The organism is Mesorhizobium sp. M0195 (assembly GCF_040322115.1).
Classification (GTDB): domain Bacteria; phylum Pseudomonadota; class Alphaproteobacteria; order Rhizobiales; family Rhizobiaceae; genus Mesorhizobium.
Genome location: NZ_JAMYSV010000002.1, coordinates 1 through 56,692 on the forward strand (window position 1 = coordinate 1; position 56,692 = coordinate 56,692).

At 61.4% G+C, this 56,692-nt stretch carries 56 protein-coding genes (1 of these 56 cut by a window edge); 30 read left to right on the forward strand and 26 right to left on the reverse strand.

Annotated features, from left to right (window positions below):
- Positions 1-296: alcohol dehydrogenase catalytic domain-containing protein (locus NKJ12_RS04835; protein WP_352701434.1), on the reverse strand; the 296-nt coding region annotated here is incomplete at its 3' end.
- Between the two features lie 345 nt (positions 297-641).
- Here NKJ12_RS04835 and NKJ12_RS04840 point away from each other — a divergent pair.
- From NKJ12_RS04840 to NKJ12_RS04860, 5 genes are all read left to right on the forward strand, one after another.
- On the forward strand, positions 642-1,802 hold the full coding sequence (locus NKJ12_RS04840; RefSeq protein ID WP_502899791.1) for an ABC transporter substrate-binding protein: 1,161 nt from the start codon (positions 642-644) through the stop codon (positions 1,800-1,802).
- A 21-nt stretch (positions 1,803-1,823) separates the two neighbouring features.
- A complete protein-coding gene (locus NKJ12_RS04845) occupies positions 1,824-2,795 on the forward strand; it encodes a YVTN family beta-propeller repeat protein (RefSeq protein WP_352701436.1) in 972 nt (323 codons plus the stop codon).
- A 98-nt stretch (positions 2,796-2,893) separates the two neighbouring features.
- Positions 2,894-3,682 carry a lanthanide ABC transporter ATP-binding protein PedB/LutE gene (locus NKJ12_RS04850; protein WP_352690145.1) on the forward strand — a complete coding sequence of 263 codons (789 nt, stop codon included), beginning with the start codon at positions 2,894-2,896 and terminating at the stop codon, positions 3,680-3,682.
- A gap of 11 nt (positions 3,683-3,693) precedes the next feature.
- Complete coding sequence (locus NKJ12_RS04855) at positions 3,694-4,554, forward strand: lanthanide ABC transporter permease protein PedC (protein WP_352690156.1); 861 nt, start codon at positions 3,694-3,696, stop codon at positions 4,552-4,554.
- Positions 4,554-5,183: a hypothetical protein gene (locus NKJ12_RS04860; RefSeq protein WP_352690143.1), complete on the forward strand. Its 630-nt coding sequence runs from the start codon at positions 4,554-4,556 to the stop codon at positions 5,181-5,183. Before NKJ12_RS04855 ends, NKJ12_RS04860 begins: the two co-directional genes overlap by 1 nt.
- Before the next feature lie 27 nt (positions 5,184-5,210).
- Here NKJ12_RS04860 and NKJ12_RS04865 read toward each other — a convergent pair whose 3' ends face one another.
- From NKJ12_RS04865 to NKJ12_RS04880, 4 genes are all read right to left on the reverse strand, one after another.
- Positions 5,211-5,411 (reverse strand): hypothetical protein, encoded by a 201-nt coding sequence (locus NKJ12_RS04865; RefSeq protein ID WP_352507759.1) that lies wholly within the window; start codon positions 5,409-5,411, stop codon positions 5,211-5,213.
- 268 nt (positions 5,412-5,679) lie between these two features.
- The gene (locus tag NKJ12_RS04870; RefSeq protein WP_352702048.1) at positions 5,680-6,495 is read right to left on the reverse strand and encodes an oxidoreductase; all 816 of its coding nucleotides are present in this window, start codon (positions 6,493-6,495) and stop codon (positions 5,680-5,682) included.
- A 67-nt stretch (positions 6,496-6,562) separates the two neighbouring features.
- The gene (gene fabF / locus NKJ12_RS04875; RefSeq protein ID WP_352701437.1) at positions 6,563-7,867 is read right to left on the reverse strand and encodes a beta-ketoacyl-ACP synthase II; all 1,305 of its coding nucleotides are present in this window, start codon (positions 7,865-7,867) and stop codon (positions 6,563-6,565) included.
- A gap of 46 nt (positions 7,868-7,913) precedes the next feature.
- Positions 7,914-8,492: a TetR/AcrR family transcriptional regulator gene (locus NKJ12_RS04880; RefSeq protein ID WP_352701438.1), complete on the reverse strand. Its 579-nt coding sequence runs from the start codon at positions 8,490-8,492 to the stop codon at positions 7,914-7,916.
- 80 nt (positions 8,493-8,572) lie between these two features.
- Here NKJ12_RS04880 and NKJ12_RS04885 point away from each other — a divergent pair, with 80 nt between their 5' ends.
- Entirely contained in the window at positions 8,573-8,935 is a 363-nt protein-coding gene (locus NKJ12_RS04885; RefSeq protein WP_352701439.1) for a hypothetical protein, read from the forward strand.
- A 128-nt stretch (positions 8,936-9,063) separates the two neighbouring features.
- Here the strand turns inward: NKJ12_RS04885 and NKJ12_RS04890 are convergent, their stop codons facing one another.
- A complete protein-coding gene (locus NKJ12_RS04890; protein WP_352690137.1) occupies positions 9,064-10,023 on the reverse strand; it encodes a LysR family transcriptional regulator in 960 nt (319 codons plus the stop codon).
- Positions 10,024-10,146: 123 nt separating this feature from the next.
- On the opposite strand from NKJ12_RS04890, the gene NKJ12_RS04895 reads away from it, so the two are divergent.
- The 10 genes from NKJ12_RS04895 to gph all read left to right on the forward strand — a co-directional run bounded on the left by NKJ12_RS04895 (position 10,147) and on the right by gph (position 20,121).
- Positions 10,147-11,193, forward strand: a complete 1,047-nt coding sequence (locus NKJ12_RS04895; protein WP_352701440.1) for a class 1 fructose-bisphosphatase — start codon at positions 10,147-10,149, stop codon at positions 11,191-11,193.
- Positions 11,194-11,198: 5 nt separating this feature from the next.
- Entirely contained in the window at positions 11,199-12,071 is an 873-nt protein-coding gene (locus NKJ12_RS04900) for a phosphoribulokinase (RefSeq protein ID WP_254819812.1), read from the forward strand.
- A gap of 10 nt (positions 12,072-12,081) precedes the next feature.
- Positions 12,082-14,088: a transketolase gene (gene tkt / locus NKJ12_RS04905; RefSeq protein WP_352701441.1), complete on the forward strand. Its 2,007-nt coding sequence runs from the start codon at positions 12,082-12,084 to the stop codon at positions 14,086-14,088.
- Positions 14,089-14,099: 11 nt separating this feature from the next.
- Positions 14,100-15,179: a class II fructose-bisphosphate aldolase gene (gene fba / locus NKJ12_RS04910; protein ID WP_352701442.1), complete on the forward strand. Its 1,080-nt coding sequence runs from the start codon at positions 14,100-14,102 to the stop codon at positions 15,177-15,179.
- Between the two features lie 21 nt (positions 15,180-15,200).
- Positions 15,201-16,694, forward strand: a complete 1,494-nt coding sequence (locus tag NKJ12_RS04915; RefSeq protein ID WP_502900440.1) for a ribulose-bisphosphate carboxylase large subunit — start codon at positions 15,201-15,203, stop codon at positions 16,692-16,694.
- 18 nt (positions 16,695-16,712) lie between these two features.
- A complete protein-coding gene (locus tag NKJ12_RS04920; RefSeq protein ID WP_023678835.1) occupies positions 16,713-17,147 on the forward strand; it encodes a ribulose bisphosphate carboxylase small subunit in 435 nt (144 codons plus the stop codon).
- An 8-nt stretch (positions 17,148-17,155) separates the two neighbouring features.
- A complete protein-coding gene (gene cbbX / locus NKJ12_RS04925) occupies positions 17,156-18,094 on the forward strand; it encodes a CbbX protein (protein WP_352701443.1) in 939 nt (312 codons plus the stop codon).
- 62 nt (positions 18,095-18,156) lie between these two features.
- Entirely contained in the window at positions 18,157-18,843 is a 687-nt protein-coding gene (gene rpe, locus NKJ12_RS04930) for a ribulose-phosphate 3-epimerase (protein ID WP_352701444.1), read from the forward strand.
- Between the two features lie 22 nt (positions 18,844-18,865).
- Positions 18,866-19,423, forward strand: coding sequence for a thioredoxin family protein (locus NKJ12_RS04935; RefSeq protein WP_352701445.1), 558 nt, complete (start codon positions 18,866-18,868; stop codon positions 19,421-19,423).
- On the forward strand, positions 19,420-20,121 hold the full coding sequence (gene gph / locus NKJ12_RS04940) for a phosphoglycolate phosphatase (RefSeq protein WP_352701446.1): 702 nt from the start codon (positions 19,420-19,422) through the stop codon (positions 20,119-20,121). The genes NKJ12_RS04935 and gph overlap by 4 nt, the downstream gene beginning before the upstream one ends.
- A gap of 64 nt (positions 20,122-20,185) precedes the next feature.
- Here gph and NKJ12_RS04945 read toward each other — a convergent pair whose 3' ends face one another.
- On the reverse strand, positions 20,186-20,566 hold the full coding sequence (locus NKJ12_RS04945; protein ID WP_352690120.1) for a c-type cytochrome: 381 nt from the start codon (positions 20,564-20,566) through the stop codon (positions 20,186-20,188).
- Positions 20,567-20,925: 359 nt separating this feature from the next.
- On the opposite strand from NKJ12_RS04945, the gene NKJ12_RS04950 reads away from it, so the two are divergent.
- Positions 20,926-21,135 (forward strand): hypothetical protein, encoded by a 210-nt coding sequence (locus tag NKJ12_RS04950; protein ID WP_352690118.1) that lies wholly within the window; start codon positions 20,926-20,928, stop codon positions 21,133-21,135.
- Positions 21,136-21,408: 273 nt separating this feature from the next.
- Here the strand turns inward: NKJ12_RS04950 and NKJ12_RS04955 are convergent, their stop codons facing one another.
- On the reverse strand, positions 21,409-21,762 hold the full coding sequence (locus tag NKJ12_RS04955) for a hypothetical protein (RefSeq protein WP_352690117.1): 354 nt from the start codon (positions 21,760-21,762) through the stop codon (positions 21,409-21,411).
- A 671-nt stretch (positions 21,763-22,433) separates the two neighbouring features.
- Here NKJ12_RS04955 and NKJ12_RS04960 point away from each other — a divergent pair.
- From NKJ12_RS04960 to pqqE, 7 genes are all read left to right on the forward strand, one after another.
- Positions 22,434-24,335 (forward strand): methanol/ethanol family PQQ-dependent dehydrogenase, encoded by a 1,902-nt coding sequence (locus NKJ12_RS04960; protein ID WP_352701447.1) that lies wholly within the window; start codon positions 22,434-22,436, stop codon positions 24,333-24,335.
- Between the two features lie 155 nt (positions 24,336-24,490).
- A complete protein-coding gene (locus NKJ12_RS04965) occupies positions 24,491-25,015 on the forward strand; it encodes a c-type cytochrome, methanol metabolism-related (RefSeq protein WP_352701448.1) in 525 nt (174 codons plus the stop codon).
- A 1-nt stretch (position 25,016) separates the two neighbouring features.
- Positions 25,017-25,880: a substrate-binding domain-containing protein gene (locus NKJ12_RS04970; protein WP_352701449.1), complete on the forward strand. Its 864-nt coding sequence runs from the start codon at positions 25,017-25,019 to the stop codon at positions 25,878-25,880.
- Positions 25,881-26,342: 462 nt separating this feature from the next.
- The gene (pqqB, locus tag NKJ12_RS04975) at positions 26,343-27,281 is read left to right on the forward strand and encodes a pyrroloquinoline quinone biosynthesis protein PqqB (protein WP_352701450.1); all 939 of its coding nucleotides are present in this window, start codon (positions 26,343-26,345) and stop codon (positions 27,279-27,281) included.
- Entirely contained in the window at positions 27,278-28,036 is a 759-nt protein-coding gene (gene pqqC / locus NKJ12_RS04980; RefSeq protein ID WP_352701451.1) for a pyrroloquinoline-quinone synthase PqqC, read from the forward strand. The genes pqqB and pqqC overlap by 4 nt, the downstream gene beginning before the upstream one ends.
- Complete coding sequence (gene pqqD, locus NKJ12_RS04985) at positions 28,033-28,329, forward strand: pyrroloquinoline quinone biosynthesis peptide chaperone PqqD (protein ID WP_352701452.1); 297 nt, start codon at positions 28,033-28,035, stop codon at positions 28,327-28,329. The genes pqqC and pqqD overlap by 4 nt, the downstream gene beginning before the upstream one ends.
- Complete coding sequence (pqqE, locus tag NKJ12_RS04990; RefSeq protein ID WP_352701454.1) at positions 28,326-29,447, forward strand: pyrroloquinoline quinone biosynthesis protein PqqE; 1,122 nt, start codon at positions 28,326-28,328, stop codon at positions 29,445-29,447. The genes pqqD and pqqE overlap by 4 nt, the downstream gene beginning before the upstream one ends.
- Before the next feature lie 21 nt (positions 29,448-29,468).
- Here pqqE and fghA read toward each other — a convergent pair whose 3' ends face one another.
- From fghA to NKJ12_RS05020, 6 genes are all read right to left on the reverse strand, one after another.
- Positions 29,469-30,320 carry an S-formylglutathione hydrolase gene (fghA, locus tag NKJ12_RS04995; protein WP_352701455.1) on the reverse strand — a complete coding sequence of 284 codons (852 nt, stop codon included), beginning with the start codon at positions 30,318-30,320 and terminating at the stop codon, positions 29,469-29,471.
- Between the two features lie 371 nt (positions 30,321-30,691).
- Entirely contained in the window at positions 30,692-30,910 is a 219-nt protein-coding gene (locus NKJ12_RS05000) for a hypothetical protein (RefSeq protein ID WP_352701456.1), read from the reverse strand.
- Between the two features lie 286 nt (positions 30,911-31,196).
- Positions 31,197-32,651, reverse strand: coding sequence for an aldehyde dehydrogenase family protein (locus NKJ12_RS05005; protein ID WP_352701457.1), 1,455 nt, complete (start codon positions 32,649-32,651; stop codon positions 31,197-31,199).
- Entirely contained in the window at positions 32,648-33,922 is a 1,275-nt protein-coding gene (locus tag NKJ12_RS05010) for an NAD(P)/FAD-dependent oxidoreductase (protein WP_352701458.1), read from the reverse strand. Before NKJ12_RS05010 ends, NKJ12_RS05005 begins: the two co-directional genes overlap by 4 nt.
- A gap of 56 nt (positions 33,923-33,978) precedes the next feature.
- Positions 33,979-35,157 carry an alanine racemase gene (locus NKJ12_RS05015; RefSeq protein ID WP_352701459.1) on the reverse strand — a complete coding sequence of 393 codons (1,179 nt, stop codon included), beginning with the start codon at positions 35,155-35,157 and terminating at the stop codon, positions 33,979-33,981.
- Positions 35,158-35,168: 11 nt separating this feature from the next.
- A complete protein-coding gene (locus tag NKJ12_RS05020) occupies positions 35,169-36,206 on the reverse strand; it encodes a GNAT family N-acetyltransferase (RefSeq protein WP_352701460.1) in 1,038 nt (345 codons plus the stop codon).
- 50 nt (positions 36,207-36,256) lie between these two features.
- Between NKJ12_RS05020 and NKJ12_RS05025 the strand changes: the two genes are divergently transcribed.
- On the forward strand, positions 36,257-37,198 hold the full coding sequence (locus NKJ12_RS05025; protein ID WP_352701461.1) for an ornithine cyclodeaminase family protein: 942 nt from the start codon (positions 36,257-36,259) through the stop codon (positions 37,196-37,198).
- A 144-nt stretch (positions 37,199-37,342) separates the two neighbouring features.
- Here NKJ12_RS05025 and NKJ12_RS05030 read toward each other — a convergent pair whose 3' ends face one another.
- From NKJ12_RS05030 to NKJ12_RS05055, 6 genes are all read right to left on the reverse strand, one after another.
- Complete coding sequence (locus NKJ12_RS05030; protein ID WP_502905697.1) at positions 37,343-38,593, reverse strand: NAD(P)/FAD-dependent oxidoreductase; 1,251 nt, start codon at positions 38,591-38,593, stop codon at positions 37,343-37,345.
- A 102-nt stretch (positions 38,594-38,695) separates the two neighbouring features.
- Positions 38,696-39,574: an ABC transporter permease gene (locus NKJ12_RS05035; RefSeq protein WP_352701463.1), complete on the reverse strand. Its 879-nt coding sequence runs from the start codon at positions 39,572-39,574 to the stop codon at positions 38,696-38,698.
- 31 nt (positions 39,575-39,605) lie between these two features.
- Entirely contained in the window at positions 39,606-40,556 is a 951-nt protein-coding gene (locus NKJ12_RS05040) for an ABC transporter permease (RefSeq protein ID WP_352701464.1), read from the reverse strand.
- Between the two features lie 82 nt (positions 40,557-40,638).
- On the reverse strand, positions 40,639-42,309 hold the full coding sequence (locus NKJ12_RS05045) for a peptide ABC transporter substrate-binding protein (RefSeq protein WP_352478671.1): 1,671 nt from the start codon (positions 42,307-42,309) through the stop codon (positions 40,639-40,641).
- 23 nt (positions 42,310-42,332) lie between these two features.
- Positions 42,333-43,997 carry an ABC transporter ATP-binding protein gene (locus NKJ12_RS05050; RefSeq protein WP_352701465.1) on the reverse strand — a complete coding sequence of 555 codons (1,665 nt, stop codon included), beginning with the start codon at positions 43,995-43,997 and terminating at the stop codon, positions 42,333-42,335.
- 432 nt (positions 43,998-44,429) lie between these two features.
- The gene (locus tag NKJ12_RS05055) at positions 44,430-44,618 is read right to left on the reverse strand and encodes a hypothetical protein (protein WP_352507723.1); all 189 of its coding nucleotides are present in this window, start codon (positions 44,616-44,618) and stop codon (positions 44,430-44,432) included.
- 157 nt (positions 44,619-44,775) lie between these two features.
- Between NKJ12_RS05055 and NKJ12_RS05060 the strand changes: the two genes are divergently transcribed.
- From NKJ12_RS05060 to NKJ12_RS05070, 3 genes are all read left to right on the forward strand, one after another.
- Entirely contained in the window at positions 44,776-46,101 is a 1,326-nt protein-coding gene (locus NKJ12_RS05060; RefSeq protein WP_352507722.1) for an NAD(P)/FAD-dependent oxidoreductase, read from the forward strand.
- 82 nt (positions 46,102-46,183) lie between these two features.
- On the forward strand, positions 46,184-47,257 hold the full coding sequence (locus tag NKJ12_RS05065) for a tartrate dehydrogenase (RefSeq protein ID WP_352507721.1): 1,074 nt from the start codon (positions 46,184-46,186) through the stop codon (positions 47,255-47,257).
- 10 nt (positions 47,258-47,267) lie between these two features.
- Positions 47,268-47,744 carry an Lrp/AsnC family transcriptional regulator gene (locus NKJ12_RS05070; protein ID WP_023718597.1) on the forward strand — a complete coding sequence of 159 codons (477 nt, stop codon included), beginning with the start codon at positions 47,268-47,270 and terminating at the stop codon, positions 47,742-47,744.
- Positions 47,745-47,947: 203 nt separating this feature from the next.
- Here the strand turns inward: NKJ12_RS05070 and NKJ12_RS05075 are convergent, their stop codons facing one another.
- Positions 47,948-49,324: an aspartate aminotransferase family protein gene (locus tag NKJ12_RS05075; RefSeq protein WP_352701466.1), complete on the reverse strand. Its 1,377-nt coding sequence runs from the start codon at positions 49,322-49,324 to the stop codon at positions 47,948-47,950.
- A gap of 430 nt (positions 49,325-49,754) precedes the next feature.
- Between NKJ12_RS05075 and NKJ12_RS05080 the strand changes: the two genes are divergently transcribed.
- A complete protein-coding gene (locus NKJ12_RS05080) occupies positions 49,755-50,444 on the forward strand; it encodes a haloacid dehalogenase type II (protein ID WP_352701467.1) in 690 nt (229 codons plus the stop codon).
- Between the two features lie 152 nt (positions 50,445-50,596).
- On the opposite strand, the gene NKJ12_RS05085 is transcribed toward NKJ12_RS05080, so the two are convergent.
- From NKJ12_RS05085 to argE, 5 genes are all read right to left on the reverse strand, one after another.
- Positions 50,597-52,072 (reverse strand): NAD-dependent succinate-semialdehyde dehydrogenase, encoded by a 1,476-nt coding sequence (locus NKJ12_RS05085; protein ID WP_352701468.1) that lies wholly within the window; start codon positions 52,070-52,072, stop codon positions 50,597-50,599.
- Positions 52,073-52,090: 18 nt separating this feature from the next.
- A complete protein-coding gene (locus NKJ12_RS05090; RefSeq protein WP_352701469.1) occupies positions 52,091-53,134 on the reverse strand; it encodes a tartrate dehydrogenase in 1,044 nt (347 codons plus the stop codon).
- A gap of 171 nt (positions 53,135-53,305) precedes the next feature.
- Positions 53,306-53,662 (reverse strand): cupin domain-containing protein, encoded by a 357-nt coding sequence (locus tag NKJ12_RS05095; protein WP_023678793.1) that lies wholly within the window; start codon positions 53,660-53,662, stop codon positions 53,306-53,308.
- A 14-nt stretch (positions 53,663-53,676) separates the two neighbouring features.
- On the reverse strand, positions 53,677-54,600 hold the full coding sequence (locus NKJ12_RS05100) for a 2-hydroxyacid dehydrogenase (protein WP_352701470.1): 924 nt from the start codon (positions 54,598-54,600) through the stop codon (positions 53,677-53,679).
- Between the two features lie 16 nt (positions 54,601-54,616).
- On the reverse strand, positions 54,617-55,741 hold the full coding sequence (gene argE / locus NKJ12_RS05105) for an acetylornithine deacetylase (protein WP_352701471.1): 1,125 nt from the start codon (positions 55,739-55,741) through the stop codon (positions 54,617-54,619).
- Positions 55,742-55,977: 236 nt separating this feature from the next.
- Here argE and NKJ12_RS05110 point away from each other — a divergent pair, with 236 nt between their 5' ends.
- Positions 55,978-56,692: the 5' portion of a GNAT family N-acetyltransferase gene (locus NKJ12_RS05110; protein ID WP_352646234.1), read on the forward strand. 164 nt of this gene lie beyond the right edge of the window; only the first 715 of its 879 coding nucleotides appear in the window; it begins with the start codon at positions 55,978-55,980; its stop codon lies off the right edge, out of view.

Consider the following 56,692-nt stretch of genomic DNA (forward strand, 5'->3'; position numbering starts at 1 on the left):
AGGCAGGACGGGCACTGCCGGCATTCCGGCGTATAGAGCGGGATGACATGGTCGCCCTTCCTGACCGAGGTGACGCCCTTGCCGATATCGACGACGATGCCGGCGCCCTCATGGCCGAGGATCGCCGGAAACAGGCCTTCGGGGTCGGCGCCCGACAGCGTGAACTCGTCGGTGTGGCAGATGCCGGTTGCCTTGATCTCGACCAGCACCTCGCCATCGCGAGGACCCTCGAGGTCGACCTCCATGATCTCCAGCGGCTTTCCGGCGGCGACGGCAACAGCGGCGCGCGTTTTCATCAGGCAATCCTCCCAAGAGAACCCATAGAGTTTCACATTCCGGCATTGCTGCGGATCATCTCGGAGTCGAAGACCGCAACACGCTCATTCACCGCCGTATTCCCACGAAAAGGCATAGGACTAAAGCAGACACGCAAGTCCACTTGCAGGGCTTTGATAAATCTTGTGGGGTCCGCTAAGCTCATTGCGGGCACCTTGAATTCGCGCTGGTCCGGGAACAATCGGACTTTAGTGCAAGAACAGGCAGTTTTATCGATGACGAGCGCGGTGCCAGGCACACTCGCGGCCTTTTTGTACCTATTTTTCCAGACCGCCGACATTGCGGACGTGATGGCCCAGGAAGTGATGGGCAAGCAACCGGTCGCAACCGACAGGCCGGAAAGAAAGATAACCGAAATCAGAATAGGTTATTTGCGGGCCTACGCGCCGCAACTGGCGCTTTCCCTGCTGGACCTGCCGCCACGCGACCAAGGTGTTGCCGGCGCCAATGTGGCGATCGGCGACAACAATACGACAGGAAAGTTCCTCAGCCAGAAATTCAGCCTCGACATAACCGAGATCAAGCCGGACGCCGACGCGGTACAAGCCTTCAACGATCTGATTGCCAAAGGTGACCGCTATGTTGTCGCGGACCTCTCGGCTAGGCAATTGCTGTCGATCGCAGACATCGCCCGCGACAAGGGCGTTCTGGTCTTCAATGTCGGTGCCACCGACGACAGCCTGCGCGAGGAAGACTGCCGCATAAATATTTTCCATATCGCGCCGACGCGAAGCATGCTGGCTGACGCGCTGGCCCAGTATCTCGTGGTAAAGAAATGGCCGAATTGGGTGCTGCTCTACGGTTCGCATGAGCAGGATCATCTCTACGCGGACGCGTTGCGCCGCGCGGCGGCCCGCTTCGGCGGTCAGATCGTCGCCGAGAAGGAGTTCAAAGACACCGGCACGGCGCGCCGCACCGACACCGGCGCCACGCAGATACAGCAGCAGATTTCCGTGTTCACGCAGGATCTGCCGGAGCATGACGTGGTGCTTGTCGCCGATGAGAGCGAGGTGTTCGGAACTTATGTGCCCTACCGCACCTGGACACCGCGGCTGGTCGCCGGCACGGCGGGCCTTGTCGCGTCGTCCTGGCATCCCGCGAGCGAGCAATGGGGCGGCATCCAGATGCAGAGCCGTTTCCTGAGGACGACCGGTCGGCGAATGCTGTCCAAGGACATGTCGGCCTGGACGGCGGTGCGGGTGGTGGGCGAAGCCAGCACGCGGACCAATGGCGACGATCCGAAGAAGATCGGCGACTACATCCGCTCGGACGATTTCTCGGTCGCCGCCTTCAAGGGACAGAAGCTGACCTTCCGCAAGTGGAACCATCAGCTTCGCCAGCCAATCCTGCTCGGCGACACCAAATCCGTCATCTCGACATCGCCACAGGAGGGTTATCTCCACCAAATCTCCGAGCTCGATACGCTCGGTATCGATCAGCCGGAAACGAAATGCGTACTTAAGTAGAACCAATCGGGAGGAATCTTCGTGCAGAGACGAGCTTGCGCACTCGCCATTCTCGCAACCGGCGTCATGGCCAATCCGGCGTGGGCTTACACCGTTTATGTCTCCAACGAGAAAGACAATACGATAACGGTCGTCGACACGGCGACGATGCAAGTGGTGAAGACCGTCGAAGTCGGCCAGAGGCCGCGCGGTATCACCATCTCGCATGACGGCAAGTTCATCTATTTGTGCGCCAGCGATGACGATACGATCGAATTCATCGATAGCGAGACGCTGCAAATTGTGGGCACGCTGCCATCCGGCCCGGATCCCGAACTGTTCGTGCTTTCGCCCGACGGGACCACGCTCTACGTCGCCAACGAGGACGACAATCTCGTCACCGCGATCAACATCGAGAGCAAGCAGGTCATGACCGAGATTCCCGTTGGGGTGGAGCCTGAAGGCATGGCTATCAGTCCCGATGGCAAAACCATGGTCAACACCTCCGAAACCACCAGCATGGCGCATTTTATCGACACCGACAGCCATGAGGTGACCGACAATGTCCTGGTCGACACGCGTCCGCGCTTTGCGCAATTCAAGCCCGACGGATCACAGATCTGGGTCAGCGCCGAAATCGGCGGCACCGTCAGCGTCATCGATAGTCTCAAGCGCGAGGTGGTGAAGAAGATCCAGTTCGCGATTGCGGGACTGCGGCCCGAAACCATCCAGCCGGTGGGCATCGCGATCAGCGCCGACGGCAAGAAAGCCTATGTCGCGCTCGGCCCGGCGAATCATGTCGCCGTCATCAATACCGAAACCTACGAGGTGGAAAAATACATCCTGGTCGGCCAGCGCGTCTGGCATCTCGACTTCACCCCCGATCAGAAGACGCTGATCACCACCAACGGCAATTCCAATGACATCACCTTCATCGACACGGCGACGGACGAGCCGGTTCAATCGGTTACGGTGGGCCAGCAGCCTTGGGGCGTGGCCATATCGCCCCACTAGACCGCAGCAATGATCAGGGAGGCCGACGTGATGAATATTTGCCGCGGGGATGTTGCACGTGCACTAGATAACCAGCGCGCCCCGAAGGAGCCAGCGGCATGCAGCATGTGAGGACAAGCGGAGCTGGAGACGAGGTGGCGGCGCTCGATGTTGCCGGCGTCAGCCATTCCTATGGTCCGAAGCGGGCGCTCAACGATGTCTCATTCTCGATCGCGCCGGGAACTTTCACCGTTCTGCTCGGCCTCAACGGCGCCGGCAAGACAACTTTGTTTTCACTGATCAGCCATCTTTACGGCACCCGCCGCGGATCGATCCGCATCTTCGGCCATGACGTCAGCCGCGCTTCGGGCGAAGCGCTCAGGCGTGTCGGCATCGTGTTCCAGGCACGCACGCTCGACCTCGACCTCAGCGTCCACCAGAACCTCTCCTACCACGCCTCATTGCATGGCATCGGCGGACACCATGCCCGGCAGCGCATTGCCGCGCTGCTGGATACAGTCAACATGCAGGGCCGTCAGCATGACAAGGCACGCAGTCTTTCCGGCGGCCAAATGCGGCGCATCGAGATCGCGCGGGCGCTGCTCCACCGCCCTTCCCTGCTGCTGCTCGACGAGGCGACGGTCGGTCTCGACATCCAGTCGCGTGCGGGCATTCTGGGCACCATCCGCAAGCTCGTCGAAACCGAGGGCATCGGCGTGCTGTGGGCGACGCATCTGATCGATGAGGTCGACGACGGCGACCATGTCGTCGTGCTGCGGCAGGGCGACCTGGTGGCCAAGGGTAAGGTGGCCGACGTCGTTGCGACGAGCGGTGCCAGTTCGATCCGCGACGCCTTTTCCAAGCTCAACCGCATCGAAACAAGCGGCATCGCGGAGATGTCGCCGTGAGCGCTCCCGCAATGCCCGCAAAAGTCGCGACCCTCACGCCGGTGAGTTTCGAACAATTTGGGCTCCGTCACTACCTCATTTGCCTCAAAGGGATCGTCGTGCGGGAGTGCCTGCGCTTCCTGCATCAGCGCGAGCGCTTCATTTCCTCGCTGGTTCGGCCGCTCGTCTGGCTGTTCATCTTTGCCGCCGGATTCCGGCAGGTGCTCGGCGTATCGATCATCCCGCCCTACAAGACCTACGTGCTCTACGAGGTCTACATCACGCCGGGCCTGTGCGGCATGATTCTGCTGTTTTCGGGCATGCAGTCTTCGCTGTCGATGGTCTATGACCGCGAAATGGGCAACATGCGCACCCTGCTGGTCAGCCCCTTCCCGCGTTGGTTTCTACTGATCTCGAAGATGCTCGCCGGTGTCGCCGTGTCGATCGCGCAGGTTTACGCGTTCCTTATCGTTGCCTGGTTCTGGGGCGTCAAGGCGCCGCCGCTTGGCTATCTCACCGTACTGCCTGCGCTGTTCCTGTCAGGCATGATGCTGTGCGCGCTCGGCATGCTTTTGTCCTCGATGATCAAGCAGCTCGAAAACTTCGCTGGCATCATGAACTTCGTCATCTTTCCCGGCTATTTCGCTTCTCCGGCACTCTATCCCTTGTGGCGTATCCAGGAGGCTAGCCCCCTGCTCTACAAGATCTGCCTCGCCAATCCTTTTACTTACGCCGTCGAACTGATCCGCTTCGCCTTCTACGGCCAGGTTGAGTGGCTGTCGCTAGCCGTCGTTGCCAGCTGCACGCTGCTGTTCCTTGCCGCCGCCATCATCGCCTACGACCCTTCGCGCGGCCTGATGACCCGCAAACAGGACACGGGAGGAAATACCTGATGGCACGAATGAGCCTTGTTCGCGGCCTGGCTCTGGTTGCCATGCTCGCGCCGGGCATCAACGCCATGGCGGCGAACCCCGATCCGGACTGGCCCTGCATGCAGCGCAAGGTGCCGCAACTCTCGCTCGGCCAGATCTGGAACGGACGGGACCTTCCTTCAGCGGCGAAGGACTGGTCGAAGGACCCCACCATCTCCGCCCTGATCGAGGAAGTGGCAGCTCGCCGGATGCCGATTGCGGAAGCTCAAAAGAAGATCAGGGATTTCGCGGCTTCCTTGCCGGCAGAACAGCTTGCACCCAAAATGGCGATGCTGGTGCAAGGCATGTTCGATCACCTGGACGCCGAGCGCTCGCAGGTGATTTCGGGCATTTCCCGCTACGCCCACAAGCAGCTCGAAATGGCCGCCGCGTTGCGCAAGGAAGGGTCCGATGTCGATGCGTTGCGGGCCAAGCCGGATGCAGATCCCGAAGAGATCGATCGGCGAACCGAAGAGCTGAAATTCGCAACGCGAATTTTCAATGAACGCGTCCAATCACTGACTTACGTCTGTGAAGTGCCGACGATAATCGAGCAGCGGCTTTATCAATTGTCCAAGGTCGTCTCGGAAGCGCTCGGCGCGAAGAAATAGAACCCCATTCGATCGTCGCGGCGGATATCACGAACCCCGGCCGGGCAGCACGCGCCAGCGCTGCACGAAATAACCGGGATGCGTCTCGATCCACTGAGCGACCAGCGGCTGCGCCTGCATGAACGCGGTCCCGGGATTCATCGCCAGGCCGTCCACCATCTGTTCGCGTTGTTCACAGGTCTGCGGCACAGCCGTCAGGCAGACCATCATAACGAGCGTGTAAAGCATTGCCCCTTGTCCCCATCGAATCCCGAACTCCATGCCGGGAGGTTTCCGTGATACCGACCCGTCTGCAGAGGTCGCACATACAGATCGCTTACGGGTGTGAAAGGACGTGGCCCCCGCTCTTTCGCGCCGCAACATAACATACCGCTAATCTAACGCCAACGACCGCAGGGCGTTCTCCAGAGCAATCGCGTCAGGTTGCGCCGCGCCAATGTGGTGACGATGGTCCAACGTCGATGATTCCGAGCTTCACGGGATTTCGTCGAGGTCATCAAACCGGCAGCCCGAGTTGCTTTCGCAGGCTGTTGTCGAATGCGGATGCGGGGACGAAACGGCGCAGGAAACTGACCTGGCGCGCCATTGTTCCAGCCGCATAGCGCCTCTTCGGAGCGGGATCGGTCGCAGCCGCCAAAACGGTCCTGGCCACCACTTCCGGCGCATCGCCTTTTTCCATCGCTTTGCGCACAGCTGCATTCATGCCGGCGCGCGCAGAGTCATAGATATCAAGCAACTGATCCGGCCTGGCGAGATTTTCTTCAAATGAGGTGCGGGTATAGGCGGGCTCCACCAAGACGACGCGAATACCGAAAGGACGCAGTTCGTGGTCGAGCGATTCGGAATAGCCTTCAACGGCATGCTTGGTCGACGAATAAAGCGCGAAATAGGGAGCTGGGATGAACCCCTGCACCGAGCTCAAATTGACGATTCTGCCCTTGCCTTGACGGCGCATTGTCGGCAGGACCGCTTTGGTTACTCGCATAATGCCAAAGACGTTCACGTCAAACAGCGACTTGGCCTGGGCCATCGAAGACTCCTCCGCGCCACCAAGCAGGCCAACGCCGGCATTGTTGACGAGCAGGTCGATGCGCCCGGTCTCGGCCAGCACGTCCTGTACAAGTTTCGCCACGGACGCGTCATCGGTCACGTCGCCGGTCAGCATGGTAATGCCGTCGGATCGTTCGGCGACTGCGCGACGGCTGGTTCCGAACACGCGAAAACCCGCGTTCTTCAGGGCTTTGGCCGTTGTGTGCCCGATGCCGCTGGATGCCCCGGTCACCAGGGCGACGCCTAGATTGGTCTTGTTCATGGAGGTCACATCCTTCTTCGTGTTTGGACCGGCGGGGGAGAAGCGCGAAAGGTCGGAGCGGAAGGCGTCAATCATGAGCGCCTCCGGTGCTCGCGCCGGCCAGATCATCCGTCCAGCGCCGGAACAGCGCACTGGCATTAACGCCTCCGAAGCCGAAGCCATTGGAGATTGCGTAGTCCATCGCCATCGGCCGGGCCTGGTTTGCGACGAAGTCGATCCCGTCGCCGGCCGGATCGGGAGCGCTCAGATTGAGGCTCGGCGGTGCCATCTGATCCCTGAGCGCCAGAATTGCGAAGATAGCTCCGAGCCCGCCAGCGGCTCCGAGCAGGTGTCCGGTCGCCGATTTCGTTGCACTGACAGCTATCGCGAAATCGCGCCCGAACACGCTCTTGATCGCTTCGATCTCACCCAGGTCGCCCACCGGCGTGGAGGTCGCATGGGCATTGAGATGACGAACCTCGCGGGGCGAAATCCCTGCTTGGGCGATTGCGATCTCCATGGCCCGGCGCGCACCGTCGCCGTCCTCGGGACCGGAGGTGACGTGATGAGCATCGGCCGTCGTGCCGTAGCCGACAAGCTCGGCCAGCGGTCTTGCGCCGCGCGCCAGGGCGTGGCTCAATTCTTCGATGACCAGCATGCCGGCTCCTTCGCCCATGACGAAGCCGTCCCGCGACTTGTCGAACGGTCGGGAGGCCTCATCCGGACGGTGATTAAAGGAGGTCGAAAGAGAGCGTGCCGCGGCAAACCCACCGAGGCTCACGATATTCATGCATGCTTCCGTCCCGCCGCACACGGCAATATCGGCTTCGTTGGCGCGAATTAGGCGAGCCGCATCGCCGATCGCCTGAATGGCGGCCGCGCACGCCGTCACCGGTGCACCGAGCGGACCTTTGAAGCCATAGCGGATCGAGATGTGGCCTGCCGCGAGGTTCACCAGGAACGACGGCACCGTAAAAGGTGATAGACGGCGGACGCCGCGTCGGTCGACCGTGCGCACCGCCTCGGTTATGGCCGGGAATCCGCCGACGCCCGAGGCGATGATCGTGGCCGTGCGCAAGCGACCTGCTTCCGAGACGGGTGCCCATCTTGCTTGGGCGAGTGCCTCTTGTGCAGCCGCCAGCGCAAAGAGAATGAACCGATCTACCTTGCGCTGATCCTTCGGCGGAAAGACGGCACCCGGATCGAAACCAGCATCCGAATCCTCGTCCAGCGAGGGAACCACCCCTCCGATCTTCGCCGGCAGGTCTCCCACCACATCATCCGGAAGCCTCCGGAGGCCCGAGCGGCCGGCCAGGAGACGCGACCAGGACGCTTCGACATCGGCAGCAAGAGGCGTGACCGCGCCCATGCCTGTTACAACAATCCGTCGCATCTATTTTCCTATCAGTTTGGGTGCGCCGCCGGCGCTACCACGCCGTTCAAGCGCCGGCTGCTTCGCGAACCTGATCGGTCGCCGCATCCAGAAAGGCCTGCGCGAGGTCGGGATCGTTGACGACGCGCGATAACATCAACGCACCGACCATCGTCGAGAGAATGGCCATGGCCTTGCCATCGGAATCCCCGCCACCGGTCCCAGCTATGAAACCGCCGAGGATCTTGAGATGCTCCTTGATCCCGGCTTCGAACGGCGCTTTCACGTCCTTGCCCTGTCTGCCGGCATCCGAACCCAGCGCTACGATCGGGCAGCCGTCCATCTTTTCTCCGCGATGGTCCATGCTGAGGTAGAACGCGATCACCGCGCCAAGCGGATCATCAGGGTTTGCCGCAGTCGCGGCCGACCATCGATGCGAGGCGCTCTCCATCGCCCGCCTGGACGCCTGCGCCGCCAGGTCGTCCTTGGATGCGAACTGCTTATAAAACGCGCCTTGGGTCAGTCCGGCACCCTTCATCAGATCCTTAAGGCCGATACCATCAAACCCGCGCTCCCGAAAAAGGCGGCTTGCCACGTTGATTACGGTTTCGCGGTTTTCCGCGGCCTGGGTACGACTTACGCGCATCGTTAGCTTCCTTTTTGGATTGCATTCGTAATCTATAAATCATATAGAGGTCGAACGCAATCTAAAAAAGGAGATATGAGATGATCCGCAATACCCTGAGCGCATCGCTCCTGGCCGCGCTGTTTCTCGCGACCCCGGCTTTTGCCGAGGAGGCCACCATCGGACGCCCGATCGAGGGCGGCAGCCTGCACGAGGGACACCTTGACATGGTGGTCTACTACGTCCCGGCCGACGGCGACCTCTTGGAGGTCACCGCCACCTTCGCGCCGAAGACCGAGGGCGATCCGCTGCGCGTCGTAATGGGTCTCGCCGACGACGACTCCGTGGCCTTTTCCATGCCGGGTCACCAGGGCTCGCTCTACACGTTCTCAAGGTCCGGGGATGAGGTGACGGTCTCGACCGGGACCGACATGCATCTGCGAGCCGACGCGACAATGCGCTGAGCCGAAGTTCAGACCGCAACCTGCGTGCTGCTGGCCGTTGGCTCTCGCGTCCGCGCGAGTCGCCACACGGTGCCTCGATCACGCCATCTAATAAGTTTGGGGCAAGCGTTTTGCCTGCACCGCGCGCCCTAACTCGCGCGACCTCCAGTGTTCGGTTCCTCGTGCGGATAGAGCTTGCCGAACAGGGGCAGGTACATCGCGCCCTTGCGCATCAGAAAATCGTGGAAGGTCGCCATCGCCGGCGAGATCGCGTGATCGCTGCGCATCACCGAAAACCATTGCCGGCGGATCGGCATGCCGACAACGTCGAGGATAACCAGCCGGCCGGCTTCGGTTTCGGCAGCGATGGTGTGGGCAGAGATGAACGCGATGCCGAGCCCGGCCATCACCGCCTGCTTGATGGTCTCGTTCGAGTCCATCTCGACGCCGAGATCGTCGATGCGGCCGGGCACGTCGCTCAGGAATATTTCCAGTGAGATGCGCGTTCCGGAGCCGGGCTCGCGAATGAGGAAATGCTCCTCGGCGATCCGCTCCTTGGAAATGTCGCGTGCCGACGCCAGCGGGTGGTCGGGTGGTGCGATGATGACCAGCGGGTGATCGCCGAAGACCGAAGCACGCACCGGGACTTCCTTGGCCGGGCGTCCCATCAGCGCGATATCGATGTCGTGGTTCTTCAGATTGTCAATCGTCTCGGCGCGGTTGCCGATGGCAAGGTGCATGTCGATATCGGGATGTTCCTTCATGAAGGCGGCCATCAGCCGCGGCGCGAAATATTTGGCCGTGGAAACGACGCCGAGCCGCAAGCTGCCGGCGCGCACGCCCTTGATCGCATCCATCTTGTCTTCGAGCAGACGAAGCCGCTCCTCGATGGCCTGTGCCGTCTCGACGAAGGCCAGACCTGCGGCAGTGGGACGCATGCCATCCGACGTCCGGTCGAACAAGGCCAGTTGGAACTCCTCCTCCACCTGCCGCAACTGGATCGTCACCGCTGGAGGAGACAGGCCTAACGCCTTGGCCGCGCTGACGATTTTTCCGTGGCTGATGATTGCCTGAACGGTCTTGAATTGCTTAAGCGTGAGGTTTCTCATATGGCATACTAAAATTTTTTTACTGCCGGAGTAAAGTTATTGAATTTTACTTATCCAGCGTCGTTTGTTCTCCTTTCCCAATCCGGCCGACCCCAGGAGAGGCGGCTGGATCGGGAGGTTACGATGCCAGCGGCAACGCTCGACGCTTTTCTGAACTCCTATCTTGGCGAGCCGGACGAACCGCGCTCCGCGGTCGTAGCGACCATCCGTCAGCTGACGCAGGCGGCCACCACGATCCGCAACACCATCAATCAAGGGGTGCTCGGCACGGCCTTTGCCGGAACCCGCGGCGCCAATGCTGACGGCGACATCCAGAAGGATCTCGATGTCTTTGCCGATGACATCTTCCTCGACGCCATGCGCCACGCTCCGGTCGCGCTCTACGCTTCCGAGGAACTGGAGCAGCCGGTGCTGCTCGACAGGCAAGCGGCTCTTGCCATCGCCATCGACCCGCTCGATGGCTCATCCAACATCGACACCAACGTGTCGATCGGAACGGTCTTCTCGCTCCTCCCTGCAATTGGTGCGCCGGATAGGAATCCGGCCGCCTCGTTTTTGCAGGCAGGCGTGAACCAGCTGGGCGCCGGTTTCTTCATCTACGGGCCGCAGTTGGCGCTGGTTCTGTCGCTCGGCAGCGGCACCCATGTCTTCGTTCTCTCGACCCGGCTCGGCACCTTCGTCCAGGCCTACGAGAGCCGGATCATCCCACAGCGAACCCAGGAGTTCGCCATCAATGCCGCCAACTACCGGCATTGGGACGAGGCGGTGCGGCTCTACATCGACGACTGCCTTGAAGGCACCGAAGGCCCACGCGAGAAGGACTTCAACATGCGCTGGATCGCCTCCCTGGTCGCGGACTGCTACCGCATATTGATGCGCGGCGGCGTATTCCTGTATCCGGGCGACAAGCGCAAGACTTACCGCCAGGGGCGACTGCGCCTCGTCTATGAGGCAAACCCGATCGCCTATCTCGTCGAACAGGCGGGCGGTGCCGCCACCGATACGATCACCCGCATCCTCGAAATCGAACCAGAGAACCTTCACCAGCGCGTGCCCATGGTTTTCGGATCGGCGCGCGAAGTCGCGCGCGTCACCCGCTACCACACCGAACCGAGCGCCATCGGCGAACGCGCGCCGCTGTTCAGCCGCCGCGGCCTTTTCAGGGCCTGAACACCATGTCGGCAAAGCACCCCATCATTACCATCACCGGGTCGTCGGGCGCAGGCACCACCTCTGTCAAGCGCATCTTCGAACTGATCTTCCGGCGCGAGAACATCGGGGCCGCCTTCATCGAAGGCGATGCTTTCCATCGCTACGACCGCGCCACGATGAAGGCGAAGGTGGCCGAGGAGGAAAAGGCGGGCAATCCGAACTTCACCCACTTCCATGCCGAGGCCAATGAATTGGCAATCCTAGAAGAGGTATTCGAGGAATATGGCCGCCGGGGAACCGGAAAGACCCGCACCTACATCCATGACGAGGATGAGGAGAAGCAGTACGGCACGCCGCCGGGACATTTCACCGAATGGCGCGAATTTCCGCCGAGCGACCTGCTCTTCTACGAGGGCCTGCATGGCTGCGTCGTCACCGACAAGATCAACCTGGCCAGGCACGCTGACCTTAGGATCGGCGTGGTGCCAGTCATAAATCTGGAATGGATCCAGAAGATCCACCGCGACCGCGCAACGCGCGGCTATTCCACAGAGGCGGTGATGGACGTGATCTTGCGGCGCATGCCGGACTATGTCCGCTACATCGTCCCGCAGTTTTCGCAGACCGCCATCAACTTCCAGCGCGTGCCGATCGTCGACACGTCCAATCCGTTCATCGCACGCTGGATTCCGACGCCCGACGAATCGATGCTGGTCATCCGCTTCGCCAATCCCCGCGGCATCGATTTCCCCTACCTGCTTTCGATGATCCACGACTCGTTCATGTCGCGGCCGAATTCCATAGTGGTGCCCGGCAACAAGCTCGACCTTGCCATGCAGCTGATCCTGACGCCGCTCATCCTGCAATTGATCGAACGCAAGAACCGTGTGTCGTGAGGAGCACGCCATGAACAGCCAGGCAGCAGCATTGAAGCCCGTCGCCGCCGTCTCGGAGCGCAACATGGCGAACGCCATTCGCGCATTGGCGATGGACAGCGTCCAAAAGGCCAATTCCGGTCATCCGGGCATGCCGATGGGCATGGCCGATGTCGCAACGGTGCTGTTCAGCCGCTTCATCAACATCGATCCGTCGGCGCCCAACTGGCCCGATCGCGACCGCTTCGTGCTGTCGGCCGGGCACGGCTCGATGCTGCAATATGCGCTGCATTACCTGCTCGGCTACGAGGACATGCCGATCGAGGAGCTGCAGCGGTTTCGCCAGCTGGGCAGCCGCACCGCCGGACATCCGGAATATGGCCATGCGCTCGGCATCGAGACGACGACCGGTCCGCTTGGACAAGGCATTTCGACCGCGGTCGGCATGGCGCTGGCGGAGCGCATGCTTGCTGCCCGCCACGGCGCCGATCTCGTCGACCATTTCACCTACGTGATCGCCGGCGACGGCTGCCTGCAGGAAGGCATCAGCCACGAGGCGATCGATCTTGCCGGTCACCTGAAGCTTTCGCGGCTGATCGTCTTCTGGGACGACAATGCGATCTCGATCGACGGACCGACTTCGCTGTCGACATCGATGGACCAGCCGGTACGGTTCAAAGCCGCTGGATGGCATGTCCAGTCGGTGAACGGCCACGACATCGAAACCGTTGCGGCGGCAATCGAAGCGGCGCAGCAATCGGACCAACCGTCTCTGATCGCCTGCCGCACGGTGATCGGCAAGGGGGCGCCCCACCTGGGCGGTTCGGAAAAGACGCATGGCGCGCCGCTTGGCGATGCGGAGATCGCCGCGACGCGCGAGAACATCGGCTGGGCCTACGCGCCGTTCGAGGTGCCGGACGATATCCTTTTCGCCTGGCGCGAGATCGCCAGCCGCGGTCAAGCGGTGCGGCGCGCCTGGGAGCAGCGGCTTGCCGCCTCGCCGCAGCGTGGGGCCTTCGAGATCGCGGTCGCCGGCGCCCTGCCCGAGGCGGTCTTCGAAGCGCTCGGTGTTTTCCGCAAGGAGCATGTCGAAAAGGCGACCAAGGTTGCGACGCGAAAAGCCTCGGAAATGGCGCTCGCTGCAATCAACTCCGCAACGGAACTGACCGTCGGCGGCTCCGCCGATCTGACGCATTCGAACCTGACGATCACCAAGGGGATGGATCGCATAGCGCCTAATGACTATGCCGGCCGCTACATTCACTACGGCATCCGTGAGCACGGCATGGCCGCGGCCATGAACGGCATCGCGCTGCATGGCGGCTTCGTGCCTTATGGCGGCACGTTCCTGTGCTTTGCCGACTATGCGCGCGGCGCGATGCGGCTCTCGGCGCTCATGGGCCAGCGCGTCATCTATGTGATGACGCACGATTCCATTGGTCTCGGCGAGGACGGCCCGACCCACCAGCCGGTCGAGCACCTGGCGATGCTGCGGGCGACGCCAAACCTCAACGTCTTCCGTCCGGCCGACATCATCGAAACGGCGGAATGCTGGGAACTGGCACTGAGAAGCGAGAACCGGCCAAGCGTGCTGGTGCTCTCGCGCCAGAACCTGCCGATGCTGCGCCAGGGGCACGGCGACGAGAACCGGTCGAGCCGTGGCGGCTACATCCTGCGCGAGCCAGCCCGGCACCGCGCCGTGACGCTGATCGCCACCGGCTCGGAGGTCGAGATTGCTATTGCCGCCGCCGAACGGCTGGAGACCGAGCACGGCATCGCCGCCGCGGTCGTCTCGATGCCGTGCTGGGAGCTCTTTGAGGAACAGGACGCGGACTACCGCAAGGCCGTCCTCGGCTCGGCGCCGCGCATCGCCATCGAAGCCGCAGCACGGCTCGGCTGGGACCGCTGGATCGGCGACACCGGCGCTTTCGTCGGCATGGCTGGTTTCGGCGCCAGCGCCCCTGCCCCGGATCTCTACCGGCATTTCGACATCACGCCCGAAGCCGTCGCGGCAGCGGCGCTGAAGCTCATCATCTAGGAGGACGACCCATGGCCCGCATCACCCTTCGCCAGCTTCTCGACCATGCCGCCGAGCACGGCTACGGGGTGCCGGCATTCAATATCAACAACATGGAACAGGGCCTCGCCATCATGGAGGCGGCCAGGGCCTGCGACGCGCCGGTCATCATCCAGGCCTCGCGCGGCGCCCGCTCCTATGCCAATGACATCATGCTGGCCAAGATGATGGAGGCTTTGACCGAAATCCATCCGGCCATTCCGCTCTGCATCCATCAGGATCACGGCAACAACGAAGCCACCTGCCTGTCGGCGATCCGCCACGGCTTCACCTCGGTGATGATGGACGGGTCATTGATGGCGGACGCCAAGACGCCGGCGAGCTACGAGTACAACGTCGCCATCACCGAACGTGTCGCACGCATGGCGCATTGGGTCGGCGCTTCAGTCGAAGGCGAGCTCGGCGTGCTCGGCTCGCTGGAAACCGGCCAGGGCGAGGCCGAGGACGGGCACGGCGCCGAAGGTGCGCTTTCCCATGACCAGCTTTTGACCGATCCCGATCAGGCGGTCGACTTCGTGACCGCCACCCGGGTCGACGCGCTGGCGATCGCCTGCGGTACCTCGCACGGTGCCTATAAATTCAGCCGCAAGCCTGACGGCGGCATCCTGGCCATGCAGGTGATCGAGGCGATCCACGAAAAGCTGCCCAACACGCATCTGGTCATGCATGGGTCTTCCTCCGTGCCGCAGGAACTGCAGGACATCATCAACAACTATGGCGGCGAGATGCCCCAGACCTTTGGCGTCCCGGTCGAGGAAATCGAGCGCGGCATCCGCTCCGGCGTGCGCAAGGTCAACATCGACACCGATTGCCGAATGGCCATGGCCGGGCAGTTCCGCCGCGTCGCGACGCAGGACCCGCGCGAATTCGATCCGCGTAAATTCCTGAAACCCGCCATGGACGCGCTGCGCGACCTTTGCCGCGATCGCTTCGAACGCTTCGGCACCGCAGGCCACGCGTCGAAGATCAGGGTGATCGCCATGGATGAGATGGCGAAACGTTACGCCGCAGGAAAGCTCGACCCGCATATCGCAACCGCGAAAGCCGCCTGAGCGGCAAACAGGAGACCTGCCATGAACAAGATCGACATGCCTTCAGCAGGCACGCTCAAGGAAGGCAAGGAACGCTACAGGTCGGGCGTCATCCCCTACAAGAAGATGGGCTACTGGGAGGCCGACTACCGACCCAAGGAGACCGACCTGATTGCCATGTTTCGGATCACGCCGCAGCCCGGCGTCGACCACGAGGAGGCGGCCGCCGCTATCGCCGGTGAATCCTCTACCGCGACATGGACCGTGGTGTGGACCGACAGGCTGACCGCCTGCGAGCTCTACCGCGCCAAGGCATTCAAATCCGAGCCGGTGCCGAACACAGGTCCAGGCACCAGGATCGAGCAACAGTACTTCGCCTATATCGCTTACGACCTCGACCTGTTCGAGCCCGGCTCCATCGCCAACCTGACTGCATCGATCATCGGCAACGTGTTCGGCTTCAAGGCCGTCAAGGCCCTGCGGCTCGAAGACATGCGCATTCCGGTGGCTTACCTCAAGACCTTCCAGGGCCCGGCGACCGGCATCGTGGTGGAACGCGAGCGGCTCGACAAGTTCGGCCGGCCGCTGCTCGGCGCGACGACGAAGCCGAAGCTTGGCCTGTCAGGCCGCAACTACGGCCGCGTCGTCTACGAGGCGCTGAAGGGTGGCCTCGACTTCGTCAAGGACGACGAGAACATCAACTCGCAGCCCTTCATGCATTGGCGCGACCGTTTCCTCTACTGCATCGAGGCTGTGAACAAGGCGTCGGCCGCCACCGGCGAAGTCAAGGGCCATTATCTCAACGTCACCGCCGGCACGATGGAGGAGATGTACGAGCGCGCCGAATTCGCAAAACAGCTTGGCTCCTGCATCGTCATGATCGACCTCGTCATTGGCTACACGGCGATCCAGTCGATGGCCAAGTGGGCACGCCGCAACGACATGATCCTGCACCTGCACCGGGCCGGCAACTCGACCTATTCGCGCCAGAAGAACCACGGCATGAATTTTCGCGTCATCTGCAAATGGATGCGCATGGCCGGCGTCGATCACATCCATGCCGGCACGGTAGTCGGCAAGCTGGAAGGCGACCCGCTGATGATCAAGGGGTTTTATGACACGCTGCGCGAGGAGCGCACGCCGCAGAACCTCGAAACCGGGCTGTTCTTCGATCAGGACTGGGCCTCGCTCAACAAGGTGATGCCCGTCGCCTCGGGCGGCATCCATGCCGGCCAGATGCACCAGTTGATCCACTATCTCGGCGAGGACGTCATCCTGCAGTTCGGCGGCGGCACGATCGGCCATCCGGACGGCATCCAGGCCGGCGCGACGGCCAATCGCGTCGCGCTGGAGGCGATGATCCTCGCCCGCAACGAGGGCCGCGACTATCTGCGCGAAGGCACCAAGATCCTCGAACAGGCGGCCAGATGGTGCACGCCGCTCAAGGCGGCCCTGGAGACGTGGAAGGACGTCACCTTCAACTACGAATCGACCGACACGGCCGATTTTGTGCCAACCGCAACGCCGAGCTTCTAGACGAAAGGAACCGTCGCCATGATGACCAATCCGGGAAACAAGGTCACGCAGGGACAGTTTTCGTTCCTGCCCGAGCTAACCGATGAGCAGATTTCGGCGCAGATCAAATACGCGCTGAAAAACCACTGGGCGGTCAGCGTCGAATACACGGACGATCCGCATCCGCGAAACACCTATTGGGAAATGTACGGCAACCCGATGTTCGACCTGAGGGACCCGGCGGGCATCCTGCTTGAAGTCAACAATTGCCGGAAAGCCATGCCCAACATGTATGTCAGGGTCACTGCCTTCGATTCGACCAAGGGCTGGGAAGCGCCGCGCATGTCATTCATCGTCAACCGGCCACCCAATGAACCCGGCTTCCGGCTGCTGCGCCAGGAGCGCGATGGCCGCAGCCAGGGCTATTCGATCGTCCCTTATGCGACCGACAGGCCCGAAGGCGAGCGGAGCTAGGCGAAACCATGCTGGACGCGATAGCAGAGCGCGCTGCCGCGCAGGGCGAATCGGTTGATCTGCAGGCCGAGTTCGAGGCATCCAACATCGACGAGGTGATGGATAAGCTCGACCGCGAACTCGTTGGTCTAAAACCCATCAAGACCCGTATCCGCGAGATCGCGGCGCTGCTTCTGGTCGACCGGCTTCGCCGCAAGTTCGGCCTGACCTCGGGCGCGCCGACGCTGCACATGAACTTTACGGGCAATCCCGGGACCGGAAAGACCACCTTGGCGCTCAGAATGGCAGAAATCCTGCATCGTCTCGGCTATGTCCGCGAAGGGCACATGGTCGCGGTGACGCGCGACGATCTCGTCGGCCAATATGTGGGCCACACCGCGCCCAAAACCCGCGAAGTGATCAAGCGCGCCATGGGCGGGGTGCTTTTCATCGACGAGGCTTATTATCTCTACAAGCCCGAGAACGAACGCGACTACGGTCAGGAATCGATCGAAATCCTGCTGCAGTGCATGGAAAACAACCGTGACGATCTGGTTGTGATTCTTGCCGGCTATAAGGACAAAATGGACCGCTTCTTCGACAGCAATCCCGGCATGCGCTCGCGCATCGCCCACCACCTCGACTTTCCCGACTACGGCGTCAGCGAACTTAAATCGATCGCCGAGATCATGCTGGCGGAACAGAATTACCGTCTCAGCGAAGCAGCGGCCAAGGCGCTCGAAGAGTATCTCCCGATCCGCATGCGGCTGCCGCATTTCTCCAACGCCCGCTCGGTCCGCAATGGGCTCGACCGTGCGCGGCTTCGCCAGGCCAACCGGCTTTTCACGTCGCGCGACCGGGCGTTGACGAAAACCGATCTTATCACCATCGAGGAATCCGATATTCGCGGCAGCCGCGTGTTCGCGGAAGGTAAGCTCGAAGGCGAACCAGAGACGAAGGCGCGCTGACAAGATGACGGCGGTTGGTGCGCAGCGACCGGAAACGGACGACAGAATGGGAGTCGACGATCATGGATACCAAGACAATCATCGCGCCCTCGGTGCTTTCTGCGGACTTCTCGCGGCTCGGCGACCAGGTCGAAGCAGTCGTCCGGGCGGGTGCCGACTGGATCCATCTCGACGTGATGGACGGCCATTTCGTGCCCAACATCACCTTCGGTCCGGCGGTGGTCAAGGCGATCCGTGATCGGACGGACAAGGTCTTCGATTGCCATCTGATGATCGCGCCGGCCGACGCCTATCTCGCCGCCTTCGCCGATGCCGGCTGCGACGTCATCACGGTGCACGCCGAGGCCGGGCCGCATCTCGACCGTTCGCTGCAGGCAATCAGGAATCTCGGCAGGAAGGCCGGCGTGTCGCTGAACCCGTCAACGCCGGAAAGCGTGATCGAATATGTGCTTGACCGGCTCGATCTTGTGCTTCTGATGACGGTCAATCCGGGCTTCGGCGGCCAGGCATTCATTTCGGCTGTCGTCGACAAGGTCAGGCGGGTCAAGGCGCTGGTTGGCCAACGTCCGATCGACATCGAGATCGACGGCGGCGTCACGCCCGAGACCGCTCCGCTGGTCACCGCGGCCGGCGCCAATGTGCTGGTCGCCGGCTCGGCCATTTTCAAGGGTGGCACCGAGGCTGCCTATCGGGCCAATATCGGCGCCATCAGGCAGGCGGCCGACGGGGCGCTCCAGAAAGCCGCGTAAAACCATCTCATCGGAGGGCAACATGGGGGCAATCCCACCTGTCTGTGATTTCGGCTGGCAAGCCGTCGATTTCGTTTTGCCCGGCGTCGACGGCAAATCGCATTCGATCTTCAGCCACGCCGGCCCGAACGGCTTGGTGGTGGCTTTCATCTGCAACCACTGCCCCTATGTGAAGGCGGTGATTCCGCGCATGGTGCGCGATGCCAACGACCTCAAGGCAGAAGGCGTCGGCTTTGTCGCCATCAACCCAAACGATGCCAACGCCTACCCTGATGATTCCTTCGACAACATGAAACTTTTCGCCAGGACGAACGGCTTCACTTTCCCCTACCTCCACGACGAGCACCAGACGGTGGCGCGTGCCTACGGCGCCGTTTGCACTCCGGATTTTTTCGGGCTCAACAACGAGTTGACGCTGCAATATCGCGGCCGGCTTGACGCGTCGCGACGCGACGCCGAATTGCCCGGCCTCAGGCGCGATCTGTTCGAGGCGATGAAGCAGGTTGCCCGAACCGGCGACGGACCGCTGGACCAGATCGCTTCGATCGGCTGTTCGATCAAATGGAAGGATGCTGCATGAACGTCGGCGCAGGCAGGCCGTTTCGATCGCCTAGGGCGATCCTGTTCGATCTCGACGGTACGCTGGTCGATTCGGCGCCTGATATAACGGCGGCCGTCAACGAATTGCTGGCCGGCCGCGATCTGCCGCCGCTGCGCCTGGATCAGGTCAAGGCCATGATCGGCGGCGGCATCAGGAAACTGGTCGAGCGAGCTTTCGCGGCTTCAGGCACGCCGCTCCTCGGCAGCGCGCTCGATGAGGCCAACCGCGTCATGGCGCCGATCTATCGCAGGCATCTGACCGGCCGCACAAGGCTGATGCCTGGCGTCAGGGAGGTTCTCACGCACTTGCATTTGAGCGGAATAGCCATGGGCGTGGTAACCAACAAGCCGCAGTTGGCGGCACGCGAAATCCTGCTGCATTTTGGGCTGACGGACTATCTCGGCGCGATCGTCGGCGGAGACGCGGTGACATACTTGAAGCCCGCGCCAGACGCGCTATTGCTGGCGCTCGACCAGCTTCAGGTCGAACCTCGTGATACGCTGATGGTCGGAGATAGCAGCGCCGACGTGGCCGCCGCCCGCGCGGCCAGCATGGCAGTCGTTCTGCTGCGTGGCGGATACAGCCAAATTCCCGTTGAAGAGCTTGGCGCCGACCTCGTTTGCGACAGCCTGTTCGATCTGCCGTCCGCGATGCAGACGCTGCAAGACGCTGCGTGACCCCCAAGCGCAAAGTCCAAGCCAACGCCGGCCGGGCGCACTCCAAATGGCCGGCGGTACCGCGTTATTTGGAGAATTGCTTCAGATAGGCAATGACATTGGCGATGTCCTCGTCCTTCTTGAGGCCGGGAAACGCCATCTTCGTTCCTTTGACCATCGCCTTGGGATCGCGAAGATAGTTCGTCAGCGTGGCTTCGTCCCATTTGACACCCGACTTGCCGGCCTCGGTCATGGCCTTGGAATAGCTGAACCCCGGATGCGTCCCGGCCGTTCGGCCGATGACGCCGTTCAACGACGGACCGACCTTGTTCTGGTCCTTGTCTGCGACGTGGCAGACCTTGCATTTGGCAAACACCTTCTCACCCGCCGCCGCATCCTGGGCCTGGGACTGGGTGGTGACAAAGGTAGCGACGGACACGGCGGCGAAAAATGCGACTGCGCGCATGGCATTTCCTCATTGATCGTGTGAGTGCCCTAGATAATTTACGCGTGTCGATGCCTAGACCGCCGGCATCCGTTTTTGTGCGGGAGAGCGAACTATTCGTCCTTTCCCCCGGGACCGGCAGCACCTACACGCCTCGAAAAGCTAGACTGCCGATGAAGGAAGTCAATCGTACAAAGGTCCTGCTTCGTTTCCCGACTGCGCGAAGGGTGTAGCGACAGGCGGTCCACATCATTGACGCCTATTGGCCGAACGCGTAGCCTCACTCCAACCGGTTTGCTGTTTGGGCACCTTCAGGAATCCGCGCAACTCCAAAGCACGAACTCTGGAGAGTTCGCCGCGCAGGCGACGATAAGTGCCAAATGGACATGGTCGATCTCATATTAACGGTGTGCCTTAGCGCCAATCCGGGCAATTGCCGAGATGAGCATCTCTATTTCGAGAGCCGCGGCTCTCTGTTCCAATGCATGTTCCTGGCGCCCGCCGAGATCGCAAAATGGTCGCAGGAAAATCCGAGGCTCAGGGTCGTGCGCTGGAAATGTGCCTTTCCGAGCAAGGAACGAGCGATTTGATAGGCATTCCTGGTTCGTCGACGGCCCTGAAAGGGGAGACGCCATGATGATTTCGCGGCGCGCGACACTGCGCTTGGCGGCTGTGGGGGCAGCCGCCATCCTCGCCTCAAAGCCGGTTGTGAGAGCGACCTTTTGCTGTCGTTCCACCAAAACCTTCCGGGCGTGACCTGATCGCTTTACGGCTCGAATGCGGATTGCAAGTTATTTCGCAGCCAATGGCCAATAGAAACGGCGAGACTGTGAGGCACCGCCACGCGTGCCTGTTCCGCCTGACTAAAAGCAACGTACGTCGGCTTCAGCCTGCGCGCGTTTCAGTTCCGTGCGCGCCGCCTTCGCTGGCGCGCTTTCGCGAAACAACCCTGCCGCCTCCCCTGTCGTCAGTGACATGCTTTTGAAGGTCTCCGCCCTCTCATAGTGATCGTAGGGAAGGATCGAGGCGATAACATCGATCGAGCAGGAACAGCTTTCAAGCGCCTGACGTGTCTGGCCATTTGTTTGCATGCAGCCGAGCACGTAATCGGCAATCGTTGCCGTCGGGTAGTCTCCCGCGGCGCTGGCCGGGTTCGCAAAGGCCAGTGTCGCCGAAAAGACCAGCGGTAGGATAAAAGACCCAACAGATCTGATCATGAGGGAACCTCCAGTTGGCCTGGACACGATGTATCCGGACAGGATTATCGCCCCAATTGGTGACGTACCGCAAAGCCAGTCAAGCTCCCATGGCCTGCTTATAGGACCAAAGGAGGAATGCCCTGTCGACCGGCAAAAGTTGGATTCACGGCCCGCTGCGCACCCCGCTTCCAGCGGTCATTTCATGCCTCGCCCACTATCGGCAACCAACCAGACGCACGCATACTTACCTCGAAGCGATCTTGTAAATTACATGGAAATAAATTCCAAAACGAATTACATCAACAATACAACAACGATATGGATATTATATATGTCGTCGCTTCCAGCCATTCTCTCAATAGTTCCGCGCAGGATACTTCTCTTGTTTGTGTCTTTATACTGCGACGCACCATAATAGATATTGCACCGCAATATCACCTCAGGGTTTTTCCTTGCTTGGCCTTTAGCGATGACATAGCTTTTTCCCTGTTTCCGGCTTCAAGAGCGCCATTGTCAGGGAGCGGTGGCAGTCTTTCGAAGGCCAAGTGGGGCGGGCAATAACGTGCCCTCTGCTTGTCGGGGTAGGTCGTGACAGCTGCCGGAAATTACTTCCCCACATGAATCGCTTGGGCAGGCCCCTTGTGGGCTTGACGGTCGATTCGTCACTGTGAACCTCGGGAGGATGTCGGATGCGTGTACTTGCGAAAACTACCTACATACTGACGACCGCGGCTTTTTTATCGCTCGGCGCTGCCTATACGGCTTCGGCCAATGAAGACCTTGCAAAGCTCGCATCGGATGCGAAGAACTGGGCGATGCAGACGGGTGACTACGCCAACACCCGCTATTCCAAACTCAACCAGATCACTGCCGACAATGTGAAGAACCTGCAGGTCAAATGGAGCTTTTCCACCGGCGTGCTGCGCGGTCACGAAGGCGGGCCGCTGGTCATCGGCGACGTGATGTATGTCCACACGCCTTTCCCAAACAACGTCTATGCTCTGGACCTCAAGAATGACGGCAAGATCCTGTGGAAATACGAGCCCAAGCAGGACACGAACGTCATTCCGATCATGTGCTGCGACACGGTCAATCGCGGTGTTGCCTATGGCGACGGCAAGATCATTCTCAACCAGGCCGACACCACCGTCGTCGCGCTCGATGCCAAGACCGGCAAGGTCGTCTGGTCTGTCAAGAACGGAGACCAGACCGACGGCGGAAAGGGCGAATCCGGCACGTCGGCACCCGTAGTCATCAAGGACAAGGTGCTCGTGGGCGTCTCCGGTGCTGAATTCGGTGTTCGCGGCTGGCTGGCCGCCTACAATCTGAAAGACGGCAAGCTCGCCTGGAAAGCCTATTCGGAAGGTCCTGATGCAGACACCCTTCTCGATCCCGAGAAGACGACCCATCTCGGCAAGCCTGTCGGAAAGGATTCCGGCACGAACACCTGGGAAGGCGAACAGTGGAAGACGGGCGGCGGCACGACATGGGGATGGTATTCCTATGATCCCAAGCTGAACCTGGTCTATTACGGCACCGGCAATCCCTCGACGTGGAACCCGGTCCAGCGCCCAGGCGACAATCGCTGGTCCATGACAATCATGGCTCGCGATGCGGATACCGGTGTTGCCAAATGGCTCTACCAAATGACCCCGCATGATGAGTGGGACTATGACGGCATCAACGAGATGATTCTCGTCGATGGCATGGAGGTCAACGGCGCCAAGCACGACGTGCTGGTGCATTTCGACCGCAACGGCTTTGCCTACACAATGGATCGAGCCACCGGCGAACTTCTCGTCGCCAAGAAATACGATCCGGCAGTGAACTGGGCGACGGAAGTCAACATGGATCCCAAGAGCGACCAGTATGGCCGCCCGCAGGTCGTCGCCAAGTATTCGACCCAGCAGAACGGCGAAGACACCAACTCGACCGGTATCTGCCCGGCCGCGCTTGGAACCAAGGACCAGCAGCCGGCCGCCTACTCGCCGAAGACCGGGTTGTTCTACGTGCCGACCAACCATGTCTGCATGGACTATGAGCCTTACAAAGTGAGCTACACCGCCGGTCAGCCCTATGTGGGCGCCACCGTGTCGATGTATGCGGCGCCTGGCGGTGACGGTAACATGGGCAACTTCATTGCCTGGGATGCAGCCAAGGGTGAGATCGTCTGGTCGAAGCCCGAGCAGTTCTCGGTGTGGTCGGGCGCATTGGCGACAGATGGCGACGTCGTCTTCTACGGTACCCTCGAAGGCTACATCAAGGCGGTCGATAAGGACGGCAAGGAACTCTACAAGTTCAAGACCCCGTCCGGCATCATCGGCAACATCACGACCTACGAGCATGACGGCAAGCAGTACGTCGCCGTTCTGTCCGGCGTCGGTGGATGGGCCGGTATCGGTCTGGCAGGGGGGCTGCTTTCGCCCGACAACGCCGCTGCCTGGCATGGCGCCGTTGATCAGGGCCGTGCGCAGGGCGACCAGACCGCGGTCATTGGAACCGCTGGTCTGGGTGCCGTCGGCGGTTACGCGGCACTTGCCGACTATACGACGCTGGGCGGCCAGCTCACCGTCTTCGGCCTCCCGGACTGATAACCGGGAAGAGCCTTACGGCTAGGTTCGAAAACGAGAGCCCGGGTCACCCCGAAGCCGGGAACCGGGCTCTCGATTGTGCCGCGCACCCAACTCCGATCAATGCCGCTGCACGACGGCAGCCAGGGTTTCTGGCAAACGAAGGAAGAGCCTGAATGATCGTTCGCATTGCAGTTTCCGCTCTCGCCCTGGTCCTGCTGCCTCTGGCCAGCTCAAGTCTGGTACGGGCCGAAGACAGCATGGAGAAAGCCAAGGCGGTGAAGCAAGAAGGAGGCAAATATTTAGATGCGGACGGAAATCCGACCTACAAGATCGAAAACGGAACCGTCGATTGGTACACCTTCAGCGGGTACCGCCGGTATCATTCAGATTGCCATGTCTGTCACGGACAGGACGCCACAGGTTCGAGCTATGCGCCTGCCTTGGTCAATAGTCTGAAAACCATGGATTACGCCACGTTCCTGTCGATCGTCGCCGAGGGCCGCAAGAATGTCGGCGGCGGCAAGGAAAACGTCATGCCTGCCTTTGGCGACAACAAGAACGTCTATTGTTACCTGGACGATCTCTACGTCTATCTGCGCGCGCGCGCCGATGGCGCGGCACCCCGCGGCAGGCCGCCCAAGCACGAAAACAAGGCTCAGGCAGCCAAGGATGCCGAAGCATCCTGCATGGGTGGATGATATGACCGGCTGCACTGCATCGAAGCTGCGCGTCGTTCTGCCGATCCTCGGCCCGCTCGCCTTGCTGCCGTCGAATGTTCTGGCACAAAATGCCGGGCTTGGCGCTGCGGGCGAACTGGTCGATCCCGACATTCTGCGCGTCTGCGCCGATCCCTCGAACATGCCCTTTACCGACAAGAACGGCCAAGGCTTCGAAAACAAGCTGGCTGAACTGGTTGCCAAGAAGACGGGACGGAAATCAGTCGCTTACACGTGGTTTCCCACTGTCACCGGCTTTGTGCGCAACACGCTTGCGGCCAACCGATGCGACATCATCATGGGCTACGCCCAAGGTGATGAACTGGTGCAGAACACCAATGCCTACTACCGCTCCGCCTATGTGCTCGTCTACCCGAAAGGCAACGGCATGGAAGGCATCGAGACGATCGAAGATCCGAAACTTTCCGGCAAGAGAATCGGCGTCGTCGAAAGCACGCCGCCAACCGCCAACATGGCCGCCACCAAGCTTCTGCGGACCGCCAAGATCTACCCGCTGGCGGTGGATACGCGCGTCACTCCTTCCATGGGGGAGGTCATGATCAAGGACCTGCTCGCCGGCAAGATTGACGCGGCAGTCTTGTGGGGGCCGATGGCAGGTTACTATGCCAGGGAACTCGGAGCCGATATCACCATTGTTCCGCTGCTGAAGGAAAAGAAAGGCTCGCGCATGTCCTACCGCATCACCATGGGCGTACGTCCGTCCGACCAGGAATGGAAGCGGACGCTCAACCGGGTGATCAGGGAGAACCAGGCGGAGATCACCAAGCTCCTGCTAGGTTACAATGTGCCGCTGATCGACGAGCACGATAATCCGATTACGCAATAGTCGGGATGGGGGAGGAGGAGTACAAACCAACGCGATGAACAATTGAAGAGAAGGCTACGGCTATTTTCGGTAGTTTTGTTTTTCGGCCTTTCAAAACCTTGTGTTTCATTTGTCCATTTGAGACGTGATGGACGAGCCATTGCTTCGGTGCGCTGCAATGGTTGGCTAACCACCGGATCGGCCCCTTCGGGCTGGTAGAAGAGGAGAAATGTTATGAAGAAGAGCTGGACAAAACCGACGATGTGTCAGGTTGCTGCGGGCTTTGAAATTTCGCGGTATCTGCCTGCTGAAATTACTCCCAAGAAGTAGGCCGCAGAGGTGCGTGTCCCTGGCAACAGGGGCACGCATCCCCTTGCCGCATGGGATTTTCGTGAAAGAGTTTGAGGCGCGCAAAGCGGGCGGGCCGTTTTTTGCGGCTGCAAATTGGCTGCTGGTCAGAGAAGCCGCGGGGCGGGCGTTTTCATGCGCTTGAGAATCATCGGATCGGCGGCCGGCGGCGGCTTTCCGCAATGGAACTGCAATTATCGTCTGAGCCGTGCGGCTCGCACCGGGGTGGCTGGCGTGCATTCACGAACCCAATCGAGTGTCGCCGCGTCGGCGGATGGACTCGGCTGGGTTCTGTTCAACGCCTCGCCCGACATTCGCCAGCAGATCGCGGCAACGCCTGAATTGCAGCCCGCGCACGATGCGCCGCTGCGCTCGACACCTATTCGCGCGGTGGTGCTGACCAATGCCGATGTCGATCATGTGGCCGGCCTGCTCAGCCTGCGTGAGCGGCAGCCTTTCGCTATCTATGCAACGACACAGGTTCTGGCGACGCTGAAGGCGAATTCGATTTTCAATGTCCTCGATCCGGCGCTCGTGCCGCGACGCATCTTGCCGCCGGCGCAAGAACTGTCGATCTGCGACGCAGACGGCCACGACACCGGGGTGGCTGTCGAGAGTTTTCCCGTGCCCGGGAAGATAGCCCTCTATCTCGAAGAAAGAGGCCAGCCGGATGCCAATTTCAGCTCCGATGCCGGCGACACGATCGGCGTCCGTATCGCCGGTGCCGGCAGTCGCGGCTCCGTCTTCTACATCCCCGGCTGCGCCCGCATCGATGCGACCCTGCGCACGCGTCTAGCCGATGCCGCATGCCTTCTGTTCGACGGCACGGTCTTCACCGACGACGAGATGATTGCTGCCGGCGTCGGCCAAAAGACCGGTGCGCGCATGGGGCATCTGGCAATGTCGGGAGACGCAGGGTCGATCGCCGGCTTGGCCGATGTGAGGATTGGCCGCCGTGTCTTCGTCCACATCAACAACACCAATCCTGTTCTGGACGAGAATTCTGCCGAGCATGCAGCAGTCGAAGCGGCTGGCTGGGAAGTGGCCTGCGACGGGATGGAGATGGACCTTTGAGTGATTTCCACGACGCAGCCAGCAACGGCCTGTCCTCAAGCGAGCTCGAAGCCGTGCTGCGGCAGGTCGGTGCCGAGCGCTATCACAACCGCCATCCTTTCCATTACAGGATGACCAGCGGTGCGCTGTCGAGGACCGAGATGCAGGCTTGGGCGCTGAACCGCTATTGCTATCAGGCTGTCATTCCGCGCAAGGACGCCATGATCCTCGCTCATGCCGAGGATGCGGCGTTTCGCGCCGCCTGGCGCAAACGCATCGAGGATCATGACGGCGAGGACGGCTGGAGCGGCGGTATTGCGCGCTGGTTGCACCTGGCGACCTCGCTCGGTCTCGATGCCGACGCGGTGAAGAGCGAGAGGCTGGCCCTGCCGGCGACACGTTTTGCGGTTGGCGCTTACCTCTCCTTTTGCACGAACCGGACCCTGCTGGAGGCGGTCGCGTCGTCGCTGACCGAGATGTTCTCGCCGCTCATCATCGGCGAGCGGGTATCCGCGATGCTGGCCAGATACGATTACATCACCGAGGACACGCTGGCCTATTTCACCCGACGGCCCGAACAGGCCTCGCGCGACGCCGACTTCGCCCTCGCCTATGTGCTCGAACATGCCGCCACGGCGGAGCGCCAGCAGCAGGCGATCGATGCACTGGTGTTCAAATGCGATATACTCTGGGCCATGCTCGACGCGCTTCAACACGCCTATGGCGAGCCGGGCAATATCCCGCCCGGCGCCTTCCGTCCGGAGGCAGCCCAATGATGGCACTGCGCGAAAGAGCCATGGTGTCGCTGCAGTCGGTTCCATCGCTGCCGAAGCACGTGCGCATACAGTATGACCCCGTGCGCCAGGCGTTCGCCGTGCTTTCGCCCGAAAAGGTGTTCTGGCCAAACGACATCAGCCTCGACATATTGCGCCGCTGCGATGGGCGGTCCACGGTCGGCGACATCATTGCCGGCCTTGCCGCAGATTATGATGCCGAACAGGAGGCTGTGGCGGCCGATGTCGTCGCCTTCCTGCAGGAATGGTCGGACAAGCTGCTGGTGAAGCTATGAGCGAGCCCCCTCTCCCCCCGATCGGCATGCTGGCGGAACTGACGCATCGCTGCCCGCTGCAATGCCCCTATTGCTCCAATCCGCTCGAATTGCTGAAGGCCAATCGCGAACTCGACACGCAGAGCTGGCTCGACTTGTTCTCGCAGGCGGCCGACCTTGGCGTTCTCCAGGTGCATCTGTCCGGCGGTGAACCGACGCTGCGTCGCGATCTCGAGCAATTGATCGCCGGGCTTTCGGCGCGCGGCGTCTACACCAACCTGATCACCGCCGGTGTCGGCATTGCGGATGGCCGCATCGAGGCATTTGCCGAAGCCGGGCTCGACCATCTGCAACTGAGCTTTCAAGGTGCGCGGCCGGCGACCACCGAGCGCATCGGCAATCACAGGGGCAGCCACGAAAAGAAGCTGGAAACGGCACGCCGCGCTCGCGCGGCCGGCTTGCCGCTTACCATCAACGCGCCGATCCATCGCCACAATATCGAGGAGGTACCGGAATTCATCGATCTGGCCCTTTCGCTGGGTGCGGAGCGTCTCGAGATCGCCAACGTGCAGTACGCCGGCTGGGCGCTGACCAATCGCGATCAACTGATGCCCGAGCGTGCTGCCGTCGACCGCCAGGCGGAGATCGTCGCGGCGGCGCGCGAACGGCTCACCGGCATCATGAACATAGATTTCGTCACGCCGGATTATTTCGCCATCTATCCCAAGCCGTGCATGGGCGGCTGGGCGCGCGACGCCTTCATGGTGACGCCCGACGGCACCGTACTGCCATGCCATGCCGCCCAGACCATCCCGTCGCTCAGTTTCGAGCGTTTTGGAACACGCAGCCTGGCCGCGATCTGGACCGATTCCCCGGCATTTAATGCCTTTCGAGGCACGGACTGGATGCAGGAGCCCTGCCGCAACTGTGAGCGGCGCGAGATCGACTGGGGCGGCTGCCGCTGCCAGGCGATGGCAATCGCCGGCGATGCCTCCGCGACGGACCCGGCTTGCGCGAAATCACCGATCCATGCGCGCATGGCAATGCTGATCGACGAGGCCCAGCGCGCTGCGACGGTTCCTTCGAAGGACGAACCATTCGTCTACCGGCGCATCGGCGTCGTCACCGAGCCCGCCTGACTGCCGACCTATTCCTACGGCCTACCCTCGTGAAAGCCGTTCGGCATGCCACGTCATATGGTCATGCATGAATGTCGAAATGAAAAAATAGGAGTGATCGTATTCGTCCTGCATCCGCAATTTCAACGGAATGCCTGCCTTGGAGCAGGCGTCTTCGAGCAGCCAAGGCCTGAGGCCCTCCTGGAGGAAACCGTCTGACGTTCCCTGATCGACCAGGAATTCCGGGAAACGGTGTCCATCCTCGATGAGCGAAGTGGCATCGTAGCGCCGCCACGAGGCCTCATCCAGGCCGAGATATTTTTCGAAAGCCGGCTTCGACCAGCCGGCTGTGCTTGGCTGCACGATCGGCGCAAAGGCCGAGCAACTTCTGAAACGCGCGGGATTGTTCAGTGCGATCGTCAGCGCGCCATGCCCGCCCATCGAATGGCCGAAGATCGACTGGCGCGCCATATCGGCGGGAAATTCGCGCCCGATTACGGCTGGCAGCTCCTCGACGATATAGGAATACATGCGATAGTTCTTGGCATAGGGCTCTTGCGTCGCGTCGAGGTAGAAACCGGCGCCGCTGCCGAACTGCCAATTGTCCCTTTCATCCGGAATGTCGGCACCACGCGGGCTGGTGTCGGGACAGACAACGATCAAGCCAAGTTCGGCGGCAATACGTCTGTATTCGCCTTTTTCCATTACATTCGCATGCGTGCAGGTGAGTCCGGAGAGGTACCACACCACGGGGCAACGCCTTTCCCGCGCCTGCGGAGGCACGAAAATGGCAAACGTCATTTCGCACGAGCAGCTCGTCGAGAGATGAGAGTAAACGTGCTGGGCACCGCCATGCGACTTGGCAGTCGAGACGAGTTTCAGGTGCTCTGGCATATATGCTTCTCCGCCAATTTTTTTGACCGCCGACCGTAGCCTCTACGACATCGTGGGCGATCGCGGCAACCTTGGTGGGCTGGCTGGCGCGCAGGGCTCTTGATCGGAGCCGGGATGGCCAACACTGCCCAGTACCTCAGCAATGATTCCGGGAGGACGAGCTCTGCGCAAATGCACCGTGGCTTTCAGCGGCGACAGCAGGTTCGACGCGGCTATGGCGGACGAGCACGCACGCGTCATCGCGTGGGTTCGCAGCATGCGTGACCAGGGACCGAGCAAGAAAGTGTTGCGGGTGATAGTTACCTCCTAATAGGAGGGCTCCTAAGCACGACACCAACTTTCCGACTCTTAGCCACCCTGTGAGCCGACGGCTATTTCCGACCGTCGAAAGCCACGGACAGGCCCAGGGCAGTCGCTGCCTCGACGATCGCCTCGGTCAGCTCTTCGTCGGATGCGACCAGATAAGGGGCGGCTTGCCGTGCTGCGTTTAATGTCGCTGTGATCGAGATAGTGTCACCACGATCCTCCCTATTGAGGACTGCGGCGATTGCCTGCTCTACTACCGGACTGACCCTCTGCACCTTACTCATCCAACCCTCCCCATAGCTGCCCATAGTGATGGTACTCTATCCGTGGTTGTGTTCCAAATCGATGTACGAAAACGTACACACTCGATCGGCTGGACCGCTACGGCCAGACATCTCTAATTTCGACGGCATTCGGGATCGACCAAGCCTGGCTAGCGGCCTCGACCGGTTTCTCAGCAGATGGCTAGCGCGCTGCAGAGCCATGTCAAATTGCCAGGTACGTACGCGAGCCCGGTCCAGGAGCTCGGCTCGGCCCACGGGCGCCCCCTGCGCTGGGCGAAGATGTCGCCTAGAAATAGCCGAGGATGGATTTTACCTCGAGATACTCCAACATGCCCTCGATCCCATATTCGCGTCCGTTTCCAGACTGCTTGAAACCGCCAAACGGGGCGTGCGGATCCCAGGCCGGGTAGTTGAGATGCACCTGACCGGAGCGGATCCGCGAGGCCACGTCCCTGACGGCGTCCACATCCTGGCCCTGCACATGAGCCCCCAGACCGTAGACCGTATCATTGGCGATGGTGACGGCCTCCTCGACTGTGTCGTAGGGGATGATGCAGAGAACTGGCCCGAAGACCTCGTCCTGGGCAATGCGCATGGTCGTGCGCACGTCGGAAAAGATGGTCGGCCTCACATAGAACCCGACGCTCAGATCGTGCGCACGGCCCGGTCCGCCGGTGAGGAGCCTGGCGCCCTCAGAAATGCCGACGCCGATCATGGTTTGGATGCGGTCGAATTGGGCACGGTTTGCGATTGCACCATGAGTAGTGGCTTCGCAAAGAGGATCGCCAATGACAATCTGGGCTGCGGCCCTTTTGGCGATTGCCTCGATCTCGGAGAGCCGCGGGCGTGGCACGATCATGCGCGTCGGGGCACTGCATGACTGGCCGAGATTGCGGAAGGCGGCGGCTACGCCCAGAGAAACGGCGCGATCGAGATCTGCGTCCGGAAGGATCACGTTCGGCGACTTGCCGCCCAGCTCCTGCGCGACACGCTTGACAGTCGTCGCTGCCGCCTGGGCCACCGCAATGCCCGCGCGGGTGGACCCGGTAATGGAGATCATGTCGACATCCGCATGGGAGGCGAGACCCATACCCACGCCTGGACCATCACCTTGCAGGAGGTTGAAAACCCCGGCAGGGAAGCCGGCTTCCTCGATTGCCTCGGTGAATAGCAGGGCGTCCAAGGGAGAAAGCTCACTCGGCTTCAGCACGATCGTGCAGCCTGCAGCGAGCGCCGGCGAAACCTTGGCGGTGATCTGGTAAAGTGGCCAGTTCCACGGCGTGATCAGGGCGCAGACACCGATCGGTTCGTGGGTGACGGCGGTTTGCCCCCGTTGCTTGACGAAGCGAAAGTCTGTCAGCACATCGCGAGCGACCTTAACATGCGTGATCGCCAGCGGCACTTGGGCGCTGCGCGCATAGCCGATCGCCGCGCCCATTTCGAGGCTCAGGCATTGAGCCAGCAGTTCGCCGCGCGCCTCGAGCAGCGCTTGCAGGCGATCGAGCAGACCCGCGCGGTCTTCTGGCGTGGTCCGACTCCAGGTGGCGAATGCCCGGCGGGCCGCTGCAACGGCCGCGTCAACGTCCTTGCCATTTCCAAGCGGAAACTGGCTCACAACCTCTTCTGTGGCGGGATCGACGACGACGCCCGTCGCGGTGCCGCTCGGCTCAACCCATTGACCGTCGATGAAGAACTTGTCCAGGTGGCCGTTGCGGGCCAGGTGTTCGAGAGGCGTCATCACCCTACAAGGTCCTTCATGCGGTAATAGGCGCCGACAATCGGCAGGAACCAGGGGCGCCCGAAATAACCGGGGATCGCTGGCCAGTCGAAATCCTTCCAGGGATTGAGCTCGGGGCGCCCGTCCATGACGTCGCCCATGATGGTGCCCATCAACGTCGACATCTGGGTCCCGTGTCCGCTATAGCCCATCGAGTAATAGACGCCATCGCGCTCTCCGGCGCGCGGCAGGCGATCGCGGGTCATATCAACCATGCCGCCCCAGCAGTAGTCGATGCGGGTGCCGGCCAGTTCCGGAAAGACCTCGACCATCGCCGCCTTGAGTATCCGGCCGCTTTTTTCGTCGGATTGAGGGTTGGACACGGCAAAGCGCGCCCTCCCGCCGAACAGAAGGCGATTGTCCGGCGTGAGCCGCCAGTAGACAACGAGATTGCGCGTGTCGACGACATTGCGACGGGTCGGCATGAGGCGCTCGAGTTGCGAAGGCGACAGCGGCTCGGTCACGATCAGAAATGCGCCGACCGGGATCATGCGCCGGCGGATCCAGCCGAGTGGGCCAACCTGGGAAATGCCGCTTGCCAACAGGACCTGCCGCGCGACGATCTTGCCCTTTGGCGTCGTTACCTCATGCCCGCCTGAAACCTTTCGCATCGCAGTGACGGGCGAGCGTTCATGGACCTCTGCGCCACGCCGGGCAGCGGCGGTCGCGAGGCCCCGGACGAACCGGCCGACATGCATGGCCGCGCTCTTGGGAAAGAGCAGCCCGCCATGGTAGCGGTTGGTACCGACTTCGGTTCGCAGGTCCTCGCGCGCGATCATCCTGGTGTCGGGATCGACATTGGCAGCCAGTAGTTCCTGGCTGCGCGCCAGCATGTCGTAGTGCTCGGGCTTGGCGGCAAGCTTGAGCTTGCCCACGCGGGAGAAGCTGCAGTCGATCTTCTCTTCCTGCACCAACCGCTCGACCATATCGACGCCGGCGTCGAAAGCCTTGTAGAGCGCATTTGCGGCAGGCTTGCCGTGCTTGCCAGCCATCATTGCATAGTTCTGGGCAAAGCCGTTGTTGCACATGCCGCCATTGCGGCCGGACGCGGCATTGCCGATCGTTTCGGCCTCCAACAGGGCAACCCGGGCGCCCTTTTTGGCAAGGGCCAGCGCGGCGGAGGAGCCGGTCAAGCCGCCGCCCACAATCGCCACGTCGTAGTGGCCTTCGAGCGGTTTGGACGACCCTTCATTGAACGGCTGAGACGTATCCAGCCAGTAAGAGGTAAACTTCATTTTCTTGACCACCGGTGTTGATTTGAGTGGGGCGACATCCGAGCCTAGTCGCGCGCCTACCAGCCGCGCATCCGCTCCCAACGTGCTTCAATCTTGGGGCTGGCCCCGTTGACGACGCTGTAGAAATCATGCTGGGCGGCCGTCGCACACGCATGGTTGGGCAGAATCCGGACCCGAGTCCCGAGCGGCAGCTCGGGCATGGACTTTCCAGAACCGGCACGAATGGCGAGGATACCGTGTTCCTGGCTGGCCTGGGCCACGATCACATCTTCAAGCACCCGCCCCTTTTCGTCGCAGACCACGCCGTAATCCTGGTCGATCTGCTGGTTTGCGGTTCCCCGGTCGCGCGAAAGCGCCATCCATCCAGCGTCAACCAGCACCCATCCCTTTTCCGGCTTGGACCCGATCACCGTGGCCAATACGGAAATCGCGATGTCGTCGAGTTCGCACACCCCAACGCCGTGCTGGACCAGGTCGAAGAACATGTAAACGCCGGCGCGCAGCTCCGTGACCCCCTCAAGATTGCTGGCGAAATGCGCTGTCGGCGTCGAGCCGACGCTGACGATCGGGCAGGCATGGCCATGGGCGCGCAGGATTTCAGCGGCGCGCACCGTGGCTGAACGCTCGTTCTCGCCTGCCTTGACCAGCGCATCCGGCGTGTTCAAGCCATAGGATTCGCCTGCATGGGCGAGAACGCCGACGAGTTTGGCACTGGCCGCGACGACACTGGCGGCCACGTCGAGCAACTTCGGGTCGTCCGGCCTCAAGCCACCGCGATGGTCATCGCAGTCCAGTTCGATGAAAACGGATGGGGTCATACCGGTGGCTACGCGGACGCTGGCCAGGGCATCGGCCTGCTCGACCGAATCGAGCAACAGCTTCACATCAGCGCCGGTGCGTCGACAAAGCTCCATGGCGCGCTTGGCCGAGGCCGGCGAGATGCCGACCGCGTAGGTCATGTCTCGAAAGCCATGGCCCGCGAAATACTCCGCCTCTGCGATGGTCGAGACCGTGATCGGTCCGGGTTCGCGGTGAAACGCGTATCGGGCGACATCGATGCTCTTGGCCGTCTTCATATGCGGGCGCAGCACCACGCCAAGCTTCCTGGCGCGCTCAGCCAAGCGCTGAATGTTGCGTCCGAGCCGGCCACGGTCGAGAAGCAGCGCCGGCGTGACCAAGGCGCCGATCGTCCTAGCCGTCTCGCTCACCGCCAGGCTTGCCGCCATCTTATTCATAGTCTCGTTTCCTAAGTGAACGACTGGTTTGCCAACGCATACATATGGGCCGGCCCCTCTGCGACGGGTCGTTGTCCTTTGACCATGGCGGTCGCAGTGCCGGACCGCTGCAGGCCAAGGCTCGCAAGCCAGCCGCCCAATCCATCCTCGGCATAGACGTCGATGCGAACGAATTGATTGTGAAGCTTCGAAAGCTGGGCCAGGATCAGAAGCCGCGCGTCGTGGTCGCTCTCGGCTGCACAAGGGCCGACGACATAGCCGCGGCCAAACCTCCTGGCGACAGCGTAGCCTGCAATCCGTCCCCTGCGCTCGATGACCAATGCGTTGCCCACATCGGCGAGCGCAGCCACCATCGCCAGCCGGGGCATGCCCGTGGCCCGTTCGTCGAAGGCCTGGATCGCCGCTAGGTCAGAGGCTGTCGCTTGACGGATGTCGTCGCTGGTACTCCGCGTCACGGCGACAGCCAGCGAGCCCTGGTGCTGGAGCACCGTGCCCCAGGCAGTGAAGCCGCGTCGCTTGTAGAGCGCCAGCCCCTCTTCGGTTGAGTTGAGCAGCAGGTTGCGACCGTGTGTCGCCTCGAGCAACCCATCAAAGAGCCGGGCCCCGTTGCCACCGCCTTGTGCGGAGCCAGTAACTATGATCATCCCGACCGAGGCATAGGACTGTCCGTAATTCCAGGACATGGCCGTGCCAATCACCTCTCCTGCCCGCTCAAGGACCAGGCCATTGCCGACCATCAGGGCAAATTCCCAATCCTCCTGACGGTAGGGCCAGGCCATCTCCTGCGACAGCTTCAGTGCGCCCGGCACATGGCGGGTTTCCAATTTCATCAGCTCGATCGGGGCGCTGACGATATCTCTGTCATGCTCAAAGGCCATAAGGTGCAACGCTGTCAGTTGATCCAGAGTCGGATTGACGCCGGATCTGAGGGTCGCGCCCGGCGGACAGATTTCGCTGCTGTTTTGCCCCTTCAAATCAGCGGTATTATTCGTTTTATGCAGTTCCTCGGCATGCCAAATCGTGCAAATCGGGCGAGGAATACCTGGCACCTTGAATCGCCGCTTCGTGGTTGCCCGATCGGCGATGCCTAGGAGGAATTTTGGATGATCTACATCAGCGAAGAGAGTCAGCCGCCCTCGTCACGCATGAACTTGCTTTCGAGGCGGCGCGCGAGGCTCTCGTGGCGGCAGCATCGCGGCAGAGCTGGGTCTTTCCGGCTGTTCTCGGGCGCACACAGGAGGTGACCAATACCTTCTCAATCAAATCCGGTTCGTCGGGCGAGCTGACCGGCGTGAAAATTGGCTCCTTCTGGTCGGGCAACCCGGCACGTGGCCTTCCCCGCCACAACTCGACCATCGTGCTGCTCGATCAGCATACAGGTCGGCTCGGTGCCGTAGTCGAGGCCGGGAAGGTCAACGCCTACAGGACGGCCGCCGCCGACGCGGTTGCGGCCGATCTTCTTGCGCGCAAGCAAGCCAAGGTTCTGGCGATCTTCGGGGCCGGCAACCAGGCGAGTTTCGAAGTGATGGCGCTGGCACGCATCCGCCCAATCGAAACATTGCTGGTCGTGGCCCGGCCTTCGCCGCGGCGCGACGCTTTTGTCGATCAGATCGGCGAAAGGGGACTGAAGGCGCGCGCTGCCTTGCCGGAAGAAGCCGTGCGCACGGCCGACATCGTGGTGACGGCGACACCCGCACGCGAACCGCTGTTCGATGCCGCTTGGGTGGGACCCGGAACCCATATCGTCAGCATCGGGTCGGATGCTCCGGGCAAACGCGAATTGCCGAGCGAATTATTTCCCAAGGCACGTCTGTTTTGTGATCTGCTTTCCCAGTCCGTCCAGATCGGCGAGTTCCAACACGTGCGCGACGAAATCGATGCCGGCGTGCTTGCGGTAACACCAATCGGCGACGTTATTGAAAGGCGTGCGCTCGGACGCCGCTTCGACAATGAGATCACCGTCTTCGACAGTTCCGGCATCTCCCTGCAAGACCTCTACATGGCCGACGCGCTGATCCGCGCAAAGGCGTCCCACCGGTGATCAGTTTTCGCACCAACGCCCCAGTCCCGACAGATTTTTCGACACGGCAACAAGGTGGCCGCGCGCGATCCTGCAGTCGTATCAGCGGCAGGCGCGCCAAAGGGGTGCCCCGCATGAACCACGGATCGCCCCCGATGTCGGCGACTAGCGTCTGGCGCGCCAGAAGGCGAGACGGTCCTGCAACCGATAGCCCTGGATAATCGCCGGCATGAACCACGGATTGCCACGATAGAGCGGGACGGCCGAAGGCGGTCGAAAGTCGAACGCAGTGCGCGACTGCTCGCCATGCCCCATCAACTTGTGGGCCGCACGCATGCCAATCCATGGCGCCCAGACCACGCCCGAACCGCAGAAGCCAGTTGCATAGACCACGCCGTCCGTCTCGAAGATGCGCGGCAGCATGTCTCGGTTCATCGCCACATTGCCGAACCAGCAATGCGAAAGGCGCACGTTCTCCAACTCCGGGAAAAGGTTCACCAGGCCCTTGCGAAGGAGAAGTTTCGGCGCTGCCGGATCGCCGACGCGGGAACTGTCACGGCCCCCCAGCAGGATACGTTTTCCGTCGGGCGAGGGACGATAATAGAAACCGAGTTGCCGGTTCTCGGTGATCGTCATCAGCTTCGGCATCAGTTGCGCCATGACATCGGGCGCAAGTTCCTCGGTGACGATGATCCGGCTGCGGACCGGAACCAGGCGGCGGCGCAGGAAGGGAGCAGCGCCGTCGGTATAGCCGTTGGTACAGACCAGAACCTGCCGTGCGTCCACCGTCCCCGCCGAAGTCGCGACGCGGAACCCCGAACCGTTCCTCTCGATCGACTTGACCACTGTATGCGAATGGACCGTCAACCCGGATGCGAGCGCCACCCGCAGGAGCTCAGCATGGAATTTTGCGGGGTGCAGCCCGCCAATGTCCATCCGAACGGTTCCGCCGCGGTAGAAATCAGTGCCGATATAATTTCGCTGCTCGGCATGCGGAACCGCGTAGGACTCGATCCCCAGTTTCTTCGCCAGCGTCTCGGCGCCGCGCGCCATCTTCTCATACTGTTCATATCCGAAAGCGCCCTTGAATTGGCCAACCAGTCGGAAGTCGCAGTCGAGCCCTTCGGTCTTGATGAAGTCGTAGAGGAATTCGCGTGCGACCTTTCCCTCGGCCTCGATCGCCATGGCTTTCTCTTCCCCGAAGCGCCGGGTGATCGTGGCATAGTCGGGCCGGATGCTCGCGCTCGTAATCCCGCCGTTGCGGGTGGAAGCACCCTCGCCCGGATTCATTGCGTCAAAAGCTGCGACCGAGCGTCCTTCGCGCGCCAGCACAAGCCCCGCCGAAAGACCGGCATAACCGGCGCCGACGATTGCCACGTCAAGCTTCTTTGCGAGGGGCTGCCGCGGCAGCGGCATGACGGGCGCTGCTTCCCACCAGTAGGGTGTGTTCTTGTCGGCGATATGAGGCTCTTGCACGGGGCTGACTTCTCGCTGGGGTGATCTACGGTCGGTGAAACTTCAGATGTGGTCGTCTCGGACGTCGAGCGCATCACGCAGCCCGTCACCGATGAAGTTGAAACTGGTTACCGCGATCGTGATTGCAGCTCCGGGAATGATTGCCAGCCAGGGTGCGCTGCCCAGATATTGCTGGGCGCCATTGAGCATGTTGCCCCAGCTGGGCAGTGGCGGCTGGATCCCGTAGCCGAGGAAACTGATGTAGGCTTCCATGAGAATGGCGCGCGCGACCGTCAAGGTGGAAGCAACGATAATCGGCCCCATGGCGTTGGGCAGTATCTCGCGGAACATGATGTGGGTGCCACTCAATCCCACCATTCGCCCGGCCAGGACGAACTCGCGTTCTCGTAACGAGCGGACTTCCGCTTCGACTATGCGGGCAACCTCCATCCAACTGGTGAGGGCGATAATGACGGTGATCATCACAGGACTGGGCTTCAGTGCGGCAGCCAGCGCCAGCAGCAGAAAGATCGATGGGAATGACAGGAAACCATCGACCGTGCGCATCAGCGTGGCCCCGACCCAGCCGCCGCGATAGCCGGCAATTACGCCGACCAGCGTGCCGATGAGCGTCGACAAAACCATGGCAAAGAAACCCACCAGCAGCGAGATTCGTCCCGCCATCAAAAGCCTTGCCGCCACGTCGCGGCCAAGCGGATCGGTACCTAGAAAGTGGTAGCCCGTCAGCGGAGGGGCAAAGCGGGCCCGCAGATCGATATACAGTGAGTCATAAGGCAGGAGATGGGGGCCGAGGACGCAAGCGAGGCTCAGGAAGATGATCATCGCCAACCCAAGCAGGGCCAAGCGATGACGCATGAAACGACGTGCCGCGCGCTTGTTACTCCATCGGCTTGGAGCTGCATTTGCGGTGAGAGCGGTCATATCGGCTGTCTCCTGTCGGGAAGTTGCGCGCTCACGCCAGGCGAATGCGCGGATCGACAATAGCGACGACAATGTCGGCGATCAGGTTTCCAAGCAGAACGAGGATGGCGGAGAACATCAGCAGCCCCATCACAACCGGATAGTCGCTGTAACCAAGGCTATCGAGGAACAACCGTCCCATTCCTGGCCAGGTAAAGACGGTTTCGGTCACGAGCGCGCCGGTGAGGACGCTGGGAAGCTGCATCCCGGCCAAGGTAATCATCGGCAAAAGTGCGTTGCCGACGACATGCTTCATCAGAATCCGGCGTTCACTCAACCCTTTGGCCCGGGCCGTCTTGACGAAGTCCTGGCTAATGGCGTCGAGAGTCGCCGTCCGCATGTAGCGGCTCCAGATCGCGACATGGACCAGCGACAGCACGATACTTGGCAGGATCAGATGGTGGAGATAGCCCAGGATCGAGGCATCGCCGATCTCGGACATATTGCCCGCGGGCAGCCAGCCCAGCTTCAGGGAAAAGACGTAGATGCCGACGAGTCCGAACCAGAAGGTGGGGACCGACAATGCGACCATGGCCCCGACGGTTGCGACATAGTCGAACAGCGAGTAGCGGCGCGTGGCGCCTCGGATTCCAATCCAGGCGCCAATGGAGATTGCAATCACGGTTGAGGAACCCATCAGCAGCAGCGTGGCAAAGAGATGGCTGCCGATGACCTCCAAGACCGGCGCTCCGTCGCGGAAGGAGTGACCCCAGTCGCCCCGCAGCAGCCGCCATGCCCAGTCCAGATATTGGATCCATATAGGGCGATCGAGGCCCAGCAGCCCCTTGAGACGCTCGATATCCTGCTGGGTCATTCCGGGATCAAGCCCGAATTGGGCCAGCGGGCCGCCGGGAAGGAGGTTCAGAATGCCGAAGCCGATGATCGAAACGATCACAAGCAGCACCAGGCTCTGCAAGAGGCGATTGAGCAGGAAGCCGCGCATTCGAGTCCCTCCATTGTGGGTTGATGATTTTAGTCTGTTGCCGCCGCCGCGGCGGAATCGGGCTGGGCGGCGGCAACTGCGTCTAGGCCTTCCACTTCCAGGCGGCGGCATTCCACGACGCGGTGCGGGTGTTGGCGTTGGGCTCGAAGCCGTCCAGCCCCTTCTTGCGCCCGAGGACGATTGTGTACGCGAACAGCGGCAGGAAGGGCAGATCGTGGCGCACGACTTCCTGCACACGATTATAGATCGCGCGCCGTTCTTCCGGATCGAAGCTGCGAGCACCCTTTTCGAGCAGGGCATCGACCTCAGGATTGGAATATTGCCCGGTGTTCGAACCGTGTCCGCCTTGAGCGGCGATTGCCTTCGTATGGAGCCGGTTTGTGGCGTCGGGGTCCGCGGCAATCAGATAGGTGACGCCCACCATGGCGGTGTCGAATTGCGATTTCAGCCAGAACTCGCCCCACATGACTGCAGCCGGCAAATTCGAGATCGTCATCTCGACGCCGATCTCGGCAAACGTCTGCTGCAGGAACTGCTGCGTCTGCTCCCGCAGGTTGTTGCCGGAAGTTGTCGAGTTGGAGAAGGACAGTCGCACCCCATCCTTGGCGCGGATTCCATCCGGTCCCGGCACCCACCCGGCCTCATCGAGGATTTGGCGCGCCCGGTCCAGATTGAACTCCTGAACCGGCAGGTTCGGGTCATAGTAGTAGGACTCCTTCGGCATGAAGGTCTCGGTGAGGGTACCCACGCCGTAATAGATCGTGTCGACAATCGCCTTCCTGTCCAACGCGGCGTAGAGCGCCTGGCGCACTGCCAGGTCCTTGAACTGCGGGCGGCCCAAATTGAGGTAGATCGACTCCAGGGATGCCCCTGTCTCCAGTGTCACCACGCGGTCCGGTAGTTCGCGGGCTTCAGTATAATGGTCGGCGGTGATGAACGACTGATCGACCAGGTCCACGTCGCCGCTCTTGAACTGAGTGTAGAGCACGGTCATGTCGGGGATGTATTTGAAGATGAGCTGCTCGACATAGGGACCTTCGCCGGCGTACTCAGGATTGGCGACGAGCTCGATATGATCGCCCGCAACACGCTGGCCCCATTTGAATGCTCCGGTGCCGACCGGCGCCTGATTGAACGCGGCTGTGTTCGGATCGGCTTCTTTCCCCAGAATGTGCTTCGGCACGATGAAGGTTTCGGCCAAGAACGAAAGATAGGGCGCGAAGGCCTCCTTCATCCGCCATGTGATCTCGGTGGGCGAAACCACTGTGATGTCCTGCACGAGCGAATGGCCGCTCGTGCGCCAAGCCCGAAACTTCGGGTTCGTGATGAGCTCAAGGGTGAATTTCACGTCTTCGGCCGTGAAGGGCTCACCGTCGTGCCAGCGGGCATTGTCACGCAACCGGACGCGCCAGTTGAGACCGTCCTCCGAAATGCCGCCGTTCTTTTGGCTTGGCACCTCGGCCGCGAGGTTTGGATGTAGGCCGCCTTGGGGATCCATGCGGACCAGCGCGTCGAAAACCGAGAAATGGATCGCGTCATCGACTTCGATATGCGCCATCAGCGGATTGAACACGGTCGGCTCTTGGGAGAGGCCGACGACGACGCGCCCGGCCGGCCCTGCAGGAGGGGTCTTGGCGAAGGCGGGCTTGCCCAACAGATTGGGCGCGATGAGGCCTGCAGCCCCACCTATCGCCATCAGTCGCAGCGCTTCGCGCCTCGAGTAGTTGGACGTAGTCGATGAATTTTTGGTCATGGTAGTTCCTCTCTTGTTATTTCTTATGCGTTTGCTGCTACTGGACCGGCATTGCCCGGCCGCTCTCCTGGAATCGCCGCTACCAGTTGGCGCGTGTAGGCTGCTTGCGGGTTCAGGAATATTTGTGAGGGCGGTCCGCGCTCGACGATCCGGCCCGTCTGCATCACTGCGATTTCGTCGCAGATCTGGCTGGCGACGCGCAGGTCGTGCGTGATGAAGACCATCGACACGCCCGTCTCGCGCTGGATCTTGTCCAGAAGCTGCAGGATCTGCGCCTGGATCGACACGTCGAGTGCGGAGACCGCCTCGTCGGCAATCAACAGCTTCGGCTTGAACATCAGCGCACGAGCGATGCCGATGCGCTGGCGTTGCCCACCCGAGAACTCGTGCGGGTAGCGGCCAAAAGCGCCGGCATCGAGACCGACATGGGCCAGAAGCGCACGCGCTTCATCGCGCGCTTGGACATAAGGCATCCCGTGCGCCAGCGGGCCTACCGTCATGATGTGACCGACCGTCGAGCGTGGGTTCAGAGAAGCGAAGGGATCCTGGAAGATCATCTGGATCCGCGGTCGAAGCGGGCGGAACTTCGCTTCGGAAAGCTTGGCTATGTCACAGCCCTCAAACAAGATCCCGCCGCCGTCACTGTCCAGCAGCTTGATCAGCAGCCGGCCCAGCGACGATTTCCCCGAACCGCTCTCGCCTACGACCCCAAGCGTGCGGCCGGGCGCCAGTTCGAACGAAACCTCGTTGACCGCTGTCACAGTCCGTTGCGCGCCGAACAGCGCGCTGCCACCGCGATAGGTCTTCACCAGACCCTCAACCTTCAGGATCGGCTCCTTGCTGGCAGCGTCCGGACGGGGGCGATCTTCGCCGGTCAAATGCGGTACGGCTGCAATCAGGCGCTGGGTATAAGGGTGCTTGGGCGACTTCAACACCTGCTCGGCGCTGCCTTGTTCGACGACATGACCCTTTTCCATCACCACGACGCTGTCGGCGATCTCGGCCACCACGCCGAAATCGTGGGTGATGAACATCACGCTCATGCCCTTGCGCCGCTGAATGTCACGGATCAGTTGCAGGATCTGAGCCTGGGTGGTGACGTCGAGCGCGGTGGTCGGCTCATCCGCAATCAGCACCGTCGGCTCGAGCGCCAAGGCCATGGCGATCATGACGCGCTGCCGCTGCCCGCCCGAAAGCCGGAACGGGTACTGGTAATACATGAGTTCGGGATCTGGCAGGCCTACTTCAGTGAGCAGTTCGATTGCGCGGCTTCGACAGGTTTGTGGCGTGCCGAAGCCGTGCGCGGCCATGACCTCGTCAATCTGCGCGCCCACCGTCATCAGGGGATTGAGCGCCGAGAGCGGGTCCTGAAAGATCATCGACACGACCCGTCCACGCAGGTTGCGCAGCTTGTCTGGCGACATGCCAACGATGTTCATCCCCTCCAGCTGGATGACACCCGATGAGAGGCGGATCACTTTTGGCAGAAGCCCCATGATCGCGTTCGCCGTGACCGACTTACCCGATCCGGACTCGCCTATGATGCAGAGGATCTGGCCGCGTTTCAGATCGAAGGAAATGTCCTTGACAGCATGGGTCCGTTCCATGCCTTGCGGCAAATTCACTGTGAGGTCGCGCACGGAAAGCGCCACATCGTGGGGGGCTACAGCCTGGATGCTTGCGATCATCGAGATCACCTCCCCTTTCAACCGAGCGCGTCCACCCTGTTGCGGACCGCTTCATCGCCCTTTGAGCAGAAGCGCCTCACCCTAGCGGCCGTAGTCCGGCGTTCTCGGCGCTTCGCGCGCTGAGGCTGCGAGAGACGGGTTCTGCTCATCCTAGCGGCTCCCTTATGAAATCCGATCCGTGTACCGGACTCTGTTCCCTTTTTCTTGGAGAACTCTCCGAAGGAGCAAGCCTTGCCTGTCGAATGTCCTCTGGAGCCTGCCTGCCAAAAGGAAGGGTTGCTCCGTTCTTGCAGCCAGTCTGACTGTTCTGTTTCCGCAGAGTCTTCGAAACTTGGCCCTCGCGCGGCAGGAACTTCTGAAAAGAACATCCAGTTCGGCATTTCACTCTGTTCCCGTTTCGGCGCGGAAACCGGGATCAGGCAACCATATCCTTTATTCGGCAATACGTGGCCATGAGGGATAGGACCAAAGATTTCCGGTGTACATCGACACCATTTGCGGGCCATGGCGCCCAAACGGATTGGTGACCGTGCGGCCCATCGCAATGTCGGCCAAGGCGCTGCCGATCAAGGTCGACGACTGCGCCGTATGCCGCCCATGCCGCAGATGACGCGACTGCATGAAATGTACTCCAGCTTGCCCACGCAGCGAGCTCTTAGCGCAATAATTGCCTGTCCTGGGGGCTGCTAAACGCAGGAAATTCCGTCCAGGCACAAACTCCGCAGTCTGCCTCTGCGGGCGGCAGGTTAGGATGGTTCAAATTACCGGAGTCCCATCCATGCCCGCGCCGCTCATGCACATCGACTGCAGCCCTTCCCTCCCTCGCGAGGCGGACGTCGTCGTCATCGGCGGCGGGGTGGTGGGCGTGTTCAGCGCTTACTATCTGGCGCGCCGCGGCCTCAAGGTCGCCCTGGTCGAGAAGGGGCGTATCGCGGCCGAGCAGTCCAGCCGCAACTGGGGTTGGTGCCGCCAGCAGAACCGCGATGCGCGTGAGCTGCCGATGGCGACCAAGAGCCTCGACCTCTGGGAGAAGGTAGCACAGGAGACCGGCCAAGACACCGGCTTTCGCCGCTGCGGGCTCCTCTATCTCTCACAAGACGAAAATGAGCTGGCAGGCTGGGCGAAGTGGCGCGATTTTGCGAGAACGGTCGGCGTCACCACGCACATGCTGAGCGCGGAAGAAGCCACCGAACGGGGCAGAGCGACGCGCCGCAAATGGAAAGGTGGCGTGTTCTCGCCAACCGACGGAACGGCGGACCCTTCCAAGGCAGTGCCGGTTGCAGCGCGCGGCATCATGGCGGCGGGAGGCACCGTACATCAGCACTGCGCGGCGCGCGGGCTGGAATTGAGCGCCGGCCGGGTGAGCGCTGTCGTGACCGAAGCGGGTAGCATCCGGACAAAGACCGTGGTCATGGCCGGGGGCGCGTGGGCGTCTTCCTTCTGCAACCAGCTCGGTGTGCGTTTTCCGCAAGCTGCCGTGCGTCAGTCCATTCTGGCCGTGGCGCCAGGCGCAAACGGTCTGCCAGATGCCCTGCATACCGCTCGCATCTCTCTGACGCGGCGCAGCAACGGTGGATACACGCTGGCGATCAGCGGGCGGGCGCGTGTCGATCCAACGCCGCAACAGTTCAGGTTCAGCCGCGAGTTTGTACCTATGTTCGCCCGCCGCTGGCGCAATCTCGCCCCGGGCGCCTTCGAGGGCTGGCGTCAGGGCCACGAAAGCCTGCGCAAATGGACCCTCGACGACATCACGCCAATGGAACGGAACCGGATTCTCGACCCGAAGCCCGACATGGGGCAGATTCGGCTGACATATCGGAGAGCCTGCGAATTGATCCCCGAACTCCAACGGGTGGCGATCTCCGATGTGTGGGCGGGTTATATCGACAGTACACCCGACGGCATTCCCGCAGTCGGCGAAGTGGAGGGGATTCCGGGCTTCATCCTGGCGGCGGGATTCAGCGGTCACGGCTTCGGGATTGGCCCCGGTGCGGGGCATATGATCGCCGACATCATCGCAGGCAGCGAGCCTATTGTCGATCCGCGTCCTTATAGGCCCGAGCGTCTGAAGACCGCTGCGTGGGGCAAGGTCGCTGAATTCTGAGAAGACCGTCTTGCCAAGGTACAATCGGTCGCACACGAGATTGAGGCACGATGCGGCCAGCACCAAAAACAGGGAACTGACGATGCGCGAATATGAGATTGCCGCCATTCCTGCCGACGGGATCGGGCCAGAGGTCATTGCCGCAGGTCTCCAGGCGCTTGAGGCGCTGCAGCAACGCTGCGGCGACTTCAAGCTGCGCGTCCAGCACTTCGACTGGGGCTCGGATTACTACAAGGCCCATGGTCGGATGATGCCCGAAGATGGCGTGGCGCAACTGAAGCGCTTCGACGCCATCTTCTTTGGCGCGGTAGGCGCTCCCGACTTGCCCGACAATATCACGCTCTGGGGCCTCCGGCTGCCGATTTGCCAAGGCTTTGATCAATACGCGAACGTGCGGCCAACAAGAATATTGCCCGGGATTGTTTCGCCTCTGGCGGGTGTTGGCCCTGGCGATCTGGATTGGGTGATCGTGCGGGAGAATTCCGAGGGCGAGTATTCGGGCCACGGCGGCCGCGCCCATCGCGGCCTCCCCGAGGAGGTCGGAACCGAGGTCGCGATCTTCACGCGCGTCGGCGTCACCCGCATCATGCGCTATGCATTCCGGCTGGCGCAGTCACGGCCGCGAAAGCTCCTGACCGTGGTTACGAAATCCAACGCTCAGCGTCACGGGATGGTAATGTGGGACGAAATCGCAGCCGAGGTGGCGCAAGAGTTCCCTGACGTCGCGTGGGACAAGATGCTAGTCGATGCTATGACAGTGCGTATGACGTTGAAACCTCGGAGCCTCGATACGATCGTCGCCACCAATCTTCACGCCGACATATTGTCGGACCTTGCAGGCGCGCTCGCGGGCAGTCTCGGCGTTGCACCGACCGCCAACATTGATCCCGAGCGTCGCTATCCCTCGATGTTCGAGCCAATTCACGGCTCGGCATTCGACATCGCCGGCAAGGGTATTGCCAACCCGGTCGCCACCTTCTGGACCGCTGCCCAGATGCTCGAACATCTGGGCGAGAGCGCAGCGGCCGTGCGGTTGATGAGCGCTGTGGAAACGGTGACGAGTGAAGGCGTGCTGACGCCGGACGTGGGAGGGACAGCGACCACGCAGGAAGTGACGGACGCCGTCTGCCGAGCGATCCGCGGTTCGAACATGTGACAGGTTTCCAATGAAGCTCGACAAGATCGACATCAAGATCTTATCCCAACTGCAAAAGAACGGGCGAGTCACGAATGTCGAGCTTGCCGACCTTGTCAACCTTTCGCCGAGCCCTTGCCTGATGCGGGTGAAGAAGCTTCAGGCGGAAGGCTTCATCACCGGCTATTCCGCCCAGATCGATGTGTCCAAGCTCGGACAGACTCTAACGATCTTCACCGAAGTCACGCTCAAGCACCATCAACAGAACGACTTCGCGAGATTTCTCACCGCAATTCAGAAAGTCGATTCGGTCATCGAATGCCATCTGGTTTCAGGCGGTTACGACTATCTTGTGAAGTTCGTCACAGCGGGCATCAGCGAGTACCAGACGATAATGGAGCGCATGATCGAATTGGATATCGGAATCGACAAATATTTCAGCTTCGTCGTGCTGAAGTCACCGATCGTGAAATCCCATTTGCCTCTCGACATCATTTTCGACAAATGAGAATGCAGCTCCGCAGTCTCGGATCTGGAGAGCCGCGCGCCAGCGCTCCTTCTTGCTGTTTTCGCTGCGCTTGTGCAACGGCAAGAGATTCCACATACCGGCAACTTGCTTTGCACTTGGCAGACGGCGGCATCACCTGAGGATTGCTTCGGGGCGCCAGGCGTCTACCGCATTGACTCAGGTCGGTTCGGTGATGGCAATGATCACCCCTTCATCGCTGCCCGCACATCCTTATCTTCGAGGGTTTGGTCCAGCGTCATCCGCGTGCGTTCGACGATTCCATCAATATCGTCCTCGGTGCAGCAGAGCGGCGGCGCAAAGCCGAGAATGCCGCTGTTGAAGGCACGGATGACAAGGCCGTTCGCCCACGCGCGCTCGAAGATGCGGCGCCCCGGATCGGCCGCCGCCGGCAGCGGTGTCTTGCGTGCCTTGTCGGTGACCAACTCGACTGCTGCCAGCATGCCGCGACCGCGAATGTCGCCAACCAGCGGGTGGTCGGCGAGCGAGCGAAGGCCTTCCATCAACCGCTTCCCCACCTTCCGCCCATTCTCGAGCACGCCATCTTCATAGAGACGCAGACATTCGAGCCCGACCGCCGCGCTCACGGGATGGGCCGAATAGGTATAGCCATGGCCGACAGCCGCCTTGCCGGCTCCGTCCGCGATCGTATTGTACACATGGTCCGACATGAAGACGGCGCCCATCGGCACGTAGCCCGAGGTCAGTCCCTTCGCCGTGGTCATGAAATCCGGCACGACCTCGTCTTCCTCACAGGCGAAGAGAGGGCCTGTGCGGCCAAAGGCAGTGATGACTTCGTCGGCAACGAACAGAATGTCGTGTTCCTTGCACACGGCATGCAGAGCCTTCAGCCAACCTGTCGGAGGAACGAGGACACCGCCCGAACCCTGGATTGGTTCGGCGTAGAAGGCCGCAACGCGTCCCGCGCCGAGTTCTGCAATTTTGGCCCGCAGGGCCGCGACCGATGCGCCGATGATCGCCTGCGGATCGGAACCGACTGGATTGCGATAGGCGTAGTGCGAGGGAATCTTGTGCTGCCAGTCGTAAGGCACGCCGAAACCCGCATGGAAAGCCGGGATCGCGGTCAGACCTGACCCTGCCGTCGAGGATCCATGGTAGCCGTGCTCGACCGAGATGAACTGGTCCTTTTGCGGCGTACCCTTGGCATGGTAGTAATAGCGAATGAAGCGGATCGTACTGTCGACTGCGTCGGAGCCGCCAAGCGTGAAATAGACATGGTTCAAATCGCCGGGCGCCAGCTCGGCAAGCCTGGCAGCAAGGCGAATGGCAGGCTCGGATCCGAGCCCGAAATATCCCGTCGCATAGGGAAGCTCTCTTAGCTGCTTTGCCGCTGCTTCAACGACGCTTTCCTGGCCATATCCGATGTTTACACACCATAGACCGGCGAATCCGTCCAGCAGGGTTTTCCCGCTTGCATCGGTCACGGTAGCGCCCTTGGCGGATTTGAGCACCCGCACGCCCGTCTCCTCGTGGCTCCGATAGCATGAAAACGGGTGAACCAGATGTGCGCGATCGAGTTCGATCAGTGAGTTTGCCAGCATTTGCTTCCTCCGATTCAGCGTAGTGCCTGACTTACGAGAGCGTAAGTCCGGTGTGGTGCGGTTTCGTCCTTCAGCTCGTTTTCCAGCGTGATCTGCTGCGCGGTCACGGTTCATTTCGGGCCTGAATTCGCCTAGGCCGAAGATAGCCCGCCGTGGGCAGCAGTTCCTCCCGACCAGAACCTGAGCGATGGGCGTTTTGACTTTCCTTTGTCGCCGGCGCCGCATCTTATGCCGACGCACGGCTGAAGGATCGCGCTCCCGCCGAAGCTCGAAACGAACTCAGGCGCAACTCTCTGCCAAAGCTCTCACGCAATACAAAACAATCTGCTTCAGGGCGCATCGAATGCGGCCACTAGTCTTCTCCGGTCCTCATTATGATCCTTGCTGTTAAAGGCACGCGGTGCCGACAGGATTGGAAGGATCGACGCCCATGACCCAGTTCAGACCGAAATACATCACCTTCGACTGCTATGGTACGCTGACCAACTTCGACATGGCCGGTGCGGCGAGACGCGTATACGGCGCACGGCTCTCCCCAGCTGGGATGGCGCAGTTCATCAAGGATTTCTCGGCCTATCGCCTCGACGAGGTTCTTGGCGCCTGGAAGCCGTACAGCGAGGTCGTGCACAATTCCGTGGAACGGACCTGCAAGCGCAACGGCGTCGCATTCCGGCCCGAAGATGCCCAACGCATCTATGCGGAAGTGCCGACGTGGGGTCCGCACCCGGATGTCCCGGCGGGCCTGGCCAAGGTCGCCAAGGAGATTCCGCTGGTGATCCTGTCGAACTCCATGAAGAGCCTGATCATGTCGAATGTGGAGAAACTCGGCGCACCCTTTCACATGGTCATCACGGCCGAGGAGACCGGCGCCTACAAGCCCCAGATGAAGGGCTTCGAATATATGCTCGAGAAGCTAGGCTGCGGCCCGGAGGACATCACACATGTGTCGTCTTCATTCCGCTACGATCTCATGACGGCCTATGATCTTGGCATCAAGAGCAAGGTCTGGGTGAACCGCGGCCATGAACCTGCGAACCCCTTCTACGAATATACCGAAATCAAGGATATCGGCGGTCTGGCCGGCGCCGTCGGGCTGGAGCCTGTTCGGGAATTCGCCTGAACTTTGTTTGCTGGCGCAGTCGCACCAGGCTGAGGCACTCCCAGACGTTAATAATCACTGGTCGCGATAGAGAAAGGGGCGGTTTTCACCGCCCCTTTCTTGTGGTTCCAACGCTTTAGGGCTGCAGGTATTTCCACGTGCGTGCAAGATAACTAGTTAAGCCCGCCAACATGAAGCGCCTTGACCTCGAGATATTCCTCGATGCCGAGCTGCGATCCTTCGCGCCCCACTCCCGACTGCTTGACACCGCCGAAAGGCGCAACCTCGGTCGAGATCATGCCTGTGTTGAGCCCGACCATACCGAACTCCAGTGCCTCGGCAACACGCCATGAGCGCTTGAGGTTGTCGGTGTAGAAGTAGGCGGCAAGGCCGAACGGCGTACCGTTCGCGATGGCGATGGCCTCTTCCTCCGTCTCGAAGCGAAAAAGCGGCGCCACTGGACCGAACGTCTCTTCCGATGCCAGGAGCATCCCCGCAGTAGCTTCTCCCAGCACGACGGGCCGTGCATATTGCTTACCCTCCGGCATCGTCTCGCTTTGGGCGATGATCTGCGCGCCTTTCGCCTGAGCATCGGCGATGTGACGCTCGATCTTGTCGATCGCGGCTGCGTTGATCATCGGGCCGATCTCAGTGCCCTCATCGGTCCCTGCGCCAACCTTCATCCGCGTGACGCGCCGGCTCAGCTTTTCGGCGAAAGCGTCGTAAACGCCTTCCTGCACAAGAATCCGGTTCGCGCAGACGCAGGTTTGACCGCCATTGCGGAACTTGGATGCGATCACCCCTTCAACTGCCTTATCCAGATCGGCGTCGTCAAAGACGATAAAGGGTGCGTTGCCGCCAAGCTCCAGGCTCAGCCGCTTGATGCTATCGGAGGCGCCACGCATGAGCAGCGCACCGACGCGGGTCGAACCGGTGAACGAGATCTTGCGCACCGTCTGATTGGCCATCAGTTCGTTGCCGATTTCGACGGGCATGCCGGTCACAATGTTGATCACGCCTGCAGGGATACCTGCCCGTTCCGCCAGAACGCCGAGCGCCAGCGCCGAGAATGGCGTAAATTCCGACGGCTTGATGACAACCGTACAACCTGCGGCCAGCGCCGGTGCTACTTTGCGTGCGATCATCGCGTTGGGGAAATTCCACGGCGTGATGATGGCGCAGACGCCGACGGGTTCTTTCAGCACCAGAATGCGGCGATCGGCCGTGGGTGACGGAATGGTCGAGCCACCGATCCGGCGCGCCTCCTCCGCAAACCATTTCACAAAAGATGCGCCGTAGCGGATTTCCGCCAACGCCTCGGCAAGCGGCTTGCCCTGTTCCAGCGTCAGCAGGAGCGCGAGATCCTGTTCGTGCTGGCGGATGAGGTCGTGCCAGCGTTCCAGAAATCCTGCACGCTCGGCATGCGTCCTTTTCTTCCAGCCTTTGAATGCCTCGGCCGCGGCATCGATTGCCGCCCTCGTCTCGTTCTCCCCCATGGCGGAAACGGTGCCGAGAACACTTTGGCTGGCAGGGTCAATGACATCGACCGCGCCCTTCGTTTCCGCATCCCGCCAGACACCGCCAATCAGCGCCTGCTGGCGAAAAAGGTCGGAGTCGTTGAACATGCCAATCTTCGTCATCGCATTCATGGTCTTTCCTCTGCCCTTTCAGCTTAATCCTGCCAGCACGGCCTGCATGATCGTTTCAGTCCTGTCCTTGCCTGCGATCGTGCCAATCCCCCGCGCGGTTGCGGACTTGATTGCCGACATCACTTCGGCCGCAGCGTGCCCCTCGCCCAGATGCTCGAGCATCATGGCACCGGACCAGATCGCGGCGATCGGATTAGCGACGCCGAGATGCGCGATGTCGGGCGCCGAACCATGGACCGGCTCGAACATGGAAGGCACGCTGCGATCGGGATTGATATTGGCGGAGGCGGCGTAACCCAGCCCTCCCTGAATGGCCGCTCCAATATCGGTGAGGATGTCGCCGAAAAGGTTCGATGCGACGATCACGTCGAGGCTTTCCGGCACCAGGACCATGCGGGCGGCAATGGCGTCGATGTGGTAGTGCGAGACCTCCACGTCGGCATAGTCTTTCGCCACCTCGCGCGTGACCTCATCCCAGAAAACCATGGAGTGTTTCTGCGCGTTGGATTTGGTGACAGATGCGAGCTTCTTGCGACGCGCCCGCGCCTGTTCGAAACCGAAACGGATGATCCGTTCGACACCCGTACGCGTAAAGATCGCAGTCTCAACCGCGACCTCATCGGCCGTGCCGGAATGAACGCGCCCACCGGCGCCGGAATATTCGCCTTCCGTATTCTCGCGGATGCACAGGATATCGAAACCATCGGAGCGGAGAGGCCCCTGAACGCCCGGCAACAGCCGGTGCGGTCGTATGTTGGCATACTGCGTGAAGCCTTTCCGGATCGGCAGGAGCAGTCCGTGAAGCGATACTGAGTCGGGCACTTCCGCGGACCAGCCCACAGCGCCGAGATAGATCGCATCGAATTTTCGGAGTGTCTCGATGCCGTCTGACGGCATCATTGCACCGGTCTCCAGGTAGTAGGCGCACGACCACGGGAATCTTGTGTCATCAAGGGCGAAACCGCCCTGCTTAGCCGCCGCCTGCAGCACCTGCCATGCCGCCTGCGTCACGTCCTGGCCGATGCCGTCGCCGGGGATCAGCGCTATCTTGTAGGTCTTCATGGATGGAGGTCCTCATTCGCACTGGCGTCGCCGCAACAGTAGTCGACCGCCCGCCGCATTTTCCGTCGAGGTTGATGCCTCCGACGGCGTCGAATCGCGTCAGGCGGAACCTGGAAAGCCGATTGTTCTGGAACCGCCGCGCGCTATTCGGCCGGACCTTGAGCACTGAACTCAGTCATAAACGCAGACGTAGATCTTGCGTACGGTCTCGATCGTGCGCCAGACGCCGACGAAACCCGGTTTCATCACGAAACTGTCACCGGCGCGGTAGGTCTTGGTCTCACCGCCCTTCTCCTCGATTTCGACGAGACCCGAAACGATATGGCAGAACTCGTAGATAGTGCCCTTGATCGAATGCGTCTCGCCGGGCGTCGCCTCCCAGACGCCGGTCAGAACCTTCTCACCTTTCGAGGCATCCTGCGCCCAGGTCTTGAAGGATGGATTGCCGGAAATGAGCCGCTCCGGAGCCGGTAATGCCTCCTTCGGCGCGAAGTCTGGAACTGTGTCGATCGTGATCAGAAGTGACATGTGATGTTTCCTGGTTAGTAGCCGAGTGTCCGATCGACGAGGCCGATCAGTTCTTCTCCGGCGCGGTGGCGCCGGATGTTGTCGACGACGGATTGTGCCGCCGTATGCGGTTGCGTCACCGAGGCGATGTGCGGCGTTATCATCACCTTCGGATGCGACCACAGCGGATGGTCTTCCGGAAGCGGTTCTGGATCGGTGACATCAAGCATCGCCGCAGATACGTGACCGGTGTCGAGCGCATCGATCAGCGCGGTCTGGTCCAGTTGCTGACCCCTGCCGACATGCAGCAGTTGAGCCCCGGCGGGCAGTAAGTGGAAGAACTCCGCGTCGAGCATGCCGTGCGTTTGTTCCGTGAGCGGGAGCAGGCAAACGAGAATATCCGTTTGCTTCAGAAAGCCCGCGAGTTGGTCCGTGCCGTGAAAGCAGGCGACGTCCTCGATCCGCTTTTCGCTGCGGCTCCACCCGGCAAGCTGAAACTGGAACGGCTTCAAACGCTCGATAGCCGCGCGGGCCAGCATGCCAAGGCCGAGAAAGCCAACCCGGCGTTCGGCCGCCTGTCGAGCGGCAATCGGTTTCCAGAGGCATCTTTTCTGCTGCTCAAGATAAGCGGGCATCTCGCGGTGGAGCGCCAACACGCCGAGCGCAACGTATTCCTGCATCATGCGTATGATGCCGTCCTCGACCATGCGCACAAGCTTCACATGGCTTGGCACCACGTCCTGCTTGAACTGGTCGACGCCCGCGCCGATGGAAAACAGCACTTCCAGATTGCGGTAGCGCGAGATCTCGTCCGGCACCGTCCAGGTGATGAGATAGCGCACCTTCTCCGGCTCCATCTCATCTCCGGAATGGAAGAAATCCAGATCCGGGAGCTCGCGCGCGAATATCTCGCGGAAGACCGCAGCACGCGCCGCATCGGAATTGAAAAGAAACGCCATGGCGACCGCCCTTCCTTCAGGCCGCAAGACGCGCGCCAAGCCCCTCGATCATCTTCCGGCAAGCGGCGAGTTCACCGATCTCGATATACTCATTGGGACGATGGGCACGGCCGATGTCGCCAGGACCGCAAATGATCGCGTCGATGCCGGCCTGCTGGTAAAGCCCGGCCTCCGTGCCGAAGCTGACGGCTGTGAGCGGCTCCTGCCCCGTCAGCTCGGTCAGAACGGCCGCTAGCGCGCTCCCGTTCGCGGGCGCGAGGGCGGGATAGGTGCTCAACTCGTGCCACGCCACATCGAAGCCACTGTCTCGCAGGGCGAAAAGCCGGGTCTTGACAGGCTCAAGCAGGGAGGCTGGAGAAACGCCGGGCACGGCGCGCACCTCGATATCGGCTGTGCATTGGCCAGGGATGATGTTGACCGCCTGTCCACCGGCGATGACGCCCACCTGCAAGGAAGAATATGGGGGCTCGAAATTTTCATCGAGCGGCCCGTCGGCGAGGGACTGGCCGTAGACCACGGCGTATGTGATGACGCTGGCCATGGCGTGCACAGCATTGAGTCCGAGATCGGGGCGTGAGGAATGGCCGGATCGCCCGATCACCTCGAGCCGCGCGGCGGCCTTCCCCTTGTGCGCGCGCACAGGCTGCATCCTGCTCGGCTCGCCGACAATGGCGCCAAGCGGCCTCTCGCATAAGCTCGGCAACGCGGCCAGGAGATGCGGCACACCACGGCACCCCGCCTCTTCGTCATAGGAGAATGCGAGATGAACTGGCTGCCGCAGGTTCATCGCCGCAAGTCCTGGGAGCGCGGCCAATGCGCAGGCGAGGAAGCCCTTCATGTCGGTGGTGCCGCGGCCGTATAGCCTGCCGCCCTCGCGGCGCAGGACGAACGGATCCGAGCTCCATTCCGGCTCGCCGGCCGGCACGACATCCATATGTCCGGAGATGATGTAGCCCCGACCCTGGCGCGGGCCGATCGTCACGAAGAGGTTGGACCGGTCGCCCTCGGGACCGGGCAGAACCGTCACCTCGGCTCCGGCTGCCTGACAGTAGTCGCGGATCCAATCGACGATCGCGCGGTTTGGCGTGCCCACAACAGAGGGAAATCCAATCAGCGTCGCGAGGATTTCTTCCACGTTCATGGCGGTCCGCTCTAATCGCACATTATCACCGGGTGCAACCAGCGTATCCGCAGGCAGCAGAGTTCGCTGCCGAATTGCGTCATGCTTTGGCCGAAGATTGCGAAAAAGCACCTCGAACCAGCGAAACCTGCTGGCTTTCCCGTATAATGCTACGGCAAAAGAGGCATGTCGCGACACGGCGATCGATCACAACGTCACACCGCGTGCCTTGCGCATTTGTTGAAGGATCGACTGAGATGCAGAGATCAGTACGCCTGAAATCCTTCGAACTGGTCGCGCGGGACATCAATGATGTCGACGTTGAGCTGCTGCACGCGCTGTCGATCTCAGTCCGCTGGCCTCATCGGCCGAAGGATTGGAACCTACTGCGTCGCGCCGGCCAGGGCATCGTTGCCGTTGATGGTATTGGACGCGTTTTCGGCAGCGCGATGTGGTTTCCTCACGGGAACGATTTCGCCACCATCGGCGTAGTGATCACAACGCCCCGCACGCAAGCGCAAGGAGGCGGCCGGTGGCTCATGGACCTAGTCCTCGAGCAGTGCGGCGATCGCAACTTGGCACTCAATGCTACCCATGCTGCCTATCCTCTTTATGTCTCACTCGGTTTCACGACCGAGGCGACTGTATACATGCGCCAGGGTGAAGTCCCACCGATCCTCCCAACAGTGCCGTCCCTGGACGGTCAATTGCAGGCGCTGTCGAGCGACAGGCTGAAGGAAATCACGGCGCTGGACACCCGCGCGTTTGGGACAAACCGCGAGAGGCTGCTCACGTTGCTCGCGGCCGATGCCTCAATCTGCACTTTGAGCCGCGGCAGCGAGATCGTCGGCTATTCCATGTGTCGCGAGTTCGGGCGTGGTCACGTGATCGGCCCGATGGTCGCGCGAAACGATCTCGACGCGGTCCATCTTACAGCCGTGCATCTGAACGGACTGGCAGGACGATTTGCCC

Bases quoted from the DNA above. Each gene is read 5' to 3' on its own strand.
- NKJ12_RS04840 (WP_502899791.1), top strand. From the start codon at position 642: ATGGGCAAGCAACCGGTCGCAACCGACAGGCCGGAAAGAAAGATAACC.
- NKJ12_RS04850 (WP_352690145.1), top strand. From the start codon at position 2,894: ATGCAGCATGTGAGGACAAGCGGAGCTGGAGACGAGGTGGCGGCGCTC.
- NKJ12_RS04855 (WP_352690156.1), top strand. From the start codon at position 3,694: ATGCCCGCAAAAGTCGCGACCCTCACGCCGGTGAGTTTCGAACAATTT.
- NKJ12_RS04860 (WP_352690143.1), top strand. From the start codon at position 4,554: ATGGCACGAATGAGCCTTGTTCGCGGCCTGGCTCTGGTTGCCATGCTC.
- NKJ12_RS04865 (WP_352507759.1), bottom strand. From the start codon at position 5,411: ATGCTTTACACGCTCGTTATGATGGTCTGCCTGACGGCTGTGCCGCAG.
- NKJ12_RS04870 (WP_352702048.1), bottom strand. From the start codon at position 6,495: ATGAACAAGACCAATCTAGGCGTCGCCCTGGTGACCGGGGCATCCAGC.
- fabF (WP_352701437.1), bottom strand. From the start codon at position 7,867: ATGCGACGGATTGTTGTAACAGGCATGGGCGCGGTCACGCCTCTTGCT.
- NKJ12_RS04880 (WP_352701438.1), bottom strand. From the start codon at position 8,492: ATGCGCGTAAGTCGTACCCAGGCCGCGGAAAACCGCGAAACCGTAATC.
- NKJ12_RS04885 (WP_352701439.1), top strand. From the start codon at position 8,573: ATGATCCGCAATACCCTGAGCGCATCGCTCCTGGCCGCGCTGTTTCTC.
- NKJ12_RS04890 (WP_352690137.1), bottom strand. From the start codon at position 10,023: ATGAGAAACCTCACGCTTAAGCAATTCAAGACCGTTCAGGCAATCATC.
- NKJ12_RS04895 (WP_352701440.1), top strand. From the start codon at position 10,147: ATGCCAGCGGCAACGCTCGACGCTTTTCTGAACTCCTATCTTGGCGAG.
- NKJ12_RS04900 (WP_254819812.1), top strand. From the start codon at position 11,199: ATGTCGGCAAAGCACCCCATCATTACCATCACCGGGTCGTCGGGCGCA.
- tkt (WP_352701441.1), top strand. From the start codon at position 12,082: ATGAACAGCCAGGCAGCAGCATTGAAGCCCGTCGCCGCCGTCTCGGAG.
- fba (WP_352701442.1), top strand. From the start codon at position 14,100: ATGGCCCGCATCACCCTTCGCCAGCTTCTCGACCATGCCGCCGAGCAC.
- NKJ12_RS04915 (WP_502900440.1), top strand. From the start codon at position 15,201: ATGAACAAGATCGACATGCCTTCAGCAGGCACGCTCAAGGAAGGCAAG.
- NKJ12_RS04920 (WP_023678835.1), top strand. From the start codon at position 16,713: ATGATGACCAATCCGGGAAACAAGGTCACGCAGGGACAGTTTTCGTTC.
- cbbX (WP_352701443.1), top strand. From the start codon at position 17,156: ATGCTGGACGCGATAGCAGAGCGCGCTGCCGCGCAGGGCGAATCGGTT.
- rpe (WP_352701444.1), top strand. From the start codon at position 18,157: ATGGATACCAAGACAATCATCGCGCCCTCGGTGCTTTCTGCGGACTTC.
- NKJ12_RS04935 (WP_352701445.1), top strand. From the start codon at position 18,866: ATGGGGGCAATCCCACCTGTCTGTGATTTCGGCTGGCAAGCCGTCGAT.
- gph (WP_352701446.1), top strand. From the start codon at position 19,420: ATGAACGTCGGCGCAGGCAGGCCGTTTCGATCGCCTAGGGCGATCCTG.
- NKJ12_RS04945 (WP_352690120.1), bottom strand. From the start codon at position 20,566: ATGCGCGCAGTCGCATTTTTCGCCGCCGTGTCCGTCGCTACCTTTGTC.
- NKJ12_RS04950 (WP_352690118.1), top strand. From the start codon at position 20,926: ATGGACATGGTCGATCTCATATTAACGGTGTGCCTTAGCGCCAATCCG.
- NKJ12_RS04955 (WP_352690117.1), bottom strand. From the start codon at position 21,762: ATGATCAGATCTGTTGGGTCTTTTATCCTACCGCTGGTCTTTTCGGCG.
- NKJ12_RS04960 (WP_352701447.1), top strand. From the start codon at position 22,434: ATGCGTGTACTTGCGAAAACTACCTACATACTGACGACCGCGGCTTTT.
- NKJ12_RS04965 (WP_352701448.1), top strand. From the start codon at position 24,491: ATGATCGTTCGCATTGCAGTTTCCGCTCTCGCCCTGGTCCTGCTGCCT.
- NKJ12_RS04970 (WP_352701449.1), top strand. From the start codon at position 25,017: ATGACCGGCTGCACTGCATCGAAGCTGCGCGTCGTTCTGCCGATCCTC.
- pqqB (WP_352701450.1), top strand. From the start codon at position 26,343: ATGCGCTTGAGAATCATCGGATCGGCGGCCGGCGGCGGCTTTCCGCAA.
- pqqD (WP_352701452.1), top strand. From the start codon at position 28,033: ATGATGGCACTGCGCGAAAGAGCCATGGTGTCGCTGCAGTCGGTTCCA.
- pqqE (WP_352701454.1), top strand. From the start codon at position 28,326: ATGAGCGAGCCCCCTCTCCCCCCGATCGGCATGCTGGCGGAACTGACG.
- fghA (WP_352701455.1), bottom strand. From the start codon at position 30,320: ATGCCAGAGCACCTGAAACTCGTCTCGACTGCCAAGTCGCATGGCGGT.
- NKJ12_RS05000 (WP_352701456.1), bottom strand. From the start codon at position 30,910: ATGAGTAAGGTGCAGAGGGTCAGTCCGGTAGTAGAGCAGGCAATCGCC.
- NKJ12_RS05010 (WP_352701458.1), bottom strand. From the start codon at position 33,922: ATGAAGTTTACCTCTTACTGGCTGGATACGTCTCAGCCGTTCAATGAA.
- NKJ12_RS05015 (WP_352701459.1), bottom strand. From the start codon at position 35,157: ATGAATAAGATGGCGGCAAGCCTGGCGGTGAGCGAGACGGCTAGGACG.
- NKJ12_RS05030 (WP_502905697.1), bottom strand. From the start codon at position 38,593: ATGCCGCTGCCGCGGCAGCCCCTCGCAAAGAAGCTTGACGTGGCAATC.
- NKJ12_RS05035 (WP_352701463.1), bottom strand. From the start codon at position 39,574: ATGACCGCTCTCACCGCAAATGCAGCTCCAAGCCGATGGAGTAACAAG.
- NKJ12_RS05040 (WP_352701464.1), bottom strand. From the start codon at position 40,556: ATGCGCGGCTTCCTGCTCAATCGCCTCTTGCAGAGCCTGGTGCTGCTT.
- NKJ12_RS05045 (WP_352478671.1), bottom strand. From the start codon at position 42,309: ATGACCAAAAATTCATCGACTACGTCCAACTACTCGAGGCGCGAAGCG.
- NKJ12_RS05050 (WP_352701465.1), bottom strand. From the start codon at position 43,997: ATGATCGCAAGCATCCAGGCTGTAGCCCCCCACGATGTGGCGCTTTCC.
- NKJ12_RS05055 (WP_352507723.1), bottom strand. From the start codon at position 44,618: ATGCAGTCGCGTCATCTGCGGCATGGGCGGCATACGGCGCAGTCGTCG.
- NKJ12_RS05060 (WP_352507722.1), top strand. From the start codon at position 44,776: ATGCCCGCGCCGCTCATGCACATCGACTGCAGCCCTTCCCTCCCTCGC.
- NKJ12_RS05065 (WP_352507721.1), top strand. From the start codon at position 46,184: ATGCGCGAATATGAGATTGCCGCCATTCCTGCCGACGGGATCGGGCCA.
- NKJ12_RS05070 (WP_023718597.1), top strand. From the start codon at position 47,268: ATGAAGCTCGACAAGATCGACATCAAGATCTTATCCCAACTGCAAAAG.
- NKJ12_RS05075 (WP_352701466.1), bottom strand. From the start codon at position 49,324: ATGCTGGCAAACTCACTGATCGAACTCGATCGCGCACATCTGGTTCAC.
- NKJ12_RS05080 (WP_352701467.1), top strand. From the start codon at position 49,755: ATGACCCAGTTCAGACCGAAATACATCACCTTCGACTGCTATGGTACG.
- NKJ12_RS05085 (WP_352701468.1), bottom strand. From the start codon at position 52,072: ATGAATGCGATGACGAAGATTGGCATGTTCAACGACTCCGACCTTTTT.
- NKJ12_RS05090 (WP_352701469.1), bottom strand. From the start codon at position 53,134: ATGAAGACCTACAAGATAGCGCTGATCCCCGGCGACGGCATCGGCCAG.
- NKJ12_RS05095 (WP_023678793.1), bottom strand. From the start codon at position 53,662: ATGTCACTTCTGATCACGATCGACACAGTTCCAGACTTCGCGCCGAAG.
- NKJ12_RS05100 (WP_352701470.1), bottom strand. From the start codon at position 54,600: ATGGCGTTTCTTTTCAATTCCGATGCGGCGCGTGCTGCGGTCTTCCGC.
- argE (WP_352701471.1), bottom strand. From the start codon at position 55,741: ATGAACGTGGAAGAAATCCTCGCGACGCTGATTGGATTTCCCTCTGTT.